The sequence below is a fragment of the Deltaproteobacteria bacterium genome (assembly GCA_016709225.1).
GTDB classification, from domain to species: Bacteria; Myxococcota_A; Polyangia; order Nannocystales; family Nannocystaceae; genus Xiheibacterium; species Xiheibacterium phototrophicum.
This window is the reverse complement of record JADJEE010000001.1, coordinates 3,112,055-3,169,725: the sequence shown is the minus strand read 5'-3', so window position 1 is coordinate 3,169,725 and position 57,671 is coordinate 3,112,055. Positions and strand designations below refer to the sequence as shown.

The 57,671-nt window shown below is 71.4% G+C and carries 45 protein-coding genes and 2 pseudogenes (2 of these 47 running past the window's edge); 26 read left to right on the top strand and 21 right to left on the bottom strand.

Annotated elements, in window-relative coordinates:
• From IPH07_12960 to IPH07_12950, 3 genes are all read right to left on the bottom strand, one after another.
• Positions 1-1,203, bottom strand: the 5' portion of a protein-coding gene (locus IPH07_12960) for a VCBS repeat-containing protein (protein MBK6918298.1). The gene continues 222 nt to the left of window position 1, outside the view; only the first 1,203 of its 1,425 coding nucleotides appear in the window; the start codon lies at positions 1,201-1,203; its stop codon lies off the left edge, out of view.
• A 209-nt stretch (positions 1,204-1,412) separates the two neighbouring features.
• Positions 1,413-2,714, bottom strand: coding sequence for a DUF1501 domain-containing protein (locus IPH07_12955; protein MBK6918297.1), 1,302 nt, complete (start codon positions 2,712-2,714; stop codon positions 1,413-1,415).
• Positions 2,715-2,748: 34 nt separating this feature from the next.
• Positions 2,749-4,908, bottom strand: a complete 2,160-nt coding sequence (locus IPH07_12950; protein MBK6918296.1) for a hypothetical protein — start codon at positions 4,906-4,908, stop codon at positions 2,749-2,751.
• Between the two features lie 189 nt (positions 4,909-5,097).
• Here IPH07_12950 and IPH07_12945 point away from each other — a divergent pair, with 189 nt between their 5' ends.
• The gene (locus IPH07_12945) at positions 5,098-5,991 is read left to right on the top strand and encodes a 2-oxo acid dehydrogenase subunit E2 (protein MBK6918295.1); all 894 of its coding nucleotides are present in this window, start codon (positions 5,098-5,100) and stop codon (positions 5,989-5,991) included.
• Here the strand turns inward: IPH07_12945 and IPH07_12940 are convergent.
• From IPH07_12940 to IPH07_12930, 3 genes are all read right to left on the bottom strand, one after another.
• Positions 5,955-6,968 carry an endonuclease/exonuclease/phosphatase family protein gene (locus tag IPH07_12940; protein MBK6918294.1) on the bottom strand — a complete coding sequence of 338 codons (1,014 nt, stop codon included), beginning with the start codon at positions 6,966-6,968 and terminating at the stop codon, positions 5,955-5,957. The two genes, IPH07_12945 and IPH07_12940, sit on opposite strands and share 37 nt — an antisense overlap.
• 56 nt (positions 6,969-7,024) lie before the next feature.
• Positions 7,025-7,840, bottom strand: coding sequence for a hypothetical protein (locus IPH07_12935; protein MBK6918293.1), 816 nt, complete (start codon positions 7,838-7,840; stop codon positions 7,025-7,027).
• 1,058 nt (positions 7,841-8,898) lie between these two features.
• Entirely contained in the window at positions 8,899-10,095 is a 1,197-nt protein-coding gene (locus IPH07_12930) for a hypothetical protein (GenBank protein ID MBK6918292.1), read from the bottom strand.
• Positions 10,096-10,202: 107 nt separating this feature from the next.
• Between IPH07_12930 and IPH07_12925 the strand changes: the two genes are divergently transcribed.
• Complete coding sequence (locus IPH07_12925; protein MBK6918291.1) at positions 10,203-11,288, top strand: metallophosphoesterase; 1,086 nt, start codon at positions 10,203-10,205, stop codon at positions 11,286-11,288.
• On the opposite strand, the gene IPH07_12920 is transcribed toward IPH07_12925, so the two are convergent.
• Together IPH07_12920 and IPH07_12915 are read right to left on the bottom strand one after the other, a co-directional pair.
• On the bottom strand, positions 11,285-12,652 hold the full coding sequence (locus IPH07_12920) for an MBL fold metallo-hydrolase (protein ID MBK6918290.1): 1,368 nt from the start codon (positions 12,650-12,652) through the stop codon (positions 11,285-11,287). The genes IPH07_12925 and IPH07_12920 overlap by 4 nt on opposite strands.
• Positions 12,653-13,381: 729 nt before the next feature.
• Positions 13,382-14,098, bottom strand: a complete 717-nt coding sequence (locus tag IPH07_12915; protein MBK6918289.1) for a hypothetical protein — start codon at positions 14,096-14,098, stop codon at positions 13,382-13,384.
• On the opposite strand from IPH07_12915, the gene IPH07_12910 reads away from it, so the two are divergent.
• Both IPH07_12910 and IPH07_12905 read left to right on the top strand, forming a co-directional pair.
• Entirely contained in the window at positions 14,097-15,107 is a 1,011-nt protein-coding gene (locus IPH07_12910) for a hypothetical protein (protein MBK6918288.1), read from the top strand. The genes IPH07_12915 and IPH07_12910 overlap by 2 nt on opposite strands.
• Positions 15,108-15,171: 64 nt before the next feature.
• Entirely contained in the window at positions 15,172-15,645 is a 474-nt protein-coding gene (locus tag IPH07_12905; protein ID MBK6918287.1) for a hypothetical protein, read from the top strand.
• Positions 15,646-15,652: 7 nt separating this feature from the next.
• Here the strand turns inward: IPH07_12905 and IPH07_12900 are convergent, their stop codons facing one another.
• The 4 genes from IPH07_12900 to IPH07_12885 form a co-directional block, all read right to left on the bottom strand.
• Entirely contained in the window at positions 15,653-16,837 is a 1,185-nt protein-coding gene (locus IPH07_12900) for an efflux RND transporter periplasmic adaptor subunit (protein MBK6918286.1), read from the bottom strand.
• Between the two features lie 5 nt (positions 16,838-16,842).
• Positions 16,843-19,200, bottom strand: a complete 2,358-nt coding sequence (locus IPH07_12895; GenBank protein MBK6918285.1) for an FtsX-like permease family protein — start codon at positions 19,198-19,200, stop codon at positions 16,843-16,845.
• A complete protein-coding gene (locus IPH07_12890) occupies positions 19,197-19,907 on the bottom strand; it encodes an ABC transporter ATP-binding protein (protein ID MBK6918284.1) in 711 nt (236 codons plus the stop codon). Before IPH07_12890 ends, IPH07_12895 begins: the two co-directional genes overlap by 4 nt.
• A gap of 166 nt (positions 19,908-20,073) precedes the next feature.
• Complete coding sequence (locus IPH07_12885; GenBank protein ID MBK6918283.1) at positions 20,074-21,546, bottom strand: hypothetical protein; 1,473 nt, start codon at positions 21,544-21,546, stop codon at positions 20,074-20,076.
• Between the two features lie 198 nt (positions 21,547-21,744).
• Here IPH07_12885 and IPH07_12880 point away from each other — a divergent pair, with 198 nt between their 5' ends.
• The 4 genes from IPH07_12880 to IPH07_12865 all read left to right on the top strand — a co-directional run bounded on the left by IPH07_12880 (position 21,745) and on the right by IPH07_12865 (position 25,286).
• Positions 21,745-22,401 (top strand): sigma-70 family RNA polymerase sigma factor, encoded by a 657-nt coding sequence (locus IPH07_12880; protein MBK6918282.1) that lies wholly within the window; start codon positions 21,745-21,747, stop codon positions 22,399-22,401.
• 81 nt (positions 22,402-22,482) lie between these two features.
• Positions 22,483-24,072, top strand: a complete 1,590-nt coding sequence (locus IPH07_12875) for a serine/threonine protein kinase (GenBank protein ID MBK6918281.1) — start codon at positions 22,483-22,485, stop codon at positions 24,070-24,072.
• A 3-nt stretch (positions 24,073-24,075) separates the two neighbouring features.
• Entirely contained in the window at positions 24,076-24,813 is a 738-nt protein-coding gene (locus IPH07_12870) for a hypothetical protein (protein ID MBK6918280.1), read from the top strand.
• Complete coding sequence (locus IPH07_12865; GenBank protein MBK6918279.1) at positions 24,807-25,286, top strand: hypothetical protein; 480 nt, start codon at positions 24,807-24,809, stop codon at positions 25,284-25,286. Before IPH07_12870 ends, IPH07_12865 begins: the two co-directional genes overlap by 7 nt.
• Here IPH07_12865 and IPH07_12860 read toward each other — a convergent pair.
• Positions 25,283-26,617 (bottom strand): hypothetical protein, encoded by a 1,335-nt coding sequence (locus tag IPH07_12860; protein ID MBK6918278.1) that lies wholly within the window; start codon positions 26,615-26,617, stop codon positions 25,283-25,285. The two genes, IPH07_12865 and IPH07_12860, sit on opposite strands and share 4 nt — an antisense overlap.
• A gap of 114 nt (positions 26,618-26,731) precedes the next feature.
• Positions 26,732-27,196 (bottom strand): sporulation protein, encoded by a 465-nt coding sequence (locus tag IPH07_12855; protein ID MBK6918277.1) that lies wholly within the window; start codon positions 27,194-27,196, stop codon positions 26,732-26,734.
• Between the two features lie 234 nt (positions 27,197-27,430).
• Here IPH07_12855 and IPH07_12850 point away from each other — a divergent pair, with 234 nt between their 5' ends.
• The 10 genes from IPH07_12850 (at position 27,431) to IPH07_12805 (ending at position 38,520) form a co-directional block, all read left to right on the top strand.
• Positions 27,431-29,707, top strand: a complete 2,277-nt coding sequence (locus IPH07_12850; protein MBK6918276.1) for a hypothetical protein — start codon at positions 27,431-27,433, stop codon at positions 29,705-29,707.
• A 190-nt stretch (positions 29,708-29,897) separates the two neighbouring features.
• Entirely contained in the window at positions 29,898-30,410 is a 513-nt protein-coding gene (locus tag IPH07_12845) for a MerR family transcriptional regulator (GenBank protein MBK6918275.1), read from the top strand.
• Between the two features lie 24 nt (positions 30,411-30,434).
• A complete protein-coding gene (locus IPH07_12840) occupies positions 30,435-31,661 on the top strand; it encodes an IscS subfamily cysteine desulfurase (protein MBK6918274.1) in 1,227 nt (408 codons plus the stop codon).
• A gap of 25 nt (positions 31,662-31,686) precedes the next feature.
• Entirely contained in the window at positions 31,687-32,109 is a 423-nt protein-coding gene (iscU, locus tag IPH07_12835; GenBank protein MBK6918273.1) for a Fe-S cluster assembly scaffold IscU, read from the top strand.
• A gap of 125 nt (positions 32,110-32,234) precedes the next feature.
• The gene (locus tag IPH07_12830) at positions 32,235-32,531 is read left to right on the top strand and encodes an iron-sulfur cluster assembly accessory protein (protein MBK6918272.1); all 297 of its coding nucleotides are present in this window, start codon (positions 32,235-32,237) and stop codon (positions 32,529-32,531) included.
• A complete protein-coding gene (gene hscB / locus IPH07_12825) occupies positions 32,531-33,052 on the top strand; it encodes a Fe-S protein assembly co-chaperone HscB (GenBank protein ID MBK6918271.1) in 522 nt (173 codons plus the stop codon). The genes IPH07_12830 and hscB overlap by 1 nt, the downstream gene beginning before the upstream one ends.
• A complete protein-coding gene (gene hscA / locus IPH07_12820; protein MBK6918270.1) occupies positions 33,052-35,022 on the top strand; it encodes a Fe-S protein assembly chaperone HscA in 1,971 nt (656 codons plus the stop codon). Before hscB ends, hscA begins: the two co-directional genes overlap by 1 nt.
• Before the next feature lie 25 nt (positions 35,023-35,047).
• Positions 35,048-35,416 carry a 2Fe-2S iron-sulfur cluster binding domain-containing protein gene (locus tag IPH07_12815; GenBank protein MBK6918269.1) on the top strand — a complete coding sequence of 123 codons (369 nt, stop codon included), beginning with the start codon at positions 35,048-35,050 and terminating at the stop codon, positions 35,414-35,416.
• A gap of 48 nt (positions 35,417-35,464) precedes the next feature.
• The gene (locus IPH07_12810; protein ID MBK6918268.1) at positions 35,465-37,891 is read left to right on the top strand and encodes a serine/threonine protein kinase; all 2,427 of its coding nucleotides are present in this window, start codon (positions 35,465-35,467) and stop codon (positions 37,889-37,891) included.
• Positions 37,888-38,520 carry a sigma-70 family RNA polymerase sigma factor gene (locus IPH07_12805; protein MBK6918267.1) on the top strand — a complete coding sequence of 211 codons (633 nt, stop codon included), beginning with the start codon at positions 37,888-37,890 and terminating at the stop codon, positions 38,518-38,520. Before IPH07_12810 ends, IPH07_12805 begins: the two co-directional genes overlap by 4 nt.
• 24 nt (positions 38,521-38,544) lie before the next feature.
• On the opposite strand, the gene IPH07_12800 is transcribed toward IPH07_12805, so the two are convergent.
• The gene (locus IPH07_12800) at positions 38,545-39,636 is read right to left on the bottom strand and encodes a peptidoglycan DD-metalloendopeptidase family protein (GenBank protein MBK6918266.1); all 1,092 of its coding nucleotides are present in this window, start codon (positions 39,634-39,636) and stop codon (positions 38,545-38,547) included.
• A gap of 153 nt (positions 39,637-39,789) precedes the next feature.
• Entirely contained in the window at positions 39,790-40,365 is a 576-nt protein-coding gene (locus IPH07_12795) for a DNA-3-methyladenine glycosylase I (GenBank protein ID MBK6918265.1), read from the bottom strand.
• 317 nt (positions 40,366-40,682) lie between these two features.
• On the opposite strand from IPH07_12795, the gene IPH07_12790 reads away from it, so the two are divergent.
• Positions 40,683-42,272 (top strand): IgGFc-binding protein, encoded by a 1,590-nt coding sequence (locus tag IPH07_12790; protein ID MBK6918264.1) that lies wholly within the window; start codon positions 40,683-40,685, stop codon positions 42,270-42,272.
• Positions 42,273-42,309: 37 nt separating this feature from the next.
• On the opposite strand, the gene IPH07_12785 is transcribed toward IPH07_12790, so the two are convergent.
• Positions 42,310-42,561, bottom strand: coding sequence for a MarR family transcriptional regulator (locus tag IPH07_12785; GenBank protein ID MBK6918263.1), 252 nt, complete (start codon positions 42,559-42,561; stop codon positions 42,310-42,312).
• A gap of 51 nt (positions 42,562-42,612) precedes the next feature.
• Here IPH07_12785 and IPH07_12780 point away from each other — a divergent pair.
• Positions 42,613-43,753 (top strand): annotated as a pseudogene (locus IPH07_12780) (IS630 family transposase).
• Positions 43,754-43,901: 148 nt separating this feature from the next.
• Here IPH07_12780 and IPH07_12775 read toward each other — a convergent pair.
• A complete protein-coding gene (locus IPH07_12775) occupies positions 43,902-44,693 on the bottom strand; it encodes an enoyl-CoA hydratase/isomerase family protein (GenBank protein ID MBK6918262.1) in 792 nt (263 codons plus the stop codon).
• A 39-nt stretch (positions 44,694-44,732) separates the two neighbouring features.
• On the opposite strand from IPH07_12775, the gene IPH07_12770 reads away from it, so the two are divergent.
• Positions 44,733-45,203 carry an acyl-CoA thioesterase gene (locus tag IPH07_12770; protein MBK6918261.1) on the top strand — a complete coding sequence of 157 codons (471 nt, stop codon included), beginning with the start codon at positions 44,733-44,735 and terminating at the stop codon, positions 45,201-45,203.
• A gap of 6 nt (positions 45,204-45,209) precedes the next feature.
• Here IPH07_12770 and IPH07_12765 read toward each other — a convergent pair whose 3' ends face one another.
• Positions 45,210-45,902 carry a hypothetical protein gene (locus IPH07_12765; protein ID MBK6918260.1) on the bottom strand — a complete coding sequence of 231 codons (693 nt, stop codon included), beginning with the start codon at positions 45,900-45,902 and terminating at the stop codon, positions 45,210-45,212.
• A 158-nt stretch (positions 45,903-46,060) separates the two neighbouring features.
• On the opposite strand from IPH07_12765, the gene IPH07_12760 reads away from it, so the two are divergent.
• From IPH07_12760 to IPH07_12745, 4 genes and pseudogenes are all read left to right on the top strand, one after another.
• Entirely contained in the window at positions 46,061-47,830 is a 1,770-nt protein-coding gene (locus IPH07_12760; GenBank protein MBK6918259.1) for a M28 family peptidase, read from the top strand.
• A gap of 75 nt (positions 47,831-47,905) precedes the next feature.
• Positions 47,906-48,886 carry a hypothetical protein gene (locus tag IPH07_12755; GenBank protein ID MBK6918258.1) on the top strand — a complete coding sequence of 327 codons (981 nt, stop codon included), beginning with the start codon at positions 47,906-47,908 and terminating at the stop codon, positions 48,884-48,886.
• Positions 48,887-49,024: 138 nt separating this feature from the next.
• Positions 49,025-52,702 (top strand): response regulator, encoded by a 3,678-nt coding sequence (locus IPH07_12750; GenBank protein ID MBK6918257.1) that lies wholly within the window; start codon positions 49,025-49,027, stop codon positions 52,700-52,702.
• 98 nt (positions 52,703-52,800) lie between these two features.
• Positions 52,801-53,232 (top strand): annotated as a pseudogene (locus IPH07_12745) (hypothetical protein).
• A 1,118-nt stretch (positions 53,233-54,350) separates the two neighbouring features.
• On the opposite strand, the gene IPH07_12740 reads toward IPH07_12745, so the two are convergent.
• Positions 54,351-55,832 carry a Ppx/GppA family phosphatase gene (locus tag IPH07_12740; GenBank protein ID MBK6918256.1) on the bottom strand — a complete coding sequence of 494 codons (1,482 nt, stop codon included), beginning with the start codon at positions 55,830-55,832 and terminating at the stop codon, positions 54,351-54,353.
• A 183-nt stretch (positions 55,833-56,015) separates the two neighbouring features.
• On the opposite strand from IPH07_12740, the gene sixA reads away from it, so the two are divergent.
• Positions 56,016-56,531: a phosphohistidine phosphatase SixA gene (gene sixA / locus IPH07_12735; protein ID MBK6918255.1), complete on the top strand. Its 516-nt coding sequence runs from the start codon at positions 56,016-56,018 to the stop codon at positions 56,529-56,531.
• A 4-nt stretch (positions 56,532-56,535) separates the two neighbouring features.
• Here sixA and IPH07_12730 read toward each other — a convergent pair whose 3' ends face one another.
• Positions 56,536-57,671, bottom strand: partial view of an acetyltransferase gene (locus IPH07_12730; GenBank protein MBK6918254.1) — the 3' portion only. It continues 604 nt past the right edge of the window; the window shows 1,136 of its 1,740 coding nt (coding positions 605-1,740); its start codon lies beyond the right edge, outside the window; it ends in the stop codon at positions 56,536-56,538.

Below are 57,671 nucleotides of genomic sequence, written 5' to 3'. Positions count from 1 at the left end.
TCCAAGTACCAAACTCGTAGCGGCGGCCAAAGGCGCCACATAAGGGGGGGTGAAGCTGCCGGGCGGATCGATGTCGGTCCAGATTTTGAGGGGGGCGTCGAATGTGCGGTCGCCGCGCGAGCGATGAAAGTAGAGATAGGACTCGTAGTAGGTCGAGCCGTCCTCTGATGCCGTGAGGACGTCGGCAAAGCCATCGCCGTCGAAGTCGCCCATGCCGAGCCAAGCATTGGGCGATGCTGCCGGAAACTGGACACCCTCGGCAGCGAAGCCTCCCGTGCCGTCGCCCCATTCAGCCGAGAATGCGAATACACCACCGAGATTTCTCACTTCGCAGAACCCAATGGCCGCGACATCAATCAGACCATCGCCGTCCATCTGGCCGGCGCCGATGCCAGCCTCTCCGCCCCCGCATGCGCCCGAGTGTGTGAGTTCGCCACCAGAGAACGATGGTGTCCCGTCCAGGCTCTGCACCAGTCGATGCACCCCGGGCTGCACGTAGACGGCAATTTCATCGAGCCCGTCCCCGTTCACATCGACGACTGTCATTGGGTCGAAAAGCCGTGCGACGTAGTTCGGACTTGGGGCCTCGACGACAACCGGCCCTCCAGGCCCGTCTGGACGCCACGGAGCAACCGCGAGCGTCCACTCGCCACCTTCATAGGCGCCCACCACCAGGTCCGAGTGGATCCCATCGAACATCTTTGCGGGCCATCGACCCCGCCAGAAGTCGAGGCTGGGCACGACGCCCCACGGCCGCACGTCGAATCCCGAACCGTTCCAGACTGCCAGAGCCATGGGGCTCCCGGCCTGCTGGCCAGAAAGCAGAAACGCGAGTTCGCCGTCGGAACCGAAGTGACCGGCTCGAGCCGGTTGCGCCCGCTCGGGGGCCATCGGCCCGTCCCCGAGCTCGCCGTTCGAGGGGAGCGAGAATTTCCGATAGCAGAACGGCTCGTTCGCAACATTGTCGGGGCAGGCGCCCGGTCCTGCGGTCGATGAACCATCCGAACTCCCGCCCACGGAGGTCGATGTCGACGTCATGCTCGCAGCCGACGTCGAACTCGCCGTCGCATCGGTGCTGGTACCCTCGGCCGACGCCGAGCCGGTGCCGTCGCCCTTGACGGGGCCGCAGGCGAGTAGCCCGAGCGTCAACGTCGCGGTGACCTTCGAACCGCACCGCTGAATCCGATCGCGGCGCTCACCCAAGCCGCACCTCACGATGCCGGAGGCCGGATGCCGGATGCCGGATGCCGGATGCCGGATGCCGGATGCCGGATGCCGGATGCCGGATGTCCATCGTCGACGAGCATCGCACGCGCACGCAACCGGCGTCGAGGCCGGTGCGAATGCACGGCGAGTACTGGCGTACCCGCGGCAGCAGGGCCACGGCCGTGGCCGCGGCCGACCCCGCCGCGCTACGCGTCGGCGAGCGCGGCGGTGATGACCTTGCCCTTCAGGATCTCGTAGTCGAGCGTCGCGTCGGTCAGGCCCAGCGCCGCGCCCATCGTCTTTGCGACCGACGGCAGACCCTCCTCGTAGGAGATGTCGCCGCCGTCCGAGGCTGCGCCGGTCATGCTGTCGATCGGGCGGGCGTCGAAGTCGTCGCCGGCGGCCTTGATGCCGCCGATGACGCTGCCATTGACGTTGCGGCCGATCATCATCGTGCAGTGGTGGCGCGAGTGATGCGTGCGGCCCTTGGTGCCGGTCTTCTTCAGCGTGCGGCCGAAGACGTTCATCGACGCGAACGTGACATTGTCCTGCAGGCCGTTGCTCTCGAGCAGGTTCATCAAAGTGGCGATGGTGCCCACGCCGCTGACGTGCTCGTCGATCTCGCGGGTGAAGCCCTGGTCGGCGTGGTTGTCGCTGCCGAACGGGATCGCGATCGCGACCACCGGCGTCAGCTTGAGCTTGATGAGCGCCACCGCGGCGTAGACCTGCGACATCGGGCTGTCGTCGTCGACCGCGCTCAGCAGATCGGCGGCCCCCTCGGACAGCTTGCGCACGTCGGCGCGGGCGTTCGAGTGCTCGTTGAGGAACTTGCGCTGCTCGGCGTTGCCGTGCTGGCGCAGCAGCAGGTGGATCTCGTCGAGCGCCTGGTCGCGCAGGCCCTGCAGATCGTTGAGCGGGCTGTCGCTGGCGACCAGCAGCTCCTTGAGCGTGGTCGGCTTGAGCTGCGGCAGCGTGCGGCCGTTGAAGGTCATGTTGACCGCGCCGACCGGCACCGGCGTGGTGCTGACGGTGCCCAGCACCGGTGCGAGGTACTTCGCGAAGATCGACGGGATGGTCTCGCTGCGGTACGCGTCGCCGAGCAGCTGCAGCACCTTGACGAGGTGACCGTGGACCTGGGTCTTGGTCGAGTGGTGCATGAACGACGCGCGGTCGAGTGCCCACTGCGGCAGCGTCGACCACACCTTGGCGGCGGTCGTCGCGGTCGCGCCGAGGGTCATGGCGGTCGCGGTCATGTCGGGGCCGCCGGCATGGACCACGCCCGAGACGCCGTAGGTGCCGGGCGTGTTGGCGTTGAACGGGTCGCCGAGGTCGCGCGCCGAGAGGATCATGTACTGCGCGCGATCGGGGTCGATCATGTCCGCGTCCTCGCCCTCGGCGTGGGCGAGCGGCTGGCGCAGGAAGCCGACCGGCAAGCCGGTGGCGACCGAGAGCACGCCCACGCTGGAGAGGCCCAGCGCGTTTCGGAGAAGCTGACGACGTTGCATCATGGTGGTGACTCCTACGAACTCGTGGGGGCGGGCGTCAGATCGCGGTCGCGGCGGCGGCCGACGACGCGCAGGCGGTGATGAAGGTGGAGCGCAGCGCGTCGACGGGCGTGACGCCCTCGTCCTCGATGGCGAGGTCCCAGTGGTCGGCGAGCACCTGGCGCAGGTCGTCGTAGCGGGCGTCGATCTTGGGGATGCCGATGATCTTCTCGACCATCGCGTCGAGCGCCTCTTCGCGCTGCGCGGTGCCGAAGATCATGCCGTCGCCGTCGCCGTACCAGCGCTCCGCGACGATCTGGCAGATGCGCTCGGTCGAGGCCACCGAGAACACGTCGGGGTCGGTGTTGACGAACGGCAGCACCGCGGCGCGGCCGTAGGACACCGGCGGTACGCCGTCGGACAGCGCGCGCAGGCGCTTGCCGATGGCCGCGGGCGCGTCGAGCATGCCCTCGAGGTTGCAGATGTCGGCGATGCCGAGTCGCTGGCTCATGCGCAGGCAGAAGCGGTCCTGCGTCACCGGCAGCACCATCGAGCCGTACTCCTCGCCGGTGCGGGTGCGGGTCTCGAAGGTGACGATGGGCGAGGTCAGCAGCTCCCGCAGCAGCGTGCGGAAATCGTAGTTCGAGTCGGCGAACACGCCCGCGATGCGGATGAGCTCGGGATCCTGCGGGTCGCAGGCATCCGAGTTGATCATCGTGCACATCTTCTCGGTCCACGCGCTCGCGAAGCGCTCGTGCGAGGCCATGGCACCGGCCAGGTCGCCGGCGCCGCTACCCTCGATGGGCTCGCTGCCGTCGAGCGAGAAGAACGCGCTGCCGGGGATGTCGGTCATCTCGCTGGCCGGGCGCGGCGAGCCGGCGTAGGTGTAGCTCTGGCGCAGGAAGTCGCGCAGCGGGTCGAGATCCTTGTGGCACGAGTAGCAGGGCGAGCCGGGCTCGGCGTGACCCTCGTCGACGGTCGCGCCGTCGGCGGGCACGAACACGTTCTCGGGGTCGAAGGTGCGGCCGAGGCCGACGATCAGCGCCTGGTTGGCGTTGACGCGGTGCTGGTTCGAGTCGTTGGTGAGCCAGTTGACCGAGAAGCCCAGCGTCGTGAAGTAGCCGACGCGATCGGAGTGCAGCACCAGTTCGTCGGCGGTGCGCATGCCCGGCACGTCGAAGAACGCGGTCGGGTCCTCGCCGGCGTCGGCGACACGCAGGGTCACCGGGCGCAGCTGCCAGTCGGCGTCGCTGAAGATCTCGGTGGCCGTGCCGCACTTGAGCAGGCCCGGCATCACGCGGAACATCAGCTCGAACGCGTCGAGCAGCGCGTTGCGCCCGGTGGTGGTGTTGCCCAGGGCGGTCTGGCAGCTGGCGTCCGGCGTGGTGTCCAGCCAGAAGCGCATGAAGTTGGCGGAGTCGGGGTTGAAGGTCTGGGCCTGCGGGATCGCGTTGCCGGTCCAACGCACGCCGACCTCGAAGCCGGCGTAGCGCTGCAGCACCCACGAGGGCAGATCCTTGCCGTCGTCACCGCGGGGGTCTGCATCGATGTACGAGAGCATGACCATCTGCGGCACGTTGAGCATGAACGTGCGCGTGGTGAGGATCTCGGTGAACGGTCGATCGTTGGCGACGATGTCCCAGACGGTGGCCGAGAAGCTGTCGGAGATGCTCCGCAGCATCCGCGCGCCGCCGCGGGTGTTCATCGCGTTGATGCGACCGGGCGTGGTGCCCATCATCTCGGCGAGGTTCTCGGCCGAGACCTGCTGCTGGAACAGCTGGTCGAACATCTCGAGCGACCGGGTCTGGAACTCGGGCGTCTTCATCCACGCGTCGACCATGCCGGGCAGGGTCTGCGGCTGCGCGAGGTAGCTGGCCTGCTCGTTGCTGGTCGGCGGCAGACCGGTGAGGAAGTCCTTCACCTTCGCGAGCGCCGCCTCGGGGGGCAGCGGCTCGAAGGGCACCTCGGTCTCGCCGTCGTCGCCCGCACCGTCGTCGGCCCCATCGTCGCCGCCACCGTCGTCGCCGCCGCTGTCGCCACCGTCGGCCGACGCACTGCCACCGGCGGGACCGCCGTCGGCGGCATCGTCCCCGCCGTCGGCGTGGGCCGCATCGTCGATGCCCTGGTAGCAGCCCGCGACCAGCGCGAGCGCGCCGAGCCAGGCCAGGCGCTGCTGCGCGGCCGCGTGGTGTCCGAGTTCTCGAGTGCGCGTCTTCATCGACCGTTCTCCCTGCAGCCCCAAGCCGGTGCCCGCGATCGAAAGGGGTGTCCCCGGACCCCCGCGCCTTGTCTGCGCCCGCGTCGAAATTCTTTGCGGGGTCCGGCGTACGGCTTCGCGACCAGGAGAATCGGGCCCGTGCGCGAGTCGCGAGCGCGCACGGGGGCCGGCGGGCTACGCTCTGGACCGGTGCCCAACGTCGAGCTCGCCGGCCGGACCCGCCCCACGCCGTTTCGCCACATCTCGCTGGGGACCTGGCGGACCGCCTACGACCCCTCCATCTACGGCAGCGTCACGCTGCGGATGGACGACGCGCTGCGCTACCTCGATCGCTTCCGCGCTGCGACCGGTCAGCGCCTCACGGTCACGCACATGATGGCGAAGGTCATGGGCGCGGTGCTCGAGGGCGTGCCCGATGCCAACGCGCTGCTCCGCTTCAATCGCGTGTACCTCCGGCGCGACATCGGCGTGTTCTTCCAGGTCGCGATCGAGGACCCGGCCACGGGCGCGATCGACCTCTCGGGGGTGAAGGTCGACGCGCCGCACCGGAAGTCGCTGCGCGAGATCGTCGCGGACTTCGAGGACGCCGCCGCCAAGGTTCGTGCCCGCGACCGCTCGCAGGCGCTCGAGCGCAGCCGCGGCGGGCTCCTGCGGATCCCCGCGCTGCTCATCGGCTTCGTGATGCGCCTGCTGTCGTTCCTCAACTACGGGCTCAACCTCGATCTGCGCTGGGCCGGCATCCCCCGCGATCCGTTCGGCGGTGCGATGGTGACCAACATCGGCTCGCTCGGGCTCGAGGCCGCCTACGTGCCGCTGGTGCCGTTCTCACGGGTGCCGCTGCTGGTCGCGGTCGGGGCCATCGAGGACATCTTGGTGGTGTGGGACGGTGAGCTCACCGTCGGCAAGGCCATGCGGCTGTACGCGACCTTCGATCATCGCGTGGTCGATGGCGTGCACGCGGCCAAGATGGTGAAGATCCTGCGCGCGTGGTTCGAGCGCCCGTTCGAGCACTTCGAGCCGATCGAGGCCCCCGTCGCGGCGATCGATCACTCGAGCGAGAGCTCGACCGCGATCGCGAAGTGATCCGAGGTGTACTGATCGTCGGGCCCGTAGCCCCACAGATCGGCGACCCAATCGCGCGCGCGCCACGGGCCGCCGGCGACGAAGACGTGATCGATGCGGCCGCTCGGGTCGTACGCTGGCGCGGGCGTGAGGTTGGTGTCGACGTGCCAGTCGTCGGCGAGCACGAAGGCGTCGTCGAAGCGCGGCGGCGCCCCGTCGACGCCGGTGGTGAGGATCGCGTAGGCCGGGTCGGTGGGCTGCGCGTTGAAGTCGCCGACCATCACCACCGGCCAGTCGTCGGCGAGTGCGGCGGTGCGGGCCAGCACCAGCGGTGCGCTCTTCTCCTGCGAGGGCGCGTTGTTGTCGAAGTGCGTGGTCGCGAACACGAACTCGGCCCCGTCGGCGAGCACGCGCAGGCGCGCCCACACCACCAGCCGTGGCAGCTGCGGCGCAGCGAAGCCGTTGGAGTAGGGCTCGTCGGGGTCGGGCGACAGCCAGTAGAAGCCGTGCTCGACCTCCTCGAACATCGCGCTGCGATAGAAGATCGCCGCGTCGGCGTAGTCGAGGCTGTCGGCGTCCGGGGCCGCCCACCAGATCGACGTGTACTCGGGGAGCTCGGCCTCGATCTGCGCGACCTCGGCGGCCGCGAACAGCTCCTGCGTACCCAACAGATCGGGATCGTGGCGCCGCACGGTGTCGCCGAGGTGCGGCACGCGGGCCGACCACGGCTCGTAGCCCGCCGGGGTGCAGCCCGAGCACATGACGTTGAAGCTCATCACGCGCCAGGGCCCGAGCGGGACCACGGGGCCGCCGGTGCTACCGCTGCCGTCGCCGCCCTCGCTGCTGCTGCCGTCGGCGTGGCTCGTGCCGCTGCCATCGGTGGTCGCGACGCTGCCGTCGTCGCTGCCCCCGCCGCTGCCCCCGTCGCTGGCATCGCCGCAGGCGAGCGGCGCGGTGAGGACCAACGCGAGCAGTGGGCGCGGCAGCGGGCAAGGCATCGCGCACGAGCATCGCGCGGCCCCGCGCCCAGGGCCAAGCGCGTGCGCGTGCGCGTCTACACACGGACCTTGGTCTTGCTCTCCGGTCGTGCGCCGGCCTTTGCGGTCGGGCGTGGCGGCGGCGTGGCCGTGACGGCGGCGGGTGGGCGCGGCAGGCTGGCCCGGATGACGAGCCCGACCACGATCGCGACCGCGGTGACGCCCCAGAACAGCCACGGTGCGCGCATCGACTCGAGGCCGTGCGCGAGGTTCATGCCGAACACCGTCGCGACGGCGGTCATGGGCAGGAAGACCGCGGCGATGAGGTTCAGGCGGTGGGCCGACTCGAGCATGTGCTGGCCCTGGCGCGCTTGATCCTCGGCGCGCTTGGCCAGGGTGTAGTCGAGGCCCTCGCGGGCGTTGGCGGCGAGCAACTCGAACGCGCGGGCGGCATCGAGGGCGCTGTCGCGGATCGTGATGAGCGCGTGGTCGCCCTCGACCGCGGCACGGGCGTCCTGCACGGCATCGGCGAGGTTCTTGCTCAGGCGCGCCAGCGGGGCGGTCTCGCGCACGAGCGCGTACCACTCGTCGGCGGTCGCTGCGTCGGCGATGCGGGCCTCGCAGGCCTCGGCCAGCGCGACGAACTGCTCGACGTGATCGCGCAGCGGCACGAAGGTCGGTGGGCCCCCCACGCTGCAGTCCCAGCGGCCGTCGGGCGCCCGCCAGAACAACACGGCGTCGCGGCGGCCATGACGGTTTGCACCCGGTGGCGAGTGCAGCACCAACAACACGTGGCCGCCATCGACCATGCAGCGCTGACGACCGGCATGGTTGCCCATGCGATCGCGAAAGACCTTGGGGACTTGCCATTGGTGGGGGATCGGGCTCGCCATGTCGCTTCGCGATCGTCGGCCAAATCCGCCGGTTGTGGCAGCCCCTCGCGGACGATCGTCGCTCCGGCTCGCCAACCGCGACCGACGATCGGCTATTTTCCCCCCGTGACGTCCGTTCGCCGCCCGAGCCCCGTCCTGCTCCTCACCCTCGCGTCGCTGTCCGCCTGCGCCGGCTCGATCGGTGGTCGGGGGCCGAGCGCAGCGCCGATGTCGAACGTGTACCTGCGCAACGCCTTCGACACCGATCCATCGATCTACCTGGGCCGCTTCGTGCCGGCGGCGGCGACCGAACTCGACGAGGGCTCGGCGATGCCGCTGACGTGCTCGGCCCACGTGAAGTACCGCTTCATCGAGGGCGGTGGCGTGAAGTTCACCGAGCACATGAACGTCACGGCCGAGCTCGCGGCGCGGATCGGTGTGCCCGCGGTCGCGAGCGCGAGCGGCTCGGCCGGGCGCAGCCGCGAGGTCAAGGTGGAGTACGTGCTGACCGGCAAGATGGTGGCCGAGATCCCCGATCCGATCGCGTTCGAAGAGTGCTGCAAGAGCCGCCCCGACCAGTGCACCGATCGCTTCATCGGCGAGTTCCTGCAGGGCACCGGCGCGGTCTATCGGCAGGCCGAGTCGCACGCCGAGGTCAGCGGCAGCGGCACCAACCCCACCAACGGCGTCAGCGGATCGGGGGCCGCGTCGCGCACGGCCTCGTGGACGCAGGCGATCGAGTTCCCCAACCCGGTGTACTTCGCGTTCAAGATCACGCAGACGCCGAACAACCGCGCCACCTCGAGCTGTGGCGCGTGGGTCGACGCGCCGCCGGTCGAGCCCGGCCATGTGTTCGTCGTCGGCAGCTCGCGCGAGGCGAAGACCGAGCGAGCTGCCCGCGAGCGGGCGCTGCGCAACGCGCAGTTCAAGGCCTTCATGTCGCTGGGCCCCGTCGCGCAGGTCGGCACCGACGGCAACGTCACCAACCAGGCCGAGGTCCAGGCCGCGCAGCAGTGGGCGATGGGCGTGCAGCCGCTCGAGATCTGCGTCGAGGTCGTGCGCGGCGGCAAGGCCCCGCGCTACCTCGGCCGCGTGCTCGGCAAGTTGCCCGCGTTCGTGCGCGGCACCGTGCCGCCTTCGGCCCCGGTCGGCAGCACGCCACCGACGATCGATCCGGAGATCTTCGCGCCCGAACCAGCGGACGACGACACGTCGTCGGCGGAGCCCGGCGCCGAGAGCTTCGAGTGACCGTCGCGCGGTGACGTCACCACGGCGCCGCTCGTCGTGGTCGCCGGCGCGAAGGCCTCGCCCAGCGGGCCGAAGAAGAGCGGCGCGGTGAGACCCATCCACGCGATGTGGGCGGCGACGGCCAGCGGTGGCCACAGGCCGCGCCCGCGTGCGCGGGCATCGGCGCCGCGTCGACGCCGACGGCGGGTCCGGGCACGATCGAGCAGCATCTGCAGCATGACGGCGGCGCCGTGCAGCACGAAGAACGCGGTCATCCAGCCCAGCCGCTGCGGCACGCGGCCGAGGCAGAGGATCACGAACAGCTCATGCATCACGCCGCTGCCGACGAAGGCGATCGCGGTCGCGCGCAGGGGATGGCGACGACCGCCGACCTGCGCGAACACCTGACGCGCGATGAACCCCGCGACGATGAGGTTCCAGCGCCGCGCCCAGAACTCCCGCGGCGAGCGGGCCAACGGCGGGCTCGCGAAGCTCTCGTCGACCGCGACGCCGAACGCCATCACCACCGCCGAGCCGAGATCCGCGATCGTCGACCCGGCCAGCCACGTCAGCCACAGCGCCCAGAAGGCCTCGGTCCAGGGGTCGCCGTGTACGGCGGGCACGTGCTGCTCGAGCAGCACGAGCGCGGCGATGCACGGTGCCTTGGCGAGCGCCCGCAGGCCGCGATGCATCGCGCCGTGCCGCGACCGGGCACGGTCGTCGTCGTCGCGCGGCCAGTGCACCTCGGGCGGGAGCAGCAGCCACAGCAGGTAGTGCCACGGGCTCGACCACGCGCGCGCATCGGCGGGCCGACCGTGGCCCAGCGTCCAGCAGTGCATCGACAGCGTGATCGCGAAGACCGACAGCGGCAGCCGCAGCCACGGCCACGACGGCGGCACCGCCCACGGCAGCAGCGTGCAGCCGAGCACCGCCGTCCAGGCCGGCCGGGTGTGCGTGCGCACGCGCGTCCAGCCCCACCACGCCACCCACGCCGCGACCGCGAGCGGGGCCAGCACGGCGATGGCGAGGGTCGGCAACAAGGCGGTCACGGCATCATCGCAAGTGCACGAACGGCGCGCTCGCGCGCGCGCAGCAAGGGCGAGCGAGGTGGGCTCGGGGCTTGCTACACTGCCGCGCGCAAGGGGGACGGTCGGCAATGGGACGATGGCTCGGGGCAGCAGCGTGGTGCGTGGCGGCGATGGCGTGTGGTGGTGATCCGACCGGTGAGGGCAGCGGCGGTAGCGGCAGCGGCTCGGGCGGCAGCGCGGGCACGAGCACCGCGTCGACGAGCGCGGGCACGACGGCCGGTACTTCCGCGAGCACGACGGTGGCGGACTCGAGTGGCGGCGCGTCGACACAGGCCGGCTCGTCCTCGGGCAGCGACACCGAGGTCGGCATGCCCAAGGGCGAGGTCCGCTTCGTCGCGCTCGGCGACGCCGGCGAGGGCAACGAGGCCCAGTTCGCGGTCGGCCAGACCATCGCCACGGTGTGCGAGGAACGCGGCTGCGACTTCGCGCTGTACCTCGGCGACAACTTCTACGATGTCGGCGTGGACTCGAGCATGGACATGCAGTTCGAGACCAAGTTCGAGCAGCCCTACGCGCCGATCGACTTCCCGTTCCACATCACGCTCGGCAACCACGACTACGGCCTGCTCGGCAACGACTGGTCGCGCTCGCAGGCCCAGATCGACTACTCGGCCGCGAGCGACAAGTGGTCGCTGCCGGCGGAGTACTACGGCTTCCAGGTCGAGCACGTGCACTTCATCTCGCTCGACACCTCGCAGCTGTTCTGGTCGCAGGATCTCGAGGCCCAGCGCACGTTCCTGCGCGCCGAGCTCGCCGCGGCGTCGGACGGATGGACGATCGCGTTCGGGCACCACCCGTACATCTCCAACGGCGATCACGGCAACGCGGGCAACTACGAGGGTCTCGGCGGCCTGATCGGTGGCGACGCGGTGCAGGAGTTCTTCGAGGCCGAGGTCTGCGGCAAGGTCCACGTCTATCTCAGCGGCCACGACCACAGCCGCCAGTGGTTGGTCTCGCAGTGCGGCACCGAGTTCATCGTCTCCGGCGCGGGCGCCAAGCTCACCGAGCTGCCGCACCGCGACGACAACCCGACCCACTGGGAAGACGTCGCGACGCCGGGCTTCTTCTGGGTCGAGGTCGTCGACGACAGCTTCACCGGCGTGTTCTTCGATCGCGACGGCAACGCCCAGTACGAGCGCACGATCACGCTCTAATGCGCGGTCGCGAGGTCGAAGACCTCGCCATCGGCGGGCACCACCGCGCGCCAGCCGAAGCGCTCCTGCAGCCGCCGACGCATCGCGTCCGCGGCCGCGGGCTCGCCGTGCTGCACGAACACCGCGCGGGGATGGATGCCGCTCGTGGCGACGTGCTCGAGCATCTCGGCCCAGTCGGCGTGGGCCGAGAGCCCCTGCAGGTTCACCACCCGCGCGCGCACGGGCACGTAGTCGCCGTGGATCTTGAGCTCGTCGACGCCCTCGGCGAGCGCGCGTCCGCGGGTGCCGGCGGCCTGGAAGCCGACCAGCACGATGGTGTTGCGCGCGTCCGGGGCGAAGCGCGTCAGGTGGTGCAGCACGCGGCCACCGGTGGCCATGCCGCTGGCCGAGATCACGATCATCGGCCCGCCGCGGCCGTCGATCTGCTTGCTCTCGTCGGGGCTGGCGGTGGTGCGGGCGATGCGTTGCATGGCATCGCACTGCTGTGCACTCAGGCGATGCTCGTCGCGGTGATCGAGGAAGATCTGCGTGGCCGCGATCGCCATCGGGCTGTCGAGGAACACCGGCACCTCGGGGATCTCGCCGGCGTGCCGGAGCTGCGCGACCAGGTGCAGCAGGTGCTGCGCGCGGCCGACCGCGAACGCCGGCACGACCGCCGCGCCGCCCTTGTCGAAGGTCTCGCGCAGCACCTGGGCCAGCTCGGTCGCGACGTCGCCCTGGGGATGACGGCGGTCGCCGTAGGTCGACTCGAGGACCAGCGCGTCGGCGGCCGGCAGCGGTGCCGGCGGGCGCATGATCGGGTCGTGCAGGCGGCCGAGATCGCCGGAGAACACGATCGCGGTGTGACCGTCGTCGAGCCGCACCGAGGCCGCGCCGATGATGTGACCGGCGGGGTGGAAGCTCGCGTGCAGGCCATCGGCCACGCGCACGTTGGCCCCGGTCGCGATCGGTCGCAGCAGCGACAGCGCCGCCTCGGCCTGCGCGCGCGTGTACAGCGGCAACGCCGGGTCGTGCTTCGACCAGCGGTGACGGTTGGCGTGGCGCGCCTGCTCCTCCTGCAGCCAGCCCGAGTCCGGCAGCAACACCTGCAGCAGGTCGCGCGTGCCGTGGGTGCAGTAGACCGGGCCACGGAAGCCCGCCACGTGCAGCCGCGGCAACCATCCGCTGTGATCGATGTGCGCATGCGTCAACACGATCGCATCGAGCTCGGCGGGCTCGAACGGCGGCTCGGCCCAGTTGCGCAGCCGCAGCGACTTGAGGCCCTGGAACAGGCCGCAGTCGACCAGCACGCGCGCGCGCGTGCTGGTGACGAGGGTCTTCGAACCGGTCACGGTGCCGGCGGCACCGAGGAATTGGATGCGCATGCTGGCAGCGAGGCTAACAGACACCGGCGGTCGGAACGAAGCGCGCCGATGCGGCTGAGGCGGCCGACGGCCAGACGATCGGGGCCACGAACGCGGCGCGTCCTGTTCGAATGACTTCGACAGACGGCGCTGGCGGGCGTACGTAGACGGACCTAGCCTTGACGATCGCGGATGGGAAACGAGTTTGAGATGCGCGTCGCTCACATGCCCCATGCGCCCGCGCTGTGCCTCGGTCGGGCAGGCGCGCTCGTTGCAACGGTGCTTGCCGTCGCATGCACGACCGGCCCTCGTGCGGTGGACGATCGGCGCGACGTCGGGCATGCGAGCGGAGCCGGGCCGAAGCCCTTCGGCCATCCGCCGGATCCGTTGCCGCCCGAGCGTCCGTCCGAGTGCCTCGTTGACGCAGACTGCATGCCCGTCGGCTCGGTGCACCCATACGTCTGCGGCGTTCGTAGAGAATCCGAGATGATGTGGCCCGTGGAGATGGTGATCGCGGGCACGCTCGACATGGATGTTCCCGGCACTGGCTGCCTCTGTCTCGAGCGCCACTGCGCCATCCGAGTGAACACCTGCGAGCTGCTTCGCGACCGTCACACGCCGAACTGGGAGCTGCCGATTCGCGAGTGGTGCGATGGCGACGAGCTTGGTCCGCGGCGCTCTGCACCCATCAGGCAACCGCCAGACCCCGCGCCTGGCGGTCCATGACGCGTTCGAGACACCGGCGGTCGATCACCCCGGCCAGATGCAGCGGTACACCGTGCCGGTGAGGTGTCGGCAGTCCATGCCGTCGGGGCAGGTCGCGTTGGCGCTGCAGTCGAGTGCGCATTGATTGCCGCCCGGCCCTGCGCACTCGACCGTGGCGGTGCCGGAGGTCGGCGGTGGGCACATGCTCGCGTCGCCGTCGCAGTTCTTCGCGCACCAGGAGCCGCCCTGGACCAGCACGCAGTCGCTCTGCTCGGGCGGACATGGGGGCATGGCGGTGGGATCGCAGGCGGGGTAGGTCGCGTCGCCGGCGGTGGGGTCGGAGTCGGTGGTGGGATCCTGCGTGGTCGAGCTGCCGTCGACAGCGGTGGAGCCGTCGCTCGAGGCGGTCGTGGTGGCGCCGGTGAGGGTGAGCGAGACCGGACCATCACTGCCGCTGCTGCTGCTGGGGCCGCTGCCGGCGGTGCTCGTGGTGCCGTCGGTGTCGGGCATGAACGCCGGGTTGGGCTCCTTGCACGCGACCACGAAGGCCAACGTGGCGCCGATCATCGGGCCGCGCGGCAGGTCTCGGACAGACGGACGACGCCAGCTCACCACGACGATCTTGCACCCGAAGTCGCACGCCACGCCAGGGGCTCGGCACTGGCGGCACGCACGATTGCGAAGTTGCGTGAAGTCGACCGCGATGCGGGCCCCGACCGGCGGCGCCGGCGTGGCCGAGTTGGTACAGTCGTGACGACGCATGCGACGATCGACGGACATCGCGACGGGGGCCACGGGGTCGGGGAGCGCCGCGGGCACGCGGGGGCGCCGCGGCGTGCTGCTGGCGGTGTGGGTGCTGTCGGCGGGCGCGGGATGCTTCTCCGAGTCGCCCAGCGACGACGGCGGCGCGGCGGCGTCCGACGACACGGCCGCCAGTGACGACGGCGACAGCGACGGCTCCGGGGACAGCACCGGCACCGGCACCGGCACCGCCACGGGTCCGCTCGACACCGGCTCGAGCGACGCCGGCGCGGACGCGAGCCAGGGCAGCAGTGGCGGGGCGATGCCGAGCTGCGGCGACGGCGTGCCGGGCGACGGCGAGGCCTGCGACGACGCCAATGACGATCCCCTCGATGGCTGCAGCAGCGACTGCAGGCTCACGCCCCGTGCGGTCGAGCTCATGGTCGCCAATCCACCGCCACCGGTCGGCATGAGCGGCGCGGTGGGCTTCACCGACAGCTGCTTCGTGATCGCCGACGGCGTGCCGCGGGTGCTGCGAGGTCTGAACGGCAAGCTCGGCGGGGTCTCGGACCAGAACTCGTGGACGGTCAGCGTGGCCGGGGGCTGCTCGCGCCTGACGCTGGCCGCCGAAGGTGGCGTGCACCTCGAGATCGTCGACGACGCGACGGTGCTGCCCGAGCGCGGCTCGCAGACGCCGGAGCTGGCCAGCTATGCGATCGCGTGTGCGCCGGGCGACGTGCCCGTGGGGCTCACCGCGAAGGTCTACAGCGGCGACCACATCGTCGATCTGCGGCTCGCCTGTGCGACCCCGACGCTCGACGCCGACGCACCCGGCGGCGTGCGACTCGATCCTGCGCCACCTGGCCCGTGGACCGGCGCGGCCGGCAGCGGCGGCGGCGAGCAGGACGCGATGTGCCCGATGGGCGCCATCATGACCGGCATCCGCGGCGATGCCTCCGAGGACGCGCACGCGGTGTGGGATCTCGGCCCGACCTGCGCCCGCGCATCGATCGTCTCCGGCCCACCCTGAAGCCGTCCCGCTTCGGGGGGCGTTGCTGCGCGTGCGCACCACCGTGCTACCGTGACGCACGACGATGGCGTTGGTCGATCTCTACGCCGATGGGCGCGTGCTGATGGCCCACGACGACGCGCTGTTCCTGTGCGCGTGGGCCGACGCGCCCGAGATGACGCAGATGCGCGCGCTCGGGGACCACGGTCGCCGCGTCGAGGCGAGCCATGGTCCGCTGGCCCTCCTCAACGTCGCGTTCTCGGGCGTGCCGAAGTTCTCCGACGAGGTCCGCGCGTGCTCGGCCGCGTACACCCGCGACGCGGCGCTGTTCGCCCGCTCGCGCGCGCACGTGGTGCTGCTGCCGGGCTTCCGCGGGGCGGCGGTGATGGCCTTCATCAACACGTTCCTGCTGGTGGGACGGCCGCCGCGGCCGACCAAGGTGTTCCGCGCGGTCGACCCCGCGATCGAGTGGACCGCACGCTTGCTGCCCAGCCACGACGACGCGGCGATCTCCGCTGCGCTCGAGCAGCTGCGCGGGCGGCTGCCGCTCGCCGAGTGAGCCCCTGCTAGAGCGGCTCGATCGCGACGCCCTCGGCGATGCGATCGCTGGGGTGCATCACGATCACCTCGCCGGGGGTCACGCCCTCGGTGATCTGCACCGCGGTGGCGCCGCGGCGGCCGACACCGACCTTGCGGCGGGTCGCAACACCGTCGGCGATCACGAACAGCGCCCAGCCCTCGTCGTCGCGGACGAGCGACGCGGTCGGCACCGTGACGGCATCGTCCTGCTCCCACACCACGATGCTGGCGATCACCGCATAGCCGTCGCCGAGCTGCTGCCAGCGCTCGTAGGGGTCGTCGATGCTCACGATCACGTCGACGCGTTGCTCCTCGACGCCGAGGCTCGAGACCTTGGTGAAGGCCGAGGGCGACACCAGGCGCACGTGGCCCTGCAGCGGCTGCTCGCCGCCCCAGCGCTGGATCTCGACCGCGTCGCCGGGCTCGATCTCGACCGCGTCCGCGGTCAGCACGTCGACCACGATCTCGAGCGCGTGGGGATCGGCGAGCTCCATCAGCGGCGTACCGGCGGTGACCAGGCCCTCGCTCTCGCGCAGCACTCGCAGCACGGTGCCGACGATCGGCGAGTGGATCTCGAACTGCTCGGTCGAGCTGCCGCCGGCGCTGCGGGCCAGCGCAGCCTTGGCGGTGTCGACCTCGAAGCGCGCGACCCGGGCCCCGAAGCGCGCCGCGTCGAGCTCGCGCGCGGCGGCCTCGGCATCGAGCTCGGCGGTGTCGATCTCCTCCTGGCTGGCGGCGCCGTCGGACGCGAGCTTGCGCAGGCGCGTGAGCTGCCGGCTGGTGAAGGTCTTGCGCGTCTCGGCCCGGCCGACCGCGGCGCTGGCCTGCCTGGCGCTGGCCTCGGCGACGTGCACGCGGGCCTCGAGCTCCGAGTTGGCGCGCGCGTCGAGCAGTGGTGGGGGGATCGGCTCGATCAGTGCGACCGTCAGCCCCTCGGTCACCGCGTTGCCGGGTTCTAGATCGATGCGCGCGAGGTTGCCGGTCAGCGGTGCGGTGACGATGTGGCGGTCTTGCACGCGGGTGCGGCCGTCCTCGTCGATGGTGACGCGCAGGCGCTCGCGCGCCACGCTCGCGCTCTCGACCCGGATGGGCTTGGTCCGCAGCGACGCGGCCACACCGGCCGCGGTAGCGACCCCGACGGCGGCGGCAATGGTCCACTTGATCCACTTCATGGGCATCACTCCCGGGTCTTCAGCACCTCGACCAGATCGAGCCGGTCGACCTTGCGGCGCACCGACAGCGCCGTCAGCAGCCCCGCGACCACGACCACCGCGGTCGCGAACAGATAGGTTCTGGGCGAGATCATCAGCGGGAAGCGGAACAGCTCGGCGTCCACGCCCTGGATGACGCCGAGCGCGAGCGACCAGCCCAGCAGCCAGCCCAGCGGGATTGCCAGCAGCAGCTGCACCCCCAGCTCCCCGAGCAGGATGCCGGAGACCTCTGCGCGGGTGAACCCGATCACGCGCAGGGTCGCGAGCTCGCGCGAGCGCTCGACCAGAGTGATGCGCGCGCCGTTGTAGACCACGCCGATCGCGATGATCGACGCGAATCCTGCCAGCAGCACCGTCGTGGTGGTCTGCATCTTGGCGGTGGTCTCGTTGAAGATGTCGAACACCGCCGAGCGCAGGCCCACCGACGCGACCGCCGGCACGCGCTTGAGCTGCAGGTAGGTCGCGTCGCGCAGGTGGGGGTCGACCGCCAGCAGGGCACCGGTGACCCGCGGCCCCTCGCCGAGCAGGCGGTGCAGCGCCGCCATGCGCATGTAGCCCGACAGGCCCAGGCGCTCGTGGCTCAGCCCCGCGACCTCGACCTGCACGGTGTGACGCCGGCCCTCGAGCACCTCGACGTCGACGACGTCGCCGACCTGCAGGTCGAGCCGATGGGCGAGCTCGTCGGTGAGCACCAGACCGCGCTCGGGCATCGTCACCGGTCGCAGGTCGTCGCCGAGCAGGCGTCGCAGGCGGGGGTGCTCGGGCATGCCGACGATGGCGGTGTCATAGCGCGTGTTGCCGACGTGCAGACACACCGGTGCGGCACGCTGGCCCTCGACCTCGAGCACGCCCGGCAGCGAACGCAGCTCGCGCACGGCGTCCTCCGAGAGCGCGATGCGGAACGCGACCTGCACGTCGTAGCGCTGCTCGCGTTGGAAGGCGACGTCCATCACTTCGACGAGCGCGTCCTGCGAGAAGCTGCCAGCGATGATGATGGCGATCGAGAACGCGATGCCCAGCGACGACAGCAGGCTGCGCAGCGGATTGCGGGCGAGGTTGCGCGCGACGATGCGGGCGGGCTGCGAGAGCACGCGCTCGAGCGCGCGCGACAGCGGGCCTCGATGGTAGCGGGCCGGCAGCGGCGGGCGCATGGCCTCGGCCGGCGGCAGCGCGATGACCCCGCGGACGGCCGCCAGCGCCCCGACCACGCCCGCGACGGTGCTGATCGCGATGGCGGTCAGCGCGGTGCCGCGTTCGAGCGCGAACGCGAGGTTGGGGAAGCGGAAGTACTGGCGGTAGAGCCCCACCATCGCGTCGCCGAGCCAGCCACCGAGCGCGATGCCGATGGCGCTGCCGACCGTGACGACCACCAACGCCAGCTCGGCATAGTGGACCCCGAGCCGGAGGTTGCCGTAGCCGAGGGCCTTCAGCGCGGCGATCTGTTCGCGCTGTCCGCCCACGATGCGCGAGAGCACCGCGTTCAGCAGGAACGCCGCGACCCCGAGGAAGATCATGGGCACCACCTGCCCCATCGAGCGCAGCTGCTGCAGCTCGTCGGCGAGGAAGCGGTGCGAGCTCTGCAGCGAGCGGCCGTGGGCCGAGACCCCGCCCCACGGCGCCAGCAGGCGATCGACCGCCGCGATGACGGCGCGTTCGCTGGCACCGACGCCGAGCGCGAGCGTGACGTCGTTGAACGCGCCCCGCATCGCGAACGCGTCGGCGAGCACCTCGTGGTCCATCCACAGGATCGCCGCGCGCTTGTCGTCCGGCCATGGCGAGCCCGCCGACACCGAGTAGACGTACTCCGGCGACAGCGCGATGCCGACCACGTGCAGCTGCTCGCGTCGGCCGTTCATCACGCACCACAGCGCGTCGCCCGGACCCAGCTGATGCACGTTGGCGAAGGCCTCGTTGATCAACGTCTCGCCGCTGCGTCCGGGCTCGGGCCAGCGACCCGCCCGAAGGTGTAGACGGTTGAGTCCGTCGGCGCGCGCGGGCATCGAGAGCAGCCGACCGGTGGCTGGCTCGGACATGTCGGGCAGATCGAGGGTGACCGACTGCACCACGCGGGTCTCGACCTGCGCCACGCCGGGCACTTCGAGGATGCGGTGGCGCAGCGACGCCGGCGCGGTGCTGGCGGTGGCCCAGACGTCGGCGAAGGCCGAGGCCGCGTAGTAGCTGTCCTGCGAGCGCGCCAGCGAGTCGTACGCGCTCAGCATCGACACGTAGCTGGCAACCCCGCTGGCGAGCACCATGACGATGGCCAGCAGCTGCAGCCGCAGGTTGCCGAGCTCGCGCAGCAGCTTGCGATCGAGCGCCCTCACCACTCGATCTCCTCGGCGGCGGCGCGGCGGTCGTTGGTCGTCACTTGCTGGGCGCGACCGTCGGCGAAGGTGATCACGCGCGAGGCCATGCGCGCGATCGCGGCGTTGTGGGTGATGATCGCGGTGGTGGTGCCGAGCTCGCGGTTGACCCGCTCGAGCACCGCGAGCACGACCTTGCCGGTCACCACGTCGAGCGCGCCGGTGGGCTCGTCGCACAGCAACACCTCGGGTCGCTTCGCGATCGCGCGGGCGATCGCGACCCGCTGCTGCTCGCCGCCCGACATCTGCGCGGGGAAGTGGTCGACCCGATGGCCGAGGCCGACCATCGCGAGCGCCTCGTCCGGCGTCATCGGGTGCGTGCAGATGTCGGTGACGAGCGCGACGTTCTCCCGCGCGGTGAGGCTCGGGATGAGGTTGTAGAACTGGAACACGAAGCCCACGTGCTCGCGGCGGTAGCGGGTGAGCGCGGCTTCGTCGGCGCGCGTGAGCTCGTCGCCGCGGTGCCGCACCGAGCCGCCGCTGGGCTGGTCGAGCCCACCGAGGATGTTGAGCAGCGTCGACTTGCCCGAGCCGGAGGCCCCCAGCAGCACCACGAACTCGCCCTCGAACAGGTCGAGATCCACGCCCCGCAGCGCGTGCACCTCGACCTCACCCATGCGGTAGACCTTGGTCAGACCGCGTGCGGACAGCACGGCGCGCTCGGGCATCGGCGGGGTCGCGGTGCTCACGGTCGGGCCGAGCATGACAATGAAAGCTGGCTTGCACACGGCAGCCCCGCGGGAATTGCCGCCCGACGCAAAGCCTTCGCGCGCGGGGGCTCGGCGGCGGGCGCCGTACCGGGGGCGCCCTTGCGGTTGGCCCCTGGGTGCGGCGTCAGGGGGCGTAGCGACGAAGCCACAGATCCGAGGCACCCAGGGCGGTGACCGCATGGCCAACGACGATCACGTCGTCGTCCTCGGTCACGACGACCGCGCGCGCGCGGTCGTTGCCGCTGGCGTCGCCGTCGTAGCGATCGGCCCACGCTCGCGTGCCCGTGACGTCGTACTTGGTCACCGTGATGTCCTCGAGGTGGGCCAGGCTCTCGACGTAGCCCACGGTCACGAACGCACCGGTGCCGTCGACAGCGATGCCGTGGATCTCCGAGATCTGATCGCCGGGATCGACCCACCGCTCGAGCTCGAGCCCGGCGCGATCGAAGCGGGCCCACATCGCGCGCAGGCCCACGTGGCCCCCGACGAGCAGGGTGTCGTCGTCGGCGACTGCGATCGCCTGCGCGAGCTCGTCGACGGTCGCGGTGCCGAGCCGCGCGTGCCACAGCCACGTCGCGCTGGTGCCCACCGGCGCACCGAGCTCGCCGATCCACGCGTCGGTCCTGCCATTGTTGTTGGTGGTGACGACCCCAGCGGCATAGATGTGCTCGTCGGCGTCGACCACCCCTGCGCGCACCTCGTCGGCACGCGCATCGATGCCAGCCAGGCTCGACCACGCTGGCGTGGGGCCCCCGAGTGGGTAGCCGCGCACGAAGCTGTCGATGTCCGTGTCGGCGCCGCCCTTGCCGAACACGACCACCTGGGTGCGGTTGGCCCGCAGCGCTGCGGCATAGGAGCGGTCGTCGCCGTGGGCGGGGCTGTCGGCGCGATGCAGCCACAGCTGCTCCACCGCCCCGCCGGGCTCACCGCCCTCGATCGCGTGATCGAAGTAGGCTCCGATGAGCTGGTCTTCGCGGCGCGTGCTGGTGTCGGCCCAGCGGTACCAGCCGGCGCCGTAGATGTTCGCGGCATCGTCGATCACGACCGCACGGGCCTCCTCGGGCTGCTCGGTGGAGTTCAGCCACTTGCGCAGGAGGCTGCCGTCGACGGCATCGAAGCGCGAGAACCACGCGTCGCCGCTGTCGCCCGCGGAACGGCCGGCGGTGATGATGTTGCCGTCGGGCAGCAACGCCAGCGCGAAGCCGTAGTCGTTGCCGCCGGCGTCGCCCTGCTGCAGCGTGGTCCACCGCACGGTGCCCGACGGTACGCAGTCGACGTTGCAGCCGTCGGCGTCGACGAGGTTGCCGTCGTCGCAGATCTCCGTGTCCTCGAGGTAGCCGTTGCCGCACGCCGGCACCACCGGCGTGCGCACGGCCGGTGGTCCCGCGTCGACCACGGCGCTTGCGCTGCTGCTGCTGCCGTCCTCGAACGCGGTGTCGAAGCCGTCGTCGGCGGTACTCGACGATCCGCCCTCGCTGCCACCCACCGTGGTGCAGCGGCCGGCGAGCGGCGGCGACGCGAAGCGACTATAGCGAGCGCCGGACTCGCACCGCAGGTCGGCGAAGCTGCAGTACCCGCTCGGCTCGCAGCGACCCATCGCGCCGCCGTCGCGGCAACTGCCGTCCTCGACGCACTGGAACACGCCGTCGCGTAGACACGCGGGGCCACCCACGCTCGCGAGCGCGCCGACCAGCGCGTACGTCAGCGGTGTGGACGACGGACGCATCGCGCCATGGTCGCGGATCGGCCGCGCCTGTGACAAGCGTGGTCGACCGGGAGTACGCTTTTACGGCGGATGGTGACGGGGGACGGCGACGGCAACGCGGCCGACGACGGTGAGTTCGCGCTGCTGCGGGCGTGGCGGGGCGGTGACGAGACCGCGGGCGGACAATTGTTCGCGCGCCACTACGCGAGCGTGCACGCCTTCTTCGCGCGGCGGCTGCCGGAGGGCGCCGACGATCTCACGCAGCGGACCTTCCTCGCGTGCGTCGAGGCGCTCGATAGCTTCCGCGGTGATGCCAGCTTTCGCGGGTTCTTGTTCGGCATCGCTCGCAACCAGCTGCTCAAGCATTTGCGAGCCCATGCTCGCTTCCAGTCGATGCTCGAGCGCAACGTCGACGACAACCTGACGCGGACCTCACCTTCGGCGATGGTGGGGCGTCGCCAGGAGCAACACCTGCTGCTCATCGCCTTCGCGCAGCTGTCGGGTGAGCTGCAGCTCACCGTCGAGCTGTTCTACTGGCAGGGCCTGCGCACCGGCGAGGTCGCCGCTGCCACGGGTGTGCCGGTCAGCACGGTCACGACGCGTCTCGCGAGAGCGCGGGAGCTGCTGCGCTACTACGTCGACCAGCTCGGCGGGCCGGAGTCGCCGCGCAGTGCGCTGCTCGCGGATCTCGAGGGCTGGACGCGATCGCTCGCGGATGCCCACGTGCCGACCAAGCGCCCGCGCTAGCGGCAGCGCCCGCCCGCGCGCGGGGCGTCGACGGGACGGCTCGCCTTGCGACCGGCGGCGATCGTATGCTGGGGCCGAGGGATGCAACCGCTCGGCGAAGTGACGCTGCGGCCACGCGTGCTCGCGCCTGGCACGACGATGGGGCGGTACACCATCGTGCGGCGCATCGGCTCGGGCGGCATGGCCGAGCTCTACCTGGTGCGTGCGCGCGGCATCGGTGGCTTCGACAAGCTGTTCGCCCTCAAGCTGGTGCTGCCCCACGTCGCCGACGACCCCGAGTTCATCGCGATGTTCCTCGACGAGGCGCGCCTCGCTGGCACCCTCGATCATCCCAACATCGCGCACGTCGTCGACATCGGTCGCGTGGGCGATGACCACTTCTACGCGATGGAGTACGTACACGGCCGCGACCTGCGGTCGATCCTCAAGACCGCGCCGCCGGGCCCGATGCCGCTCGAGGTGGCGCTGTCGCTGGTGTTGCCGGCCGCAGCCGGCCTGCACCACGCCCACGAGCGCTGCGGCCCCGACGGCGTGCCGCTGCAGCTGGTGCACCGCGACGTGTCGCCCTCGAACCTGCTGGTCACGTTCGACGGCGTGGTCAAGCTGGTCGACTTCGGCATCGCGCGGGCCGAGGCCCGCTCGAAGGCCACACAGGCCGGTGTGGTCAAGGGCAAGCGTGGATACATGTCGCCCGAGCAGTGCCGTGGTGACGTCGTCGATCGTCGCAGCGACGTGTTCGCGCTCGGGATCCTGCTGTGGGAGCTGACGGTCGGGCAGCGACTGTTCGTCGGCGATCACGACTATGCGGTGATGAGCAAGATCGTGTTCGGCATGGTGCCGGACCCGCGACAGCTGCAGCCCGACTATCCGCCTGCGCTGGCCGAGATCGTCATGCGTGCGCTGCACCGCGATCCGGCACAGCGTCCCGCGACGGCGCAGGCGTTGGGCCTCGAGCTCGAGGCCTTTGCCCACGCCGCGCGCCTGCGCGTGGGTCATCACGGGCTCGCCGAGTACATGCACGGGTTGTTCGGCGACGAGCCCTATCCGACCTTCGGCAAGGGCAGCATGGGCGCCGGTGCCGATGCGGCCCCCGTCGACGAGGACGCCGCGACGCGCATGGCCGCCGAGCTCGCGCCGCGGCGAGGGCCCACGCGTGCAGCGGTGGTCGTCGCGGCCGTGGCCGCGGTCGGTGTCGTCGCGGCGATGGGCGTGGGCGCGCTGCAGTGGTGGCGCTCGACCCAGACCGCACACTCCACGGCGGCCGCGATCGCCAGCGAGCCGGCGGGCGCCGACGCGATCGAACCCGCACCGACCGAGCCCGCTGCTGCGGCCGAGCCCGCGAGCGCGCGAGGGCTCGCGGTGCCCCCGAACGACGCGCCCGAGCGCGGCGTGGTCGCGGGCGGCATGGCCGGGGACGGTGCGCACACGCCCGACCCCGCCGGCGCCGACGCGGTGTTCGGCGATGATGCGGTGGTGGACATCGAGCTCGCGCCCGACGACGTCGAAGACGACGCCGCGCCACCGCCGATCTCGTCGGCGCGCAAGGTCAAGCCGCGGGTCCGGGCCGCCGCCGGCACGCGCCCGAGCGTCGACGCGCCGGTCCCCTCGGCCGCCGGTCCGCACGCGCCGACGCCCTCGCGGCCGAACGCCCTGTTCCCGCCCCACGACTGACGGATGTCCGCGCACCTGCTCGCCGTGGCCGTCGCGCTCGCGCCGGCGCCGACTCGACCCTCGCTCGATCCCGCCGGGATCGCCGACGACGACGGCACACCGTCGCGACCCGCGGCCGCGGCCGCCGAGGAGGCGCTGCACCACTTCGAGGCCGGCGACTACCGGGCGGCACGCACAGCGATCGCGCGCGCATACATGATCGAGCCCTGGCCGGAGTTCCTCTACGCACGCGCGCAGATCGAGCGCGCCGACGGCCACTGCGACACGGCGGTCGAGTTCTATCGGCTCTACCTCGACGCCGCGCCGCCGGCCGCGGGTGCCCGCGCAGCGCGTGAGGCGATCGCGGCCTGCGGTGAGCAGCCGCCGGCGAGCGGGGACGACGACGACGCAGGCACCACCACGCCGCCGCAGCCGACCCCGCGACCGCGTCCGGCCGACGATGCGCTCGGGCTGTCGTTGGTCGCGATCGGAGGGGTGGGGCTGCTCGTCGGCGCTGGCCTCTACGGCGGCATGGCGAGCCAGCGACGGGCCGCGATCGGATCGACCGAGCACGGCGCCTTCGCGCAACACCTCGATCGTGCGCGACGCTTCAGCGTCGCGGCGGCGGCGTTGGTGTCGGTCGGTGCGGCGCTGCTCGTGGCCGGCACCGTGCGACTCGCGACGCTCGGTCGCGGCGCGCGGGCACAACGTCGTGCCCGACGCACGACGGCGTTGCTGCAAGGAGTGCTGTGGCGATGGTGAGCCCGCGTTGGTTGTGGCTGGCGTTGATGACGGCCGCCTGCGACAAGACCGAGACCCCCGACCTGCCACCTGCGGAGCTCTACGCCGAGCCGGTCACGGTCGCGGGGCGCTGGCACGGCGAGATCGCGGGCGTCGCGGGGGACTTCGTGGTCGACGAGCTGGCGCCCATGCGCTACCGCGGGCTGTTCGCCGCCGATGCCATCGAGCGCCGCTACGTGCTCAACATGACGCACGTGCAGATCGCCGGCCCCGACGGCGAGCGCAAGGCCTCGAACCTCGTCGAGTTCACCTGGCAGGACGGCCGTGGCGATCGCGGAGCGGGGTGGCTGCTGGTCAACCGCGACAGCTCCGCGTTGACGGGTTCGTTCGGGCGCGGCGACGGCAGCAACGCCGGCGCCGGCGACTGGACCTTCGTGCGCGAGGGGCCGAAGGCCGACCCGCCCGCTGCGATCGCGGCCGACGGGCAGCGCTAGCAGCTGGTGCCGCGGGCGCCGACGGGCGGCCTCCCGCGGCCGTTCCCGCCACGGCGCGATGCGGACCGTCGGCGCTGCGTGCATGCGACCAGCAGCGCCAGGCCCCACGCGCCGGCGCGACCACGTGTGTCGCTCGTGCAGCCGCAGCCCGGCGCCGCATCGCCGCCGCCGAAGCCCCCGGTGGTGACGGTCGTGCCCACGCCGGTCACCGCCCCGCCGGTGTCGTTCCCACCACCGTCGCTCGAGCTGGCGGCCTCGCCGGTGGTGGTCTCGGCGGCGCCGGTGCTGGTGTCTGCACCACCGCCGTCGGACGAGCTGCCACCACCGCTGCTGCTGCCGCCGACCTCATCGTTGCATTCGTCGAGACCGACACACACCACGACCTCTTGCATGCTCACGTTCGCGTCGGCATCGGTGGCCGTCACGCGCAGTGTCCACTTGCCGGCCGGGATCGCCTGCAGGTGCCACGAGTGCGGCGGCACGTCGTCGTCGAGGGACTGGCCCGCTTCGACCACCTCGAGCGCGACGGCGACCCCACCGAAGGCGTCGTCGACGGTCGCCGCGATGGTGAGCTCGGGATCGACGATGGCGTAGTTCGTCGGTGCGGTGATCGTGACCACCGGCGGGCCGTCGTCGACGCGGGGTCCGATCACGCCGTTCAGGTCGGTGGTGGAGTTCTGCTGGCTGGCCCCGCATCCGCTGTGGGTGCACTGCGAGGTGCCCGAGATCGCCGTGCACACACTGCCGAACTCGAGTCCGGTCAGGCTGTAGGAGCCCATGATCTGGCCGGTGCCGACCAGGTTCTCGAGGCCCCAGCTGAAGCCCATCGCAGTGAGCCCATAGAAGGCGACGCGCTCGAGCTCGTCCTGCTGCGCGGCCGGCATGCAGCCCCAGAACATGAACGAGATGTCCTCGGCGTCGGTGTCGGTGCAGTCGGCCAGGCCGATCGCGGGCGAGCACCCGAGCGACGGGAACAGTGCGGTGTTGTCGGCCTCGGAGCCGAACACCAGCATGTCGTAGGTCCCGACCGCTGGGCGATCGAGCACGAAGCGGATGTCGAACGGCACCGTCGCCTGCTTGAACCAGTGCAGCAGCAGCGCGCGGTCGGTATCCGACAGCGTCGGCCAGCCGCCGATCGACCCCGGCACGAAGCCGGTGGTCGCGTGGGAGTTCTGCGCAGGGTCGTTGCCGGCGCCCGAGTTGAGCGCCTGCGGATCGAGGTTGAGATACACCACCCGCTCGGCGTGTGCCGGTCGTGCGATGCACAGTACCGTCGCGGCGGTCACGACCCGAGCGGCGCGAACCACCCACACCTTCGAACGACAAGCCATGTTCGCGATCGTACGGCGCAGCGCCGCGCGCCTGCAATCGCAGCGATCCCCCGGAGGCCACGGCGGGAGGGCCATGGCGGGTGGGCTGGCGTGGTCGCCGGTGCGACCGCGCCCTCAGCCGACCTTGAGTCGCGCCTGTCCGGTGGGATCGATCTGGCCCTTGATGTCGGCCTGCACGTGCAGCGCGTGGTTGCACGCGGGGTCGGAGGGCCGGCACGCGGTCGGCACGGCGAGCTCCACGGTCAGCTCGTGGCGGGCGCCGGGGTCGACCGTGACGCCGACCTCGATTCGGCGCTCGAACAGCGTATTGCGGGTCCAGCCCGCGGTGAGCTGCGAACGATCGTCGCGGGTCCCCACCTCCGCCTCGCTGAGGGTCGCGCCTTGCTCGTCGCGCCAGTGGCGGTCGGCCTCGACCAGGCGCAACACCAGGGCATCGACCACCGCCGGCTTGGTGCCGCCCACGATCGCGACGTGGATGGTGGCGGTGTCGCCCGGCGAAACTGCGTGCTCCGGGGCTGCGACCTCGATCCTCGCCCCCTCGGCGCCGAGGCTGTCGCGCATCTTCTCCGAAAAGCCCATGGACAATGCTCCCGCGCCCCAACGCTACCGCGTTCGGGTGCGGCAGGTCCACCGTTGGCGGACGCGCGGCGACGGGTGTCGACGCACGGGCAACGGCCTCCGATCTACCCGCGTCCGCATGGACCCATGCCGAACGAAACCGCCGTCGCGGGTCACAGCCGCGCATCGTCCAGACTTCGTCATCACGTGCGGCCGCCCTACCGCGGGCCACCGCCTGCCTGTATGCTCCGCACCATGCTCCCCACCAGGCGATGCGGCGTCGCGATGCCGCTTTCGTTGATCTTCCTCATGTCCTCTGCGGTCCCCGGCTGCAGCAAGATCGAGGAACTCACCGGCAAGAAAGACTCCACCGACGAGGCCAAGACCGAAGAGAAGGCCGAGGAGAAGCCCGTCGAAGCCAAGGCCGAGGACAAGAAGCCCGAGGAGAAGCCGGTCGAGGCCGCGCCGATCCCGGTGGCGCCGATGCTGTCGGGGCTCGACGCGATGCTGGCGTTCGTCCCGGACGACAAGGCGCAGTTCATGATCGTGCGCGATGCCTCGGTGCTCGCCGAGTATGCCGAAGAGGAAGCCAAGTTCCTCGAGGGCCCGCTCGCGTCGCTGGCCGCCGAGCCCGGCACCCCGACCGACCTCGTGCAGGCCAAGGCCAAGCTCGCCGAGGGCAAGACCAAGATCGACGCCGTCATCGCTGCGATCGCCACCGCCGGCCTGCGACCGCAGGAGGGCGGCCTGATGATCGAGTATGCGCCCGACAAGGCCGTGCTCGTGTTCGCGGCCGACAAGCCGACCGCAATCATCGACCTCGCGACCGCGATGGGCGAGACCCCCAAGGACCTCGCCAGCTGCAAGGCGCTCGACGGCCACGCTGGATGGAACGCCTGCGCGAAGGACCAGGCCACCCTCGACGGCTACAAGCCCGCGACCGATCCGGCGCCGATCCGCAAGCTGCTCGGCGATCGACTGCCGGGCGTGGATCTCGACGAGTCGAACGTGATGGGGGCGATCGATGCCGACGGCACCCCGGTGTCGTTCGCGATCGCGACGCTGCCGGGCCTGGTCCACGTGGCCATGGCGATGCCCGACAACCAGCAGACCGCGCCGCTCAAGGCGATGCTGCAGCCCGGCTCCGCCAACACGCTCTCGCAGGTCCAGGCCGGCGCGGGTTTCATGTGGGCGCGGGTCAACCCCGCAGTCATGGCCTCGGGCATCGAGCAGGCCGCCGCCGGAGCCCCGCCGTCGATCGCGACCGCCATGAAGAGCCTCACCGGCGAGTTCGTGGTCGCCGGTGACGTCGATCCCGGCGCGCTCTTCGTGCAGATGGGCATGACCGATGTCAGCACGGTGCCGGCGGCCTTCGACGACCTCCTGAAGGAAGAGGCGAAGCTGCCCAAGGCCGTGCCCGACGTGCCGGACAGCAAGCTGACCTGGGAGAAGACCCAGGTGCAGGGCGGTGGATCGACCGTCGATGCCTTCCACGTCGCGCTCGGCGGCGTGAAGGAGCTCGACGTGCTCGAGTCCTACGCCGGTCTCAGCCCCGACGTCTGGACCTTCGCCCACGGCCAGATGATGACGGTCGCGATCGGACCCAACGCCACCAACGTCGGCAAGATGTTGGAGGGCGGCGGCGGCGGACCGTCGGCCGATCTGCTGGCCTCGCTGCCGCACCAGCTCGCCGACGCGCTGCCGCGCAACGAGGTCAGCGCGGTGGTGCACCTGCCGGTCGACGCGCTGCAGGGCGCGGCGATGCGCAAGGTCATCGACGCCGCGCTCAAGACCACCACCGAGGTGAAGCCGTCGCAGGTCAACGCTGCGCTCGCCCTGCTCGCGCCGCTGTCGAGCGCGACCATGTGGATCGCACAGCCCGAGGGTGCGACCGCACCGATCGTGCACATGGCAGTGCAGGGCATCGGCAACCGTGCGACCGACGAGGGCAAGGCCGCCCTCGATGCCGCGCGCAAGGTCGCCGCCGGTGGTGACCCGGCGGTCGAGTTCGCGACCCTCGCGTCGAGCTATGCCGGCTCGCCGATGGCGTTCGCGTACCACGCCCGTGCCGGGGATCAGGGTCCTGGCGCGCTGGTCGGCTCGGGCACCGGCGCGGTCGCCCTTGCGGCGGCCGTGGGCTTCGCGCGGGTCACCGGCGCAAGCAACCCGGCGCTCGCCGACGACCTCGGGGTGAAGCCGGACGAGCCGCCGCCGCCGCTCGAGATCCCGACCAAGCCGGTCGCGCCCAAGCACACGCCGGATCCGAAGAAGCCGGCGGCGCCGAAGAAGCCCGATCCGGTCACGCCCGATCCGAAGAAGCCCGATCCGGTCACGCCCGATCCGAAGAAGCCCGACCCGGTCACGCCCGATCCGAAGAAGCCGGTCGAGCCGCCGAAGCCGACCCCGGATCCGAAGAAGCCGGTCGAGCCGCCGAAGCCGACCCCCGATCCGAAGAAGCCGGTCAAGCCGGTCAAGCCGGTCATCCCGATCAAGCCGGGCGTGCGCCCGGTCCGCCCGGCGAAGCCCGGCTGATCCCCGGCCGCCTTCGAGGATCCGCACTGCTTGCAGAGGCCTCCGCGGCGCCCGCCGCGGGGGCCTTTCCGCGTCTGCATTAACCCTCACGTGCAGGTGAGACCCTCCAGGGCCGTCAGCGATTGACGCCCCCGCCGTCCTGGACCAGACTCCGCCCGAGGACCTTTACCTTACGTAAGGGTTAGAGTTCGTGTCGGAGCCCCAGACCCTCAAGATCGGCGACCTCGCCCGCAAGACCGGCAAGTCCCTCCGGGCGCTGCGCCTGTACGAGGAGCTGGGCCTGCTGCGGGCGGCGCGGTCGACCGGTGGCTTCCGCCTGTACGGCCCCGATCAGGTCGCGCGGGTCTACTGGATCGCGAAGCTGCAGGACATGGGCTTCACGCTGCCGCAGATCCAGGGGCTCATCGACACCGTCGAGTCGTCGGTCTCGGGCCCTGGCGCGATGGAATCGCTGCGCGAGCTGTTCCGCTCGAAGCTCGCCGACACGCGCTCGCAGGTCGAGCGACTGCTGCAGCTCGAGCGCGACCTCGCCGAGAGCCTCGCCTACCTCGAGGGTTGCCGCGCGTGCACCCACGACCACGAGCTCGACTCGTGTGCCGCGTGCGACTCGGTGCACGCCGATCAAACCGCACCCAGCCTGGTCGCGGGTGTGCACCTCGCCCCCGCGATCCCCACGCGCATCCGCCCCCGCGAGAGCCGGTGAGGCCCAAGAGAAGACGCCATGACCGTGAAGACGCCGATCTATCTCGACTACGCCGCCACCTGCCCGGTCGATCCGCGCGTGGTCGACACCATGCTGCCCTACTTCACGCAGATGTATGGCAACGCGGCCAGCCGCACCCATGCCTTTGGGTGGACCGCCGAGGAGGCGGTCGAGCGTGCGCGCGGCGAGATCGCGAGCACCATCGGTGCCGACAGCAAGGAAATCACCTGGACCAGCGGCGCGACCGAGTCCAACAACCTCGCGATCAAGGGCGTGGTCGAGTACCTCGCCCACGGCGCCGAGGGCCGACCGCAGCACGTCGTGACGGTGGCGACGGAGCACAAGGCCGTACTCGACACCTGCAAGCACCTCGAGCGCGACGGCGTCGAGGTCACGTACCTGCCGGTCGGGCGCGACGGCCTGGTGCGCATGGACGAGCTGGCGGCGGCGATGCGCGAGCACACCTCGCTGGTGTCGATCATGTTCGCCAACAACGAGACCGGCGTGATCCAGCCGATCGCAGAGATCGGCAAGCTGTGTCGCACCCGCGGGGTCCTGTTCCACACCGACGCGACCCAGGCGTTCGGCAAGGTGCCGATCGACGTCGACGCGATGTGCATCGACCTCGCGAGCATGTCGGCCCACAAGATCTACGGGCCCAAGGGCGTGGGCGCGCTGTACGTGCGCCGTCGCAAGCCGCGGGTCCGGCTCGCGCCGCAGATCCACGGTGGCGGTCACGAGCGGGGTAACCGCTCCGGTACGCTCAACGTGCCGGCGATCGTCGGCTTCGGCGAGGCCGCGAGGATCGCCCGCGAGGGCATGGCGGCCGAGGCCGCGCACATCGCCGAGCTGCGCGACTACCTGTGCGATCGGCTCACCCGCGAGATCGACCACGTGGTGCGCAACGGCGCGCCCGAGCACATGCTGCCGGGCCATCTCAACCTGAGCTTCGCGTACATCGAGGGCGAGTCCCTGCTGATGGCGCTCAAGGAGGTCGCGCTGTCGTCGGGCTCGGCCTGCACCTCGGCGAGCCTCGAGCCGTCGTATGTGCTGCGCGCGATGGGGCTCGACGACGAGCTGGCCCACTCGAGCCTGCGCATGACGATCGGACGCTTCACCACCCGCGAGGAGCTCGACTACGTGGCCGAGCTGCTCATCCACAACGTCGCGCGATTGCGCGAGATGTCCCCGCTGTGGGAGATGGTCCAAGACGGCATCGACCTCAGCACCATCCAGTGGGCCGCGCACTAGCAGCGGCACGCATCGGAGAATCACCATGGCGTACAGCGACAAGGTCATCGACCACTACGAGAATCCCCGCAACGTCGGCAGCCTCGACAAGGACGACGAAGCGGTCGGTACCGGCATCGTCGGCGCGCCGGCCTGCGGCGACGTGATGAAGCTGCAGATCCGCGTCGAGGACGGTGTCATCACCGACGCGCGCTTCAAGACCTACGGCTGCGGCTCTGCGATTGCCAGCTCGAGCCTGGTGACCGAGTGGGTCAAGGGCATGAAGGTCGAGCAGGCGCTCACCATCGACAACGCGCAGATCGCCGAGGAGCTGTCGCTGCCGCCGGTGAAGATCCACTGCTCGGTGCTGGCCGAGGACGCCATCAAGGCGGCGATCCGCGACTGGCAGGCCAAGCAGGCCGCCGGCACCGGCACCACCGCGAGCGTGGCCGAGGAGGCCGTGCCGTGAACGCAGCGGCCGTGCACAGCGACGAGGCTGGCGGCGCTCCACCGCCCGCGCCCGCGCCCGAGGCCGAGCAGACCGGCGCCGACGAGGCCCCGCCGACGGTGACGATCACCGCGCGCGCGGCCAAGATGATGCGCGATCAGCTGGTCAAGCGCGGCACGCCGCAGGCCGCGATCCGCTTCGGCATCCGCGGCGGTGGCTGCACCGGCTACTCGTACATGTTCCAGTTCGAGGACGGTCCGCCGCGCGCGAGCGATGTCGTGATCGAGTCGTTCGGGGTGCGGATGTTCGTCGACCCGAAGAGCATGCGACTGGTCAAGCACACCCGCATCGACTTCGAGACCGGCATTCGCGGCCACGGCTATCGCTTCGAGAATCCCAACGTCTCGGCCGCGTGCGGCTGCGGCGAGTCGATCAGCTTCTGATGTCGCCGACCGATCACTTCGAGCGGCTCGGGCTCGCCCGCGGCGTCGATCTCGACACCGCCGCGCTCGAGCAGGCCTACCTCGCGCTGGCCCAGGCCCACCATCCCGATCGGGCGGTGGGCCAGGACGCCGCCGCGCGCAGGGCCGCGATGGAGGCGAGCGCGGCGATCAACGAGGGCTATCGCATCCTGCGCGACCCCGTGCGCCGCGCCGAGTACCTGTGCAAGCTCGCGGGCATCGATCTCGACGTCACCGATCGTGAGCGCGGTGCACCGCACATGCCGCCCGCGTTCCTGGCCGAGATGATCGAGCGTCGCGAGGCGCTCGAGGGCGCGCGCAAGCAGGGCTTCGCGGCCATCGATGCCCTGCGCAGTGCGACCGCGACCGAGCTCGCGACCTGCTTCGCGCGGGCATCTGCCGCGCTGCGGTCCGGCGAGGTGCGGTCGGCCGCGGTGGCCCTGGTCGAGCGTCGCTACCTGCAGCGCCTGATCGACGAGATCGACGAGATCGACGAGGTGTGATGTCAGGCATCGACGACTCGCTGGCCGACGCCGGCGCCCTGTTTCAGATCGAGGAGCCGGCCCGGGCGGTGGCGAAGCCCCGGGCGCCCGGCCGCGGCATCGGCATCGATCTCGGCACTACCCACAGCCTGGTCGCGATCGCGGCGCACGGCGGCGCCCCGCGGGTGCTCGACGTCGACGACGGCCCACTGCTGGCCTCGGTGGTCGACTACAGCGGCGAGCGTCCGGTGGTGGGGCGACGCGCGCGGGCCCACGCGGTCACGGCGTCGTCGCAGGTGGTCGCCTCGGTCAAGCGCTTCATGGGCCGCGGTCGTGCGGAGATCGGTTTCCGCCACCCCTACCGGATCGACGACGACGACGGCGTGCTGCGCCTCGACGTCGGTCGCGGTCGGCGGGTCACGCCGATGGAGGTCAGCGCGGAGCTGCTCGCGGTGCTGCGCGCCCGCGCCGAGCAAGAACTCGGGGGGCCCGTCGACGGTGCCGTCATCACGGTGCCGGCGTACTTCGACGACGCCCAGCGCCAAGCCACCAAGGACGCTGCGCGCATCGCTGGGCTCACGGTCTATCGTCTGCTCGCAGAGCCGACCGCGGCCGCGCTGGCGTACGGGCTCGATCGCGGCGAGCGCGGCACCTTCGCGGTGTTCGACCTCGGCGGCGGCACCTTCGACATCAGCGTGCTGCGCCTGCACGACGGCGTGTTCCAGGTGCTCGCGACCGGCGGCGACTCAGCGCTGGGCGGCGACGACTTCGATCGCGCGCTGGCGGCCGAGCTGCTCGCGCGCGCGGGCGTGGTCGCGCCGACGGCCGAGGTCGCCGCCGAGGCGCTGCAGGTCGCGCGCGCCGCCAAGGAGGCGCTGTCCGATCGCGAGGAGATCGACGTCGAGCTGCCGCGCGCCCAGCTCGCGCCGCTGCGGCTGACCCGTGCCGCGCTCGAGGCGGTGATCGAGCCGGTCGCGCGGCGCACGGTCGCGCCCTGCCGGCGCGCGCTCGCGGACGCGGGCATCACCGCCGACGCCCTCGACGGCGTGGTGCTGGTCGGCGGATCGACGCGCTCACCCCTCGTGCGCCGCCTGGTCGCCCACGTGTTCGGTCGCGAGCCGCTGCACGATCTCGATCCCGACCAGGTGGTCGCGCATGGCGCGGCGATCCAGGCCGACGTGTTGTCGGGTAGCGAGCGCGAGGGCATCACGCTGCTCGACGTGGTGCCGCTGTCGCTGGGCCTCGAGACGATGGGCGGCATGATCGAGAAGATCATTCCGCGCAACGCGACCATCCCGATTGCCGCGCGACAGGTCTTCACCAACTACAGCGAGCAGCAGACCGGCATGGTCATCCACGTGGTCCAGGGTGAGCGCGAGATGGTCCGCGACTGCCGCTCGCTGGCGCGCTTCGAGCTGCGCGGGATCCCGCGGCTGCCGCCGTCGATGGCGCGGGTCGAGGTCACGTTCCAGCTCGACGCCGATGCGTTGCTCACCGTGACCGCGCGCGAGCTCATGACCGGGGTCAAGCAGACCGTCGAGATCAAGCCCACCCACGGGCTGTCTTCGACGCAGGTCGACGAGCTCGTGATGGAGAGCCTCGATCGCGCCGAGGACGACTTCGCCGCCCGCAACCTCGCGGAGGCCCGGGTCGAGCTCGATCGCGTGGCACTGGCGGTCCGCACCGCGCTCGCGGAGGTCGGTCACCTGACCTCGTTGCTGCCGGTCGACGAGCGGGCCGCGATCGAGGCGGCGCTGACCCGCGGCGACGCGGCCCTTGCCGCCGAAGACGCCCGTGCAGTCGTGCGCGCCCGCGAGCAGCTCGAGAGCGTCAGTGAGCCGTTCGCGCGCCGCCGCATGGAGCGGGCGCTGCACGACGGCATGGCCGGCCGCACGGTCGCCGAGATCGAAGCGACGGTGGCCGACGAGGACGCGCTCGCCGAGCGTCGCGGGAGTCACGGCGCCGAGACCATCGACGGCGAGCCGTCGTAGACCCCCCGAAGAGCACCCCGCGCAAATGCCCAAGATCACCTTCATCGATCCCCACGGAACCCGCACCGAGGTCACGGTGAAGCCACGGGAGGACGACCTGCTCGCGATCGCCGAGGAGCACGGCGTCAAGATGGGCAGCGCGTGCGGCGGCGTCTGTGCCTGCTCGTCGTGCCACGTCTACGTGCGCGAGGGGCTGGGCAGCCTCGCGGAGATGACCGAGCGCGAGGAGGACCGGCTGGACATGGGCTTCGACGTGCGGCCCTATAGCCGGCTGGGCTGCCAGTGCGTGGTGCAGACCGAAGATCTGATGGTCGAGATCACACAGGAGTCACTGCAGGTGTGGTTCAACGAGCACCCCGAGCACCGCCCCGATCGCAGCGGCTCCGGCGCTTGATACAATCCCCCGCGGGGGCCCGCGCGCCGGCACGCGGGGACGGGGGCGATGGTGGCGACGGGGAACGAACAGCTCGAGGATCGGCTGGCCGCGGGGCGACCGCAGCTCGGCGATGCGCTCGAGCAGCTGCGCCGCCGCACGGTTGCGCGGGTGGTCGGCCGACGTCCACAGATGATCGGTCGCATGCGGCTGGTGCGGGTGCTCGGGGCCGGCTCGTTCGGCACCGTGTACGAGGCCCATGACGAACGCCTCGATCGCCGCGTCGCGGTGAAGGTCGTCGAGACCCGCGGCGCAGAGCACCACGCCAGGGCCCTGCGCGAGGCACAGCTGCTGGCCGCGATGTCGCATCCCAACGTGGTGTCGGTGTTCGCGGTCGGCGTCACCGATGATCCGCCTCCGCGTCCGTACTTGGTGATGGAGCTGATCGAAGGCCAGAGCCTGCGGCAGTGGTTTGCGCAGCCGCGGACCTGGCGCGAGGTGGTGGCGGTGTTCGTGCAGGCCGGGCGTGGACTCGCGGCCGCGCACGCCCGTGGTGTGCTGCACCGCGACCTCAAGCCCGAGAACATCATGCTCGCCGCCGATGGTCGCGTGCGACTGGTGGACTTCGGGCTCGCGCGGGGCCTCGACGACACCGCGCCCTCGTTCGAGGAGCCCACGCTGGGCAGCGGCGGGACCGTCGAGCTGACCCCCGTCGGCGCGGTCATGGGCACGCCGGCGTACATGGCCCCGGAGGCGTTCGGTGCTCCGTCGACACCGTGGTCGGATCAGTACAGCCTCGCGGTCGCGCTGTACGAGGGCCTGTGGGGCCGTCGCCCCTACGACGCCGACAGCACCGACGCGCTGCACGACCAGCAGCTCCACCACGCGGTGCAGCTGCCCGCCGAGCGTCGCGGTGTCCCGGGCTGGCTCGCGCGCGTGGTGTTGCGCGCGCTCCGACGCGAGCCGACCGCGCGCTTCGCCGACGTCGACGCGTTCGTCGCGGCGCTCGCCCGTCACGATGCGCGGCGGTGGTGGCCGGCGGCGGCGGTGGCTGCGTCGGCGGTGGTGCTGGGCGGCGCGATGCTCACGCCCGCCCGCGCCCCGGCGTGCCGCAGCGCCGACGATCACTGGTCGAGCATCACCACGCAGCGGGTGCCGGATCAGGTCGCGCACGCGGTGGTCGCCTACGAGCGGGCGTGGCGGCAGGTCGAGCACGAGCTGTGCGCGGCCGACGAGCTCGACGCTGGGCGGCGGCGGTGCCTCGACGAGCGTCGTCTCGACGTCGAGCAACTGGTGTCGATCGTCGCCGAAGACGACGCCTGGCAGCCCGGCGACGGCGACCCGCTGCGTCGGGTCGCGCAGCCACGCGCGTGCCAGCTGGCCGCGGGCGCCGACGCGGATCGGCTGGCCACCGAGCTCGGCCGCAGCGAGCGCATCGATCGCGAGCTCGCACTCCTGCGCGCGTACGACGGCATGACGATGGTCGCGCAGGGCCTGGAGCTCTCGCGCACCCTGCTGGTCGACCCCGAGGTCACGCGCAGGCCGGAGCTGCTCGCCGAGGTCTCGTTCGCGCGCGGGCGCATGCTCGAGGTCGCCTCGGAGCAGGACGAGGCCGCGGCCGCCTTCGAGCAGGCGTTCCTGCTGGCGCAGCGCGAGCGACTCGATCGCATCGCCGCGCGGTCGGCCAGCGAGCTCGTGCGCGTCAGTGTCGCCCGCGGGGCGCTCGACGATGCGCGGCGGTGGGCTGCGCACGCCGAGGCCACGCTCGCGCGGGCGGGCGAGCGCGACGAGGTCGACATGGTGCTCACCGAGGGCTTGGCGTCGATCGCCGAGTCCGAGGGGGACTTCGATCGCGCCGCCACGCTGCTGCGCGGGGCCATCGACGCCGTGGTCGCGCGCGAGGGCGAAGACACCTGGATGCGCACCGGTGCGCTCAACCACCTCGGCGTGGTGCTCTACCGCGCGGGACGCTACGCCGAGGCCGAGCCCGTGCTGCGTCGCGCGATCGAGCTGTTCGAGCTCCACGGCGGCATGGGCTCGCCGGCCCGCGCGTCGGGGCTCGACAACCTCGGCGCCACGCTCTCGGAGCTGGGCCGCTACGACGAGGCCCTGGTCCTGCACCGCGAGGCGCTCGCGATCCGCGAGGCGACGCAGGCCGCCGACCACCTCGACATCGGCTTCTCCCACGGCAACATCGCGTTGGCGCTGTCGCGACTCGGGCGTCCGCAGGAGGCGCTGGCGGCCATCGAGCGCGCCCACGCGGTGTTCGTGCTGCGGCTGGGCGGGCAGCACCCGCTCGTCGCGCAGCTGCTGGGCCAGCGCGCGGAGGTCGAGCTGCAGCTGGGCGACCGCACGCAGGCCGCGGCCGCGGACTACGAGCGAGCGGCCGCGATCTACGACGCCAACGGTGCCCGCTTCGCCGATGCGGCCGCCGAGCTGCGGGCCCGGCTCGCCGCGATGCGCCCGCAAGCCGAGCCGGCGGTGGGTGGCGCATGACCGACGATCTCGCGCTGCTCGCGGCGTGGCGCCGCGGTGATGGTGACGCGGGCGAGCTGCTGATCTCGCGGCACGTCGAGGCCGTGCATCGCTTCTTCGCCAACAAGGTGCGCCAGGGCTGCGACGACCTGGTCCAGAACACGTTCTTGGCCTGCGTCGAGAGTGTCGACGACTTCGCGGGCCGGGCCAGCTTCCGCTCGTACCTGTTCGCGATCGCCCGCAACATCCTCTTCCGGTACTACCGCGACGGGCGTCGCGACTTCGATCCCCTCACCAGCAGCGTGGCATCGCTGGTCGACGTCGCGGCCTCGCCGGCCGAGCGGCTCGCGGCCGCCGAGCAGGAGCGCGCGCTCTTGCGGGCACTGCGGACGCTGCCGCTCGAGCTACAGACCTTGGTCGAGCTGGCGTACTGGGAGGGCCTCAGCGATCGCGAGGTCTCCGAGGTGCTCGAGGTCCCCGCCGGCACGATCAAGAGCCGGCTCCGACGCGCGCGCGCGCTGCTCGACGAGGAGCTCACGCGTTCGGCGTCGTCACCGGCTCTGCTCGAGTCGGCCCAGCGCACCTTGGCGAGCTGGGCCGCGCACATCCGTGCGGCCACCGGCATCGCCGGTGGCCACGGCCGCCGCTGATCTCGCGGCGACGCAGGCGACCGACTAACGGCAGCAGGTGCCGCTGTTCCACAGCGCGATGACGCCGCTGTAGACCACGACGTTGCCGTCGTCCTGCACCGTGAGGTAGGCGCCGGGCTGTCCGTAGGTGCCGCTGTTCCACAGCGCCGATCCGGCGGCCGAGTAGACGACCGCGTTGCCGTCCTCCTGCATCACGAACGCGCTCGGGGTGTTGCCCGCCGTGGCGGTGTTCCACAGCGCGCCGGCGTCGGCCTGGTAGAGCACGAGGTTGCCGTCGCTCTGCATGACCAGCGAGAAGCGTCCGTCGCACGAGGTCACGGCCTCGTCGGCGTGGAGCGCATCGCCGGGCAGCATGATGCCGCAGCCCGCCGGTGGCGGTGCGGGCGGCTGCGGCGTGCCACCACCACCACCACCGCCGACGTCACCGCCGCACGCGGTCGGACTGGTCGACTTCAGCAGGTCGAACGGGTTGATGTCGTGGCTGTAGTCGCCGTTGGGGGAGACGTTGAAGTGCAGGTGGGTCGAGCCGGTGCCGGTCGCACCCATGTAGCCGATCAGCTGGCCCGCGGCGACCTGCTGACCGGGCGAGACCACGTACTCGTCGAGGTGGCCGTAGTAGTACTCCCAGCCGCACGCGTCGCGGACGCGCACGCGCTTGCCCGAGGTGTTGCTCACGACTCCGACCTTCACGACCACTGCGTCGGCGACCGCGACCAGCTCCGCGCGGTGGTGGGCAAACACATCGATGCCGTGGTGGTCGCCGCCCCAGTCGCTGTTCGCGTGGGCGTCCGGACAGGTGGTCTCGCAGGTCCCGCTGCCGCAGCTCTTGGCGTCGTAGCCGATGTTGTGCGTGCCGCTGACGGGGAACACCGACATCTGCGGCGCGCACGACGTGGCCGCAGTCGGCGGCGGTGGGTCGCCCTCGCCGTCGTCACCCAGCGGTTCGATGTCGAGGCTGTCCTCGTCCTCGAGCGCGTCCTGGCCCTCGCCGTCGATGCCGTCGTAGCAGGCGGTCGCGAGCGTCAGTGGGAGCGTCGCGAGCATCGCGAGCGCGGTGCGCAGGCGCGTGGCGGGCACACGGGGGAGGTCGCGGTCATCGAGCTGGGAATGCGTCATCGTCTTCACCCTTCGCGTTGGAGGTGGTGCCTCGACGACAGCGGTCGGTTTAAGTGCCTGCGTAGAAATCTGCAGGCCCGCACGATCCCAAGCGCCCCCCGGCGAACCGATGCGGTCGCGCGGTCACACGCGGGCCCATGGCGCCGCCGCGATCTACCGCGACGCGCGGGGTCGACGCGGGCGCGGCGCGGCAGGGCTCGACCCGCCGGTCAGCTCGGCGTGGCGGAAGCAGCCGACCTCGTGGTCGTTCACCATCCCGGCGGCTTGCATGTACGCGTAGCAGATGGTCGAGCCCACGAACTTAAAGCCGCGGGCCTGTAGCGCCTTGCTCATCGCGTCGGACTGCGCGGTGCGGGGCGGCACGTGGGCCATCGATGGCCACGCGTTGGCCTGCGGTGCGCCGCCGACGAAATCCCAGATCCAGCGATCGAACGAGCCGAACTCCGCCTGCAAGGCGAGGAAGGCCCTGGCGTTGCCGATGGTGGCCTCGATCTTCTGACGGTTGCGGACGATGCCGGGGTCGGCGACCAGGCGCTCGACGCTGCGTTGGTTGAAGCGTGCGATCGCGGCGGGGTCGAAGTCGGCGAACGCCTTGCGAAAGCCCGCGCGCTTCGCCAGCACGATGGCCCAGCTGAGGCCGGCCTGGAACGCGTCGAGCAACATGAACTCGAAGTGCTTGCGATCGTCGTGCAGCGGCACGCCCCACTCGTGGTCGTGATACGCGACCATCACGGGGTCGCTGCGGGTTGGATCCTTGCCGAGGCACCAGCGGCAGCGCGGACGCGAGGGGGCGGTGGGTGCTGCGGTGCGGGGGCCGGCCATGTTCACGGGCGATCATGGCGAGCGCGCGCGCGATCGAGCAAGTGCGCGTGTGCTGACGCGCAGCCGCGGCTGCGGAACCCGGGACGGGCTGCGGCAACTCCCGCCCGAGGCGGGGCTGCGGCGCACGGTTGGTTCGTGCGCGCCGGCGCCCCGGGCACGCGGGATCCAACGACATGACGACGCATGACGCGAGTTGCCGCCGCGTGGGACTGCTGGCCACGGCCATGGCCATGGCCATCGCGTGCGGCGGCGACCCCCGCAGCGACGCCTTCAACTCGAGCAGCGCGGGCCACGGGTCCACCGGCACGGCGGCGGATGCCGACGGCAGCGCCGGATCGGGCGGCGAAGCGGCCGGCGGTCCCGCCAGCGCGACCGTAGCGGACAGCGGCGACGACGGGCTCGGCAGCGACGGTGGTGCGCCGGTGCTCGACGTCGGCGCGGGCGATGGTGGCGGCGTGGTGCCGACGCAGTGCGACGAGCTCGAGGCCAGCGAGACCACGGTGGGCTGCACCTTCTTCGCGGTCGATCTCGACCAGACCGGCATCTTCGAGAACCAGCAGTTTGCGGTGGTCGTGAGCAACGTGCAGGCCGGCGTCGCCGCCGAGGTCGTGGTCGAACGCCGCGACGCGGGCGCCTGGGTCACCGTCGACGGGCCGGTGCAGGTGCCCGCGATGCAGCTGCACACGTTCGCGCTGCCCAACCTCGTGCAGCAGGGCAGCGGCATCCGTGCGGGTGGGGCCTACCGCGTGCGCGCCAGCGTGCCGATCATCGCCTACCAGTTCAATCCACTCGTGATGGGCTGGTGGAGCTCGGATGCCTCGCTGCTGTATCCGCTCGAGGCCTGGGACACGCTGGTCGACGTCGTGCACTGGGGCGAGGGCTCCGGGCGCGGATCGATCACCATCGTCGCGGCGGTCGACGGCACGCAGGTCTCGGTGCGGCCGACCACCGCCACCACGGGCGCCGGCGGGGTGCCACCGGGGGTCGCCGGGGGCACCTTCATGCTCACGCTCGACGAAGGCGACATCGCCCAGGTCGCGGTCGCCACCGAGAACGCCTCGCTCACCGGCACACGGGTCGAGAGCGATCAGCCGATCGCAGTGTTCACCGGCCACGAGTGCGCCTTCGTTCCGGGCGACAAGTACGCCTGCGATCACCTCGAGGAGCAGATGGCGGGCCTGCGCCAGTGGGGCAAGCAGTTCGTCGCGGCCCGCGTACCACCACGGCTGCCGAGCAGCCCCGAGCGATCGCTGTGGCAGATCTACGCCAGCGAGGACGGCACCACCATCGCGTTCGATGTGCCGGCCGGGGTCACCGGCGTGCCCGCAGGGCCGCTGCAGCTCGACGCCGGCGAGCTCGCGCAGTTCTACGTCGCCGGCAACGCGGCGGCGCCCGGCGACTTCTTCGTCGACGCCGACAAGCCCATCGCGGTGTTCAACTACATGACCGGCTACGAGGACATCTCGCCACCGACGATGCTGGGCGACCCCGCGATGCTGCAGCACGCGGGCATCGAGCAGTTCCTCGATCGCTACGTGCTGTTGGTGCCGAGCGAGTGGACGTGGGACTTCCTCGTCATCACGCGGCCCGAGGGCGCCGGAGTGCAGGTCGACGGCGTCGCCGTCGACGATGCCGCGTTCGTGCCGGCGGGCGGCGGCTTCGAGGTCGCGCGCGTGCAGGTCGAGGACGGTGTCCACGACGTCGCCGGCGACGCACCGATCGGGGTGGCGGTCGTGGGCTACGACACCGCGGACAGCTACGCGTACCTCGGCGGCGGCGGCACGGGCCTCATCAACCCGACCCCAGCCGGCTAGTACCTCGACACAGCGATAGTGATCGATTGAGGCGCGGTTAACGCAGCTCTGGGAGCTGCGCAGGCGGCACGAGGATCTCGATGGTTCGAGCGCGGCCGGGTTCACGTCGAATCAGGCCGCGCTTCTCGAGGGTGACGACCATCGAGTGCACGACCGGGGGCGTGACCTCGAAGTACTCCTGCATGTCGGCCTCTGCGGGGGGCCGGCGATGGAGCTTGGTGTAGAGGTAGATGAAGGCGAGGTACTGGCCTTGCTTGTCGGTGAATGCGGCGTCGGCGGGGATCGACATGGGATCTCGGATGTGATCTGAGACGTGTGGCTCCGCGGAGCCGGAGGTCCGATGAACGTCCGCTACATCGTAGAGCTGACCGAAGACGAGCGCGAAGGTCTTCGAGAACGGCTCGGTCGAGGCACTGAGCGAGCGCGCAAGCACACGCGTGCGCAGATCCTGCTCGCGTGTGATCGAGGTCTCTCGGATGAGGAGACCGCGCAAGTGCTCGGCTGCGGCACGGCGACGATCTACCGAGTGAAGAAGCGGTTCGTCGAGGAAGGACTCGATGCAGCGCTCAGCGATCGTGCTCGGCCCAGGCCGGAGCGGAAACTCTCAGGACGCGAGGAAGCCGTCCTCATCGCGCTGGCATGCTCGAAGCCGCCAACCGGTCGCAAGTGCTGGACCCTCGAGCTTCTCGCGGGCGAGGTCGTGCAACTCGTCGACCACGACAGCATCTCTCGCGAAACTGTCCGGCGGAGGCTCTCCGAGAACGATCTCAAGCCCTGGCAGAAGAAGATGTGGTGCATCCCGTGTGTCGATGCCGAGTTCGTCGAGCGTATGGAGGACGTGCTCGACCTCTACGCTGAGACGCCCGATCCGGAAGCGGCCGGTCGTCTCCTTCGACGAGAAGCCGTACCAGTTGATTGGCGAGACACGTGCGTCCGTCCGAGCGAAGCCGGGCCAACCCGCGCGCATCGACTACGAGTACACACGCAACGGAACCGTCAACATCTTCGTCATGGTCGACGCGCATCGGCCATGGCGACACGCCAAGGTTACCGACCAGCGCACGAGCATCGACTTCGCCGAGTGCATGCGCGACCTCGTTGACGTTCACTACCCGAACGCCGACGTCATCCGCGTCGTACTCGACAATCTGAGCACGCACCGCGCGAAGAACCTGTACGACGCCTTCCCCGCCCCGGAAGCCCGCCGCATCCTTCGACGGCTCGAGTTCCATCACACACCCAAGCATGCGAGCTGGCTCAACATGGTCGAGATCGAGATCGGCGTGCTCAGCGGGCAGTGCCTCGACCGGCGCATTCCCGACCGCGCGATGCTCGAAGTCCACGTCGACGCGTGGTCCGCCGCACGCAACCGCGACGGCCATCGCATCAACTGGATGTTCCGAGTCGACGACGCACGGCGGAAGCTTGGCCACGCCTACCCGAAGCCGCTCTTCGACACGCCGTTGCCGGCCGCCGCGTGAACCCATCACTATCGCTGTGTCGAGGTACTAGTACCTCGACACAGGGATTGTGACGGGCCATGACACCGCCCTGACCGCGCCTCGCTGCGTTGCCGCACCTTGAAAATACGCCCGGTATTCCGGCGGCACGGCGCCTTGTGTCGAGGTACTAACCGCCGGTGAACACCGGCGGGCGCTTCTCGACGTAGGCCGCCAGGCCCTCGGCCGCGTCGTCACCCTCGAACAGCCGCTGCTGCAGCTCGCGCTCGAGCGCGAGCCCCTCGGACAGGCTCGCCTCGGCGCCGCTGATGCACGCGCGCTTGATGAATCCGACCGCTCGCGAGGCCGCACGGGGAGGGATGAAATCGCGTGCCCACTGCAGCACGTGGGCGTGGAAGCTGTCGTGATCAGGGTCGTCCCACAGCTGGTTGACGAGCCCGAGCCCGTGGGCGCGCTCGAAGTCGAAGGTCTCGCCGGTCGCCATCAGCTCGATCGCCTTCGCGCGGCCGAGCGTTCGCACCAGCCGCTGGGTGCCGCCGGTGCCGGGCAGGACCCCGAGCTTGACCTCGGGCAGGCCGCAGGTGCCCGAGCCGCGTCGCGCGACCCGTAGGTCGCACGCGAGCGCGACCTCGAGGCCGCCGCCCACGCAGTGGCCGTCGATCGCCGCGATCACCAGCTTGGGCGTGTGCTCGAGCCGCTGCAGGGTCTCGTTGGCGTGGAGGCAGAAGTTGTACTTGAAGTAGGGGTCCGCGCCCTGCAGCACGGTGATGTCCGCGCCGGCGCAGAAGAAGCGTTCGCCGGCGCCGCGGATCACGATGGCATGGACGGCAGCGTCGAAACGCGCCCGCAGGATCGCCGCGTCGAGCTCCTGCATCATCTCGTAGGAGTAGCAGTTGGCGCGTCCCGCCTGCAGGGTCAGTCGCGCGATGCCTTCGAGGGACTCGTACTCGACCAGTGCCATGGCGGGAGCATACACTCTGGCCGCAGGGGAGCTCGGCCGATGCAAGCAGACGCGAACCCGGTCGAACCACCGCCAGGACTCCACGTGCTGCCGGTGGCGGTGGGGTGGGGCCACTGCGACCCCGCGGGCATCGTCTACTTCCCGCGCTTCTTCGAGATGTTCCACGCCGCCATGGAGACGTGGTTCGACACCCGGCTCGCGATGCCCTACGCGGAGGTCATCGGCGTGCGCAAGCTGGGCTTCCCAAGCGTGCACACCGAGGCCGACTTCCGTCGGCCCACGCGCTTCGGCGAGACCGTCGACGTCGAGCTGCGGGTGGTCCGGGTCGGGACCTCGTCGATCGAGTTTTCCTACGTCATACGCGGCCGCGTCGGCACCGACGACGTGCGCGCGACCGGCAAGACCGTGTGCGTGGTGATGGACCTCGACCCGGCCCGCGACAGCTACCGCCGCAGCGTGCCGTTGCCGCCCGACCTGCGCGACCGCATCGCCGGGTTCGGCGTCGGCTGATCGGTACTAGAACGGGATGTTGATGTTGAGCGCGAAGTCGGCCCCGCTGACGTCGGCGTTGTCGATCGTCACCTCGACACACCCGGCCATGAAGCCGTTCGCAAATGCGAGGTCACCCATGTCGGCGTCGGGCGCATCGGGATCGGCATTCTCGTCGTCGTCGAGGAAGCCGGCGATGTAGTACGTGCCGTTGGGCAGGCCCGAGATGGTGAAGTCGACCGGCGTGTTCGTCATCGAGAGATCGGCCATCTCCACCGAGGTGCCACCGGCGGAGGCCGCATCCTGGGCGCACTCGGTCAGCGCGCCGACGTAGAGCGTGCCGATGCCGTCGTCGCCGATCGAGATCACGGCGAGCGCCGAGCGGGTCACCTGGCCCGAGACCGAGAAGCCGCTCGCGCCGGTGTCGGAGCTGGATCCGCCGCTGGGGTCGGTGGTCGAGGAGTCGACGCCCTCGGTGGTGGTCGCGTCGGTGGTGGTCGCGTCGGTGGTCGACGAGGTCGCGGTGGTCGAGGCGGTGGTGTCGGTGGTCGAGGCGGTGGTCGAGGCGGTGGTCGAGGCGGTGGTCGACGCGGTCATGCCGGTGCTGCCCGAGCCGCCGCTACTGCTGGAATCACCCGAGCCCCCGTCACCGCTGCCCGTGGGGCCGCAGGCGCAGAGGGTGAGCACGACGAAGGTCGAGGACAAGGCTGCGATGCGCATGGCCACGAGGCTATCACGCCGTGATGCCACCATCGGCTATGCTCGCGCCCGCCATGGGGTCTTCGCGCATGCTTCGTCGAACATCACGCGCACTCGCACGATTCGATCACGGGTCGACACCGGCTGCGGCCAAGTCACTCGCTCGCAGCTGCGCGCGCTTGCTCGCGCTCGCGCTCGGCTGTCGGCCCAACGGCGACGTCCGGCCGCCGGAAGCGACGACTCCACCGACGCCGATCGCCACCCCCGACACGCCCGCCACCGTCCACCTCGAGCGCGCACGCGTGCGCGAGCACATCGCGTTCTTGGCCGACGACGCGCAGCAGGGCCGTGCCCCCGGCAGCGACGCAGATCGTGCGGTGCAGGCCTACGTGGTCGACGCCATGAAGCGCGGCGGGCTGCGCCCGGGCTTCGGCGATGCGTGGGTCGAGCCGTTCGAGATCGTCGACGGCGTGCGCGAGCGACCCGACCAACACACCGCGCTGGCGGTGGGCGGCGCCGCGATTCCGCACGCGATGGTGCCGTTCGCGGCCGAGACCACCGCGCCGGTGGCAGCCAAGCTGGTGTTCGTCGGCTACGGCATCGGCAAGGGCGGCGTCGGGACCGGCGACTACGAAGGGCTGAAGGGCAAGGTGCGCGGTGCGATCGTCGTGGCGCTCGCCGGTGGGCCCGCGGGTGATCCCCACCTCAGCGTCGCCGACACGCGCGCGGCCGGGAAGGCCATCGCCGCCCGTGATCACGGCGCGGTCGGGTTCGTGCTGTGGGACCCGAGCAGTGATCGCTTCCCCAACCACGGCGAAGCCGCGAACCTCGAGCTGCCCGCGGTCGTGGTCGGCACCGCCGGCACCGCCGCGCTGGCGTCGGCGTTGGGTGCCCGCGGCGGCGACGATCCAGCCGCACTCCCGCGCGGCCGCACGAGCAAGCGCAAGGCCAGCCTGCACACGCCGATCGAGCGTGTGCGCCTGCAGACCGCCAACGTCGTCGGCCGCATCCCCGGCGCGGGCAAGTCGGGTCGCGTCGTCGTCATCGGCGCGCACATGGACCACCTGGGCTTCGGCACCGACACCTCGCTGGCGCCCGGTGAGCATGCGATCCACAACGGCGCCGACGACAACGCCTCGGGCGTGGCGGTGATGCTCGAGCTGTGCGCCGCCGAGGCCCGGCGGCCGGTGGCCGAGCGTCCGTTCGACGTGGTGTGCATCGCCTTCGGCGCCGAGGAGATGGGGCTGTTGGGATCGAAGCACCACGTGCACGCGCTGCCCGAGGCCGAGCGGCGTCGCATCGCCGCGATGCTCAACTTCGACATGGTCGGGCGACTGGGTCCGGAGGGCCTGGTGGTCGCGGGGGCGGGCACCGCCAAGGAGTGGCCGCAGCTGGTCGAGCAGGCCCGCGGCGAGCTCACCGTCCACACCACCGACGACGGCTACGGGCCCTCGGATCACGGCAGCTTCTACGAGGCTGCGATCCCGGTGCTGCACTTCTTCACGGGGCCGCACGAGGACTATCACAAGCCCAGCGACGACCTCGCGAAGATCAACGACGCCGGCGCGGCTCAGGTCGGCGACGTCGCGCTCGCGATCGTCGACGCGATCCAACGCGACGCGATGGCGCCGAGCTACGTCGAGGTTGCGCGGCCAGCGACCCCGCGCGGTGGCGGCTTCCGGGTCTCGCTCGGCACGATCCCCGACTACGGCGCGCAGGTCGACGGCGTGCGGCTGTCGGGCGTGCGCAAGGGCGGCGCGGCGGAGCAGGCCGGGCTGCGCAAGGGCGACGTCATCGTGAAGATCGCCGCGCGCGACATCCACAACCTCGACGACTACATGGCCTCGTTCGCCGAGCTCGCGCCGGCGGTCGCGGTACCGATCGTGGTCGTGCGGGATGGCGCGCGGGTCGAGCTCCAGCTGGTGCCGCAAGCGCCCCAGGCTCGCTGACGGGTTGCGCCGGAAATCGCCGGGACCTCGGTGTCTCACGCACACGAGGTGGGGTTGATGTCCAGGGGCGCACCGATGCCGTTGCCGTCGCAGCCGTCGCTCATCGACGCGCAGCTGCAAAATGCCGACTGGTTCGCGGCCGCCGGGCAGATCGGGCCCGCGCTCGGGCTCTACCGCACCGCGGCCCAGACCGCGGAGGCGCAGGGCCTGGGCCAGCGCGCGCTGGCGATCCATGCTCGCATCGCGCGGCTCGATGCCGATCCCGCGGTGCGCCTGCGCATCGCCGCGCTGCAGCTGCAGCTGGGCCAGGCCGACGTCGCGGCCGCCACCGCCGACGGGGTCGTGAAGGACGAGCTGCGACTGCAGCGAGTGCCGCAGGCGATGGCCGCCGCCCGGCTCGCCGTAGCGGCGGAGCCGACCGAGTCGCGTCGGTTGTTGCTCGCCGATCTCGCCGCGCGCATGGGTACCCATGCCGACGCCGCCGATCAGCTGGCGATCGTCGCGCAGGTCGAGCTGGCGGCGGGCCGCCACGCCCGCGCGCAGTCGCTGTGCGGCCGCGCGCTGCGGCTCTCACCGCAGCACGTGCCGAGCCTGCGCGTTGCGGTCGACGCCCACCTGCGCGCGCGCGACATCCACCGGGCGGTGGCCGCGATTCGGACGATCCTCGCGCTGCTACCCCATGACGAGCAGGCCGCCGAGGGCATGGCCAACGCGTTCGTGTTGCTGGGCAAGCCGGATCGCGCGGCCGAGGTGCTGCATCTGCTGGCGCTGCGGCTCGCCGATGCGGGCCCGGACGCGAGCGCGTCGGCGCGCGCCGCCGTACGTCGTGCCCTGGCGTGGCAGCCCCAGCATGCGGGCCTGCAGGCGCTCGATCGACGGCTGGCGCAGCCGGCGAGCACGCCCGTGCAGGCGCAGGGCGACGACGCCACGCGCGTCATCGATCTGCGGGACCTCGTGGAGGTCGGGCGTGCGAGCCCGCCCGCGCCCGCGCGCGCGCCCGCGAGGCCGATGCGCAGGACCGGGCCCTACGCGCTGCGCAGCTCGGCCCCCACCTGATCACGCGCATCGCGGACACGCGCTCGGGCGACGCGCACGCGCACACCTGCGTGGGCGCGCGGCGATCGATCTCGTGCACCGGATCGATCCAATGGCCAGCGCGGCGTGGCTGACCCGCAAGGCGGTATGATCGTCGCCGTGCTGGCGTGGCCGATCGCGGTGATGCTGGCGGCCGCTCCATTCGGCCGCTACCGCGAGGTCGCGTGGTCGACGGACGAGGGCCTGCCGCAGTCCTCCGTCACCGCCATCGCGCAGAGCCGCGACGGTTGGCTCGACATCGGCACCTTCGGCGGCTTCGCGCGCTACGACGGCCACGCCTTCGAGATGGTGTCGGCGGCCGAGGGCGATGGCTGGAGCACGATCCGCATCAGCGCGATCGCGGTCGACGACGACGGACGCCGCTACATCGGCCTGCAGGATGGCGGCATCGTGGTGCTCGAAGCCGACGGCTCCGAGCAGGTGTTGCCGGTGGCAGCCACACTCGATGGTGCGGCGATCTGGTCGCTCGCGCCCGACGGCGACGTGTTGTGGGCGGCGGGTCAGCAGGGCGTCGCGCGGCTCGAGCGCGGCACGTGGACGGCGATCGAAGGGGTCGAGATCGGGCACGCGGTGCTGCGTCACGGCGACGACGTGTGGATCGGGCATGAGCCAGGCCTCGCACGCGTGGTCGACGACCGTGCGGTGCCCGTGACCACGCCCATCGCCCCGGTATTCGCACTCGAGCCCAACGGCGCCGCGCTGCTGGTCGGCGGTGGCGGCGGCGTGGTCGAGCGCAGTGGCGGTCGCACGCGACTGCTCGCGACCGAGCCGGCGCGCGAGCTGGCGGTCGCCGCCGATGGCACCATCTTCGCGGCGTTCGACTCGCGCCTGCACATCGTCGGTGAGGCCGGCAGCCGCGAGCTCGGTGCGACGATCCGCGATCTCCTGGTCGACCGCGAGCAGGGCCTGTGGGTCGGCACCGATCCGGGCGGCCTGCATCGCTTCGTCGCCGAGGACTGGCGGCTCATCGACGTCGGCGACGGCGTGCTGCCGATGATCGAGCTCGCCGACGGCGCGTTGTTGGTCGGCTATGGCTGCGAGCCCGGCGGGCTGGTGCGGATCGAGGCCGATGGCGACATGGTCGGCATCGCCGGTGGGTGCGTCCGCGCGCTTGCCCGTGACGATCGCGGCGTGCTGCTCGGCGTCGGCACCCAGCTCGCCCGCCTGGAGGACGAAGATCGCGTCGTGACCGTGGCCGAGCTGGGCCACAACGTGCAGGTCGTGACGCCGAAGGGGCGCGACGTCTGGATCGGCACCGATAGCGGCGGGGCGTTCCGCGTCCGTGACGGGCACGTGACGCCGGTGGACGTCGGCGATCGGCGCGTGCTGGCGATCGCCGTCGGCGTCGCCGACGATCTGTGGTTCGGCACCCACCGCGGTCTCTCGCACTTGCAGGGCGGTGTGCTCGAGCGCTTCACCCGGGATGCTGGCGTGCCGGCCGGTGAGATCCGGGCGCTCCACGTCGATCGCGACGGCACGGTGCTGATGGGTAGCTACGGCGGTGGTCTCGGCGTGTGGCGGGCCGGCAAGTTCCACCGCATCACCCGCGCCGATGGGCTCGCGGACGACGTGGTGTCGGCGATCCTCGACGACGATCACGGCGCGCTGTGGCTGCACGGCAACCGTGGCCTCACCCGCGTCATGCGCGGCGATCTCGAGCGCCACCTCGTCGACCCCGAACACCACGTGGCCGCGCGCCGCTGGGCCACACCCGAGGGCAATGGCGGCGGGCAGCCAGCCGGTGTGCTCACCGCGAGCGGCACGCTGATGCTGCCGACGGTCGACGGCGTGCTCGCGCTGGATCCGTCGCAGCTGGTCAACAACCCGGTCGTGCCGCAGGTGCAGATCCGCCATGCCGTGATCGACGGCGTCGAGCTGACGCCGGGAAGCACGCCCGAGGTGCCGCCGGGTCCCGGTCACCTCGAGCTCGCGTTCACCTCACCGATCCTGCGACACCCGGAGCTGGCGGTGTTCGAGTATCGCGTGCTCAGCGATGGCGAGGAGGTCGTGCCGGGCTGGCGTCGCGCCGACGCCGATCGCCGCGCGAGCTGGGTCGGGTTCACGCCCGGCCGACACACCATCGAGCTGCGCGCGGCGGCCGAGCAGGGCGAGTGGTCGCCGACGGTCGCGGTCGCATTCGAGCTGCTGCCGCACTGGTACGAACGTTGGTGGGTGCGCGCGGGGATGTTCTTGGCTGCACTGGCCGCGGTCGCCAGTGTGCTGGCGGCGCGCGCCCGCTGGCTGCGCCGCAACGTGCAGCGATTGCAGGGCGAGGTCGAGCGACGTGCGGCGGTCGAACAGGCGCTGCGCGTCAGCGAGGCCCATCACCGCCGGGTGTTCGAGGCCGGCTCCGACGCGTTGTTCGTGGTCGGGCGCGACGGACGGGTGCAGCAGGCCAACGCGGCGGCGCAGCGCCTGCTCGGTCGCGATCCGGTGGGGCGGCCGTTCGAGCCGCTGTTCACCGCGCCGCGCGGGCTCGAGGGCGTGCGCGGCATCGCCGACAGCTCGTCCCCTCGCTACGTCCTGCTGGCGCGCATGCCGTTCGACGACGATCGCATGCTCGCGCGGGCGGTCGACGTCACTGCTCGCGTGCTCGGTGAAGAGCGACAGCGCGAGCTCTCGCGACGCCTCGAGCGGGCCGAGCGACTCGAGGCGGTCGGACGACTCGCGGGTGGCATCGCCCACGACTTCAACAACCTGCTCACGGCGGTCCGCGGCGCTGCCGAGGCGCTGCAGTCGCTCGACGAGCACGAGCGCTCCGAGTCGAATGCCCTGGTCGAGATGCTGCAAGGCTGCGTCGACCGTGGCGCGACGCTCACGCGGCAGCTGTTGTCGTTCGCGCGCCGGCAGGCGCTCGAGCCCGACGCCATCGACACCTGCGCGTTGCTGCGCGAGCTCCAGACCATGCTGTCGGCGCTGCTGCGTGACGACGTGCGGCTGCGCCTCGCCCTCGGAGAGAGCCCGCTCGGTGTGCATGCCGATCCCGCGCAGCTCGAGCTCGCGATCGTCAACCTCGTGCTCAACGCCCAGGAGGCGATGCCTGGCGGCGGCGAGATCACGATCATCGTGCAGGCCTGCGAGCACGCCGAGGCCGCGCGCCGTTGGCCCGATCTGCCCGGCGGCGTGGCCTGTTGGACCGTCATCGAGGTCACCGACACTGGCGTGGGCATCCCCGCCGATCGGCTCGAGAAGGTGCTCGAGCCCTTCTACACCACGCGGGCGGCGGGGACCGGGCTGGGGCTGCCGTCGGTGCTCGGCTTCGCCGAGCAGTCGGGCGGTGGCCTGCGACTGCGATCGCAGGTCGGTGTCGGCACCACCGTCACGATGCTGCTGCCCAACACCCAGCCGCGCGCCCGCAGCGTCGTGCCCGCGGCTTCGACCGCGGTTGCACCGGCGCCTCGGCGCGCGCGCGTGGTCGTGTGCGACGACGACGACCTCGTCCGCGCGAGCCTGGTGACCTCGCTGCGACGTGGCGGCTACGAGCCGATCGCGTTCGCGGATCCCGAGGCCGCGGCACTGGAGCTCGAGTCCGGTCTGGCGTGCGAGATCCTCGTGACCGACGTCGTGATGCCGCGGCTCTCGGGGCCCGAGCTGGCGCGGCGTGTGCTCGCGCGGCGACCCGGGCTGCGGGTGCTGTTCGTGAGTGGTTATCTCGATCAACACGACGCGACGAGCCTGCCCGGTCGTCTGCTCGCCAAGCCGCTGCGGACCCGCGAGCTGCTCGACGCCGTTGCCGCGGCGCTCACCGAGACCTGGCCGCAGGCGTCTGGCGGCTGATCGCGCGCGACCGCTTCGGTGGAGGCGCGGCGGATGACCGGACCCGCGCCGGCGCGTATGATCGTCCGCGCGTGACGGGCGGGCGTGCATGGTGGCCGTTGGCCGGATTCGTCGGCGTCGTTGCGGGCGTCGCGTGCGGCGGCGGATTCGCTTGCAAGGGCGACGATGACTGTCGCAGCGCAGAGGGCCCGGGCACCTGTGAGGCCACCGGCTGGTGCTCGTTCCCCGATCCCTCGTGCGCGTCGGGGCAGCGCTATGGCGAGCACGCCGGCGGTGGGCTCGCGCGCGCGTGCGTGGCGAGCGACGGGCAAGCCGACTCCGGCAGCGAGGGCGTGACCACGACCACCAGCTCCACCGGTACAGGCAACAGCAGCTCCGGCGGGGGTGTCGAGGCGTCGACGCAGACCGGCAGCTCGGGCAGCGGCGCGAGCGAGGGCACGCCGGCGTCGTGCGGGGACGGCGTGCTCGACGAGTCCGAGCTCTGTGACGACGGCAACACCGTCGATGGCGACGGCTGCAGCAGCAGCTGCGTCACCGCCGGCACCGTGCAGTGGTCGATCAGCTTGGCCGGCGACGCGTACGGCACCGGACAGTCGATCGAGCGCCTGCCCGGCGGCGACCTCGTGGTCGGCGTCGGCTTGTCCGACGGCCCGACGTCGAGGTCGACGGTGCGACGCATCGATCCCGAGGCGGCGACCTCGTGGAGCTGGGAGTACGAGCTCGCCGCCGAGAGCGTGTTCACCTGGGGTCTCGCGGTCACCGACGTCTCGTCGATACCGGTCATCGCCGTGGCAGGATACGGCTACGAGAGCGGCGGCGGCGTCATCGCGCTGCTGGACGATGGCGGGCAGGAGCTGTGGCACGTCGAGACCGCGTCGATCTCGTGGTTCGGTGCTGCACTGCCGCAAGACGGCCAGCTCTGGGCCGCCGGTTCGGCCGCCGGCGAGGCCGTGCTGCACGCCTACGACGACCAGGGCCTGCTGCTCGAGGAGCTGACCGGCCCGCCCTACGCACCGGTGGGCGCGACGTTCTTCGACCTGATCGCGGTGCCGGGCGGGCTCGCAGGCGCCGGCGACTACGCCACCATGCGCGGCCGCGAGGGCTTCCTGCGCGAGTCGAACGCGGGCGGCAGCGTGACGACATCGTTGACCTTCGCGCCGTCGACCGACACCGAGGTCCTCGCGCTCGCGCTCGACCCAGCGCTGCCCGAGCGACGCTGGGTGGTCGGCTACGCCGGCGCGCAGGGCGGCTGGGTCGGTCGCATCGACGACGGCATCCAGACCGTCGCGCCGACCATCGTCACGCAGACCTTCAGCGCCAACCTCCACGGCGTGGCGGTCGACGCCATGGGCAACGCCATCGCCGTGGGTTGGGACTCGACCCACGGGACCCACGATCCCTACGTCGTCAAGGTCGCGCCCGGCGGCGAGGTCGTGTGGTCTGCCACCGAGATCACCGACGAGGGCGACGACGATCTCCGCGACGTCGCGGTGGGCGAAGACGGTGCCATCTACGTCGTCGGCACGCGTATCGACGTCGGCGGCACTGCGCAGGCGTGGATCGCCCGGCTGACCCCCTAAAGGGGCTGCCTAGCAGCCCGTGGTGAAACTCCGCGACGCGAGAACACCGTCCTCGGACCCACGGGCTGCTAGCGCGCGAGCATCGAGATCCCGGCGGCGGCCAAGAACGATTGCTCGTACTGCAGATCGGTTGCCGTCATGCCGTGGGTTTCGAGCCAGCCCTTGGGGAAGCGCAGCTCCACGATGGCACCGGCCGCGACTAGCTCCGGTACCACCGCACCCTCGGGATCGCGGGCGCGGTTGAGTGTCGCGGCCAGGCGCAGGAGTACCGCCAGCCGCACGGCGTTTTGTCCCCCGACCGCGCGCAGCTCCGCGACCCGCTCCGGACGCAGGCGTCGACGGTGGGCGCCGACCAGCGCCGCGAGGTAGCCCTGTTGCTCGCGTGAGAACCCCGGCAGATCCGAGTTCGCGATGAGATAGGCGCCGTGCTTGTGGTAGCCGGTGTAGCTGAGCGCGAGGCCGACCTCGTGCAGGCGCGCGGCCCAGCCCAGCATCATGCGCAGATCGGGGTGGTGCAGCTCCCACGCGGTCTGGGCCCGCTCGAACAGCGTGGTCGCGGTGCCCTCGACGCGCGCGGCCTGGGCCCGATCGACGGCGTAGCGCTCGCACAGCCACTCGATGGTGCGCTCACGGACGTCCTCGTGCGAGATGCGACCGAGCGTGTCGTAGAGCAGGCCCTCGCGCAGCGCACCGGTGGCCGGCAGCATGCGCTCGATCTTCAGGCTCTTGAACGCACCGTAGAGGATGGCGAAGCCGCCGGGCAGGACCGAGGCGCGCTCACTCGACAACCCCGGCAGTGACAGCTTGGAGATGCGGCCGGCGGCGATCATCGCGTCGCGCAGCGCTCGCAGCCCGTCGCGCGTGATGCCGTCGCCCCAGCCGTTGGCGCGCAGGATCGCGTCGATCGAGAGAATCGTGCCCGAGCTGCCGATCGCGGTGACCCAGCCGGTACGACGGAATGCCTGCTCGATGGTCTCGAGCTCGACGCGCGCGGCGGTGGTGGCCTCGCGGAACGACTCCCGGCGCAGGCGGCCGTCGGCGAAGAACCGGGTCGTGTGCGAGACGCAGCCGACGTGCAGGCTCTCGGTCAACCGCGCGTCGAACCCCTCGCCGATGATGCACTCGGTGCTGCCGCCGCCGATGTCGATCACCAGCCGGCGCTCGTCGACGCCGCCCTGCGATTGCACGACGCCGAGGTAGATGAGCCGAGCTTCCTCGCGGCCCGGGATGACCTCGACCGGGTGGCCGAGCGCGGCGGTGGCCTTGCGCAGGAACTCGCGGGCGTTGCGAGCCTTGCGGAGCGTGTTGGTGCCGACCGCCCGCACGCGCACACCGGCCGGCAGTCGCTCGCCGAAGCGCCGTAGGCAATCGACGCCGCGCTCGATCGCCTCGGCCGTGAGGTTGTTGCGCTCGTCGAGGCCGGAGGCGAGTGCGACCCGCTCGCGCATGCGATCGATGATGGTCAGCTGACCGTCGACCACGCGCGCGACGACCATGTGGAAGCTGTTGGAGCCCAGGTCGAGGGCGACCAGCTGTGTGGGCTCGGCCATCGTTGGTGCGGGGCAAGGTACCAGCTCCAGCGCTCACCGGAGGCGTGCGCTGGCGTTCCGCCGGGATCCGCCCGGTGGGCGTCCGAGCGCGGCGCGCGTGTGCAGTCTCGCGGCGCCACCGCGCCGGTCTGCGACGTCAAAGCCACACCGCACCCCCTCGTCTGGCTTACCCTCGGGGGCGACGTGTGGGTGCATCTGTTTCGCCACGGCATCGCGATTGACCCGACCGACCCGTCGTGTCCGACCGACCCCGAACGCTTCCTGACCGACAAGGGCCAGGTGCGCACGCGGCTCGCGGCCCGAGGTCTGCGCGCGATCGGGATCGCGCCCGAGGCGATCATCGCGAGCCCCTACGTGCGCGCGCAGCAGACCGCCCAGATCGCCCGCGACGAGCTCGGCGGTGAGGCGATCGCCCTGGTCACCGCCGACGTGCTGACGCCGATGGCCGAGCCCGCCGCCGTGGTCGAGCTGCTGCGCGCACGCAGCGAGCAGAACCTCATGTGCGTCGGACATGCGCCGAACCTCGACCGCGTGCTCGCCTATCTCACCGGCGCCGACGATCCCATCAGCGCGCTCAAGAAGGCCGGCTGCGCGAGCCTCGAGATCCGCCATGGTCGCCCCGGTCCTGGCACCGCGACGCTGGTCGGGCTCTACCCCACCAACGTGCTGCGACGGCTCGGCGGCGACGACGTCGAGTAGCGCGTCACTCGACGCGGGTGAAGGCCAGCGCGACGTGTCCGCGCGAGGGCTTCTCGAGCACCTCGATGCGGGTGACGTGGCCGTCGTCGTCCTCCACGAACAGCACGTCGCCGGGCTCGACGCGCACCTTCTCGTGCAGGGTATCGCCGTCGACCTCGACCACGTCCGAGCGCTTGGTCGTGAGCGCTTGGTCGGCGTAGAAGCCGGGGTGTGCGTAGGCGTACGGGCGCACGGGGTCGCCGTCGTCGGCGATCGCGATGTCGCCTTCGTCGATGAAGAACAGCCAGTCGCCCTGCTGCGCTGCCGGCAGGCTCTCGCGCCCGCGTACGTAGTAGAAGTCGGCGTTGCCGACGGTGCTGTCGGTCAGCAACGATGCGAACTCCCGCAGCGCCTCGGGGTTGGCCTGCACGTTCTGCTTCACCTGCTCGATCATCTGCTCGGGCGGCACGCCGACCTCGACGTCGGTCATCGTCATCGCCACGTCGGCCTCACCCTCGGCGAGGCCGCCGTCGTGCAGTCGCACCTGCGCCAGCTCGAGCTCGATGTCCCAGATGTACGCCGGCGCGGGCGGTGAGCCGGCGCCGTTGAAGGTCTCGAGCTCGACCCACGCGGTGTCGTCGATGCAGCCGCTGAAGGCCGTCACACCGGTGCCGAGCTGGTAGTCCTTGCAGTGGGCTGGGGTGTCGGCGACCGCGGTCTTCGCCATGTCGAGGATCAGACGCTCGAACTCCCACGGCGGCAGCGACCAGCCGCTCGAGTTGCCGGTCGGTAGCGGCTCGCGGGTGTCGCCGCCCGGGACGAACGCGTCGTTCTCGACCAGGCCGAAGCCCAGCCGCGACACCTTGGGCACCGGCACCAGGCCGCTCAGCGTCATCCAGTCTGGATCGCTGAAGTCGTGCACGGTCTCGATCTGACCGCCGATGCTGTTGACGCTGGCGACGTCGCCGTTCGCGAGATCGAGGCCCTTGTAGGGTAGCGCGTTGGCATTGACCTTCGAGGTCATCGCGAACTCGTCCTCGACCACGGTCACGCCGGCGGCCTCGAGCACGAAGCCGGGGTGGCCATCGACCGGGCCGAAGCGCGTGGCCATGTCCTCGAAGTTGGTGATGACGTCGGCCAGCGTGAGCGGGATGTGGCCGG

What these genes read in the sequence shown, in the direction of transcription:
- IPH07_12765 (MBK6918260.1), bottom strand. Translation starts at nt 45,902, where the DNA reads ATGCGCATCGCAGCCTTGTCCTCGACCTTCGTCGTGCTCACCCTCTGC.
- IPH07_12910 (MBK6918288.1), top strand. Translation starts at nt 14,097, where the DNA reads ATGCGACGATCGACGGACATCGCGACGGGGGCCACGGGGTCGGGGAGC.
- IPH07_12810 (MBK6918268.1), top strand. Translation starts at nt 35,465, where the DNA reads ATGGTGGCGACGGGGAACGAACAGCTCGAGGATCGGCTGGCCGCGGGG.
- hscA (MBK6918270.1), top strand. Translation starts at nt 33,052, where the DNA reads ATGTCAGGCATCGACGACTCGCTGGCCGACGCCGGCGCCCTGTTTCAG.
- IPH07_12815 (MBK6918269.1), top strand. Translation starts at nt 35,048, where the DNA reads ATGCCCAAGATCACCTTCATCGATCCCCACGGAACCCGCACCGAGGTC.
- IPH07_12890 (MBK6918284.1), bottom strand. Translation starts at nt 19,907, where the DNA reads ATGCCCGAGCGCGCCGTGCTGTCCGCACGCGGTCTGACCAAGGTCTAC.
- IPH07_12905 (MBK6918287.1), top strand. Translation starts at nt 15,172, where the DNA reads ATGGCGTTGGTCGATCTCTACGCCGATGGGCGCGTGCTGATGGCCCAC.
- IPH07_12880 (MBK6918282.1), top strand. Translation starts at nt 21,745, where the DNA reads ATGGTGACGGGGGACGGCGACGGCAACGCGGCCGACGACGGTGAGTTC.
- IPH07_12865 (MBK6918279.1), top strand. Translation starts at nt 24,807, where the DNA reads ATGGTGAGCCCGCGTTGGTTGTGGCTGGCGTTGATGACGGCCGCCTGC.
- IPH07_12870 (MBK6918280.1), top strand. Translation starts at nt 24,076, where the DNA reads ATGTCCGCGCACCTGCTCGCCGTGGCCGTCGCGCTCGCGCCGGCGCCG.
- IPH07_12755 (MBK6918258.1), top strand. Translation starts at nt 47,906, where the DNA reads ATGCCGTTGCCGTCGCAGCCGTCGCTCATCGACGCGCAGCTGCAAAAT.
- IPH07_12740 (MBK6918256.1), bottom strand. Translation starts at nt 55,832, where the DNA reads ATGGCCGAGCCCACACAGCTGGTCGCCCTCGACCTGGGCTCCAACAGC.
- IPH07_12875 (MBK6918281.1), top strand. Translation starts at nt 22,483, where the DNA reads ATGCAACCGCTCGGCGAAGTGACGCTGCGGCCACGCGTGCTCGCGCCT.
- IPH07_12925 (MBK6918291.1), top strand. Translation starts at nt 10,203, where the DNA reads ATGGGACGATGGCTCGGGGCAGCAGCGTGGTGCGTGGCGGCGATGGCG.
- IPH07_12830 (MBK6918272.1), top strand. Translation starts at nt 32,235, where the DNA reads ATGATGCGCGATCAGCTGGTCAAGCGCGGCACGCCGCAGGCCGCGATC.
- IPH07_12860 (MBK6918278.1), bottom strand. Translation starts at nt 26,617, where the DNA reads ATGGCTTGTCGTTCGAAGGTGTGGGTGGTTCGCGCCGCTCGGGTCGTG.
- IPH07_12790 (MBK6918264.1), top strand. Translation starts at nt 40,683, where the DNA reads ATGGCCATGGCCATCGCGTGCGGCGGCGACCCCCGCAGCGACGCCTTC.
- IPH07_12920 (MBK6918290.1), bottom strand. Translation starts at nt 12,652, where the DNA reads ATGCGCATCCAATTCCTCGGTGCCGCCGGCACCGTGACCGGTTCGAAG.
- IPH07_12770 (MBK6918261.1), top strand. Translation starts at nt 44,733, where the DNA reads ATGCAAGCAGACGCGAACCCGGTCGAACCACCGCCAGGACTCCACGTG.
- iscU (MBK6918273.1), top strand. Translation starts at nt 31,687, where the DNA reads ATGGCGTACAGCGACAAGGTCATCGACCACTACGAGAATCCCCGCAAC.
- IPH07_12805 (MBK6918267.1), top strand. Translation starts at nt 37,888, where the DNA reads ATGACCGACGATCTCGCGCTGCTCGCGGCGTGGCGCCGCGGTGATGGT.
- IPH07_12885 (MBK6918283.1), bottom strand. Translation starts at nt 21,546, where the DNA reads ATGGGTCGCTGCGAGCCGAGCGGGTACTGCAGCTTCGCCGACCTGCGG.
- IPH07_12855 (MBK6918277.1), bottom strand. Translation starts at nt 27,196, where the DNA reads ATGGGCTTTTCGGAGAAGATGCGCGACAGCCTCGGCGCCGAGGGGGCG.
- IPH07_12800 (MBK6918266.1), bottom strand. Translation starts at nt 39,636, where the DNA reads ATGACGCATTCCCAGCTCGATGACCGCGACCTCCCCCGTGTGCCCGCC.
- IPH07_12775 (MBK6918262.1), bottom strand. Translation starts at nt 44,693, where the DNA reads ATGGCACTGGTCGAGTACGAGTCCCTCGAAGGCATCGCGCGACTGACC.
- IPH07_12795 (MBK6918265.1), bottom strand. Translation starts at nt 40,365, where the DNA reads ATGGTCGCGTATCACGACCACGAGTGGGGCGTGCCGCTGCACGACGAT.
- IPH07_12935 (MBK6918293.1), bottom strand. Translation starts at nt 7,840, where the DNA reads ATGGCGAGCCCGATCCCCCACCAATGGCAAGTCCCCAAGGTCTTTCGC.
- IPH07_12950 (MBK6918296.1), bottom strand. Translation starts at nt 4,908, where the DNA reads ATGAAGACGCGCACTCGAGAACTCGGACACCACGCGGCCGCGCAGCAG.
- hscB (MBK6918271.1), top strand. Translation starts at nt 32,531, where the DNA reads ATGTCGCCGACCGATCACTTCGAGCGGCTCGGGCTCGCCCGCGGCGTC.
- IPH07_12955 (MBK6918297.1), bottom strand. Translation starts at nt 2,714, where the DNA reads ATGATGCAACGTCGTCAGCTTCTCCGAAACGCGCTGGGCCTCTCCAGC.
- IPH07_12940 (MBK6918294.1), bottom strand. Translation starts at nt 6,968, where the DNA reads ATGCCTTGCCCGCTGCCGCGCCCACTGCTCGCGTTGGTCCTCACCGCG.
- IPH07_12850 (MBK6918276.1), top strand. Translation starts at nt 27,431, where the DNA reads ATGCTCCCCACCAGGCGATGCGGCGTCGCGATGCCGCTTTCGTTGATC.
- IPH07_12785 (MBK6918263.1), bottom strand. Translation starts at nt 42,561, where the DNA reads ATGTCGATCCCCGCCGACGCCGCATTCACCGACAAGCAAGGCCAGTAC.
- IPH07_12915 (MBK6918289.1), bottom strand. Translation starts at nt 14,098, where the DNA reads ATGCGTCGTCACGACTGTACCAACTCGGCCACGCCGGCGCCGCCGGTC.
- IPH07_12900 (MBK6918286.1), bottom strand. Translation starts at nt 16,837, where the DNA reads ATGAAGTGGATCAAGTGGACCATTGCCGCCGCCGTCGGGGTCGCTACC.